This is a genomic window from Nonomuraea sp. B10E15, from assembly GCF_039871615.1.
Taxonomy (GTDB): Bacteria; Actinomycetota; Actinomycetes; order Streptosporangiales; family Streptosporangiaceae; genus Nonomuraea.
Map to the genome: position 1 here is coordinate 1 of NZ_JBDPMB010000020.1, position 57,671 is coordinate 57,671.

Here is a 57,671-nt window from a genome sequence, read left to right on the forward strand (position 1 = left end):
TCTGGTCCGTGCCGGGGCGACCTTCGTCAAGGGCAAGCTCGTCGAGCGGCCCGCGGAATCACCGGCGATCGAGGACCAGTCGAGAGCCGCCTAGAAGATCTTGATCCACAGGTCTTGACGATTGCTCTCATCACGCACCCGGAGGGCCGTACACCTCAGGGCTTTCCTACAGCACCGCCGTCCAGAAGTACACTCCGGAGCTCCGTCCGACGACAAACTACGAGACCATCGTCCTGCAGAGCGAACTCGATGCGATGACGCCGTACGAGCAGGGCTGGGCAGCCGGCACAGGGTTGCCGAACACGAGCCTGATCGCCGTCGACAACGAGAGCGTCCACGGCGTCTTCCCCTACGGCACGGAGGAAGTGGACCGCCCGGTCATCGACTTCCTGCTCGGCGGCGACCGGCCCGCACAGACCGTCGTCGCGGCCGGCAAACCCCTGCCCCTGGAGCGGACCACGTACGAGTCGTGGACGCCGCTCGATGGGAACGCCGAGCACGCCACCGAAACCCCCTCGTTCACGGATCCGACCATCCCGGCAGAGACGGGCGTGCTGCGGGAGCAGGGGAGTCGAAGTGGATGACGTCTAGGGGTCGGCGTGATTGTTGACTTTTTACGGTCTGGCCCGTTATCTCATATGAAGCCGATACGGGCCCGAAGGAAGCAGTTCCACTCAAGACCGTAATCTCCCAGGAGTGCAACCCATGCGTGTCCTCTCCGTCCTGCTGTCCACTCTCTTAGCCGCCTCCCCAGCCCAAGGAACCGTGACCGACTTCGGCGTCCAGTCGACCGCGCTCACCGTCTTCGAGGGGTACTTCGGCACCGGCCAGGACGGGCGGCCCGCCGTTTTCAGCGTCCAGATGGGTACGCCAGGGGTCGTCGCCGAAGTCGACCCGGTGACCCGCGAACTGAGGGACACCGTGGAGTTGCCCGGCTCGTCCGGCGGGTGGGGCATCACCCAGGCGGCCGACGGGACCGTCTATGCCGGGACCTACCCCAACGGCCACCTGTACTCCTTCAAGCCGGGCCAGGAGCAGGCCACCGATCTGGGGCAGGTCGTGCCGGGGGAGTTGTACGCCTACGGGCTGCAGGCCGGTGAGGACGGCAAGATCTACGGGGGGACGTATCCGGGGGCCAAGGCGTTCTCGTACACCCCGGGTGAAGGGTTCCGCGACCTCGGAGTGATGGTCGAGGGCCAGCAGTACACGCCGGACGTCGCGGTCGACACCGACCGGCAACTGCTGTGGGCGGCGGTCGGCTCGGCGGGGCACCTGATCCGGCTGGACCTGGCCACGGGGGAGAAGCGGGACATCTGGCCCGAGGCGCTGCGCGGCGATCCGAGCTATCCGTACGACCTGAACCTGGTGGCGGGCAAGCTGTTCGTCAAGCGAAGCAAGGGGCAGGCGCTCGTGCTCGACCCCGACTCGGGGGAGGTGCTGGCCGACGGGTTCGCGATGAGCTCGCGCGGCACGACCAAGGTCGCCGAGGGCGGCTACGTCTACTTCACCTCGGGCACCGAGCTGTGGCGCTACGACCTGGCCGCCGACCGGCCGGAAGCGGTGCCGGGGGTGGCCTCGGGCGGTGCCGGGGTGGGCTGGGGCTTCGTCGACGGCACGCTTTACGCGGCGATCGGCAACTACAACGGCGACGCGTTCTCCTACGACCCGAGCACCGGCGCGTCCCAGCGCTTCAAGCTGCCGTTCCCGTACCAGCCCATCGACATCAACAATGTCACTGCCGGGCCGGACGGCCGGATCTACACCAACCTCTACATCAACGGCAACGTCGCGGTCCTCGACCCGGCCACCGGCAAGGTGACCCAGCTCGGCCGGGCCGCGCAGACCGACGGGTGGTTCTGGAAGGACGGCAAGCTCTACCTGGGCACCTATCCCAACGGCGCGATCATGCACTACGACCCGGCCCGGCCGTTCGTCACGGGCACGAACCCGCGTGAGCTGTTCCGCCTGATCGGCGACGGCCAGAACCGGCCCGTGGCGTTCGCCGCCGCCGGGAGCGAGGTCTACATCGGCAGCACCCCCGACTACGGCCTCTGGGGCGGCGCGCTCACCGTCTACGACGAGACTTCAGGCGAGCACACGGTACGGCGCGCCCCCGTCGCCGACCAGGGCGTCACCTCGCTGGCCGTGCTCGGGGACACCCTGTGGGGCGGCACGTCGATCTACGGCGGCGGCGGCACCACGCCCAAGGCGACGGACGCCAAGGTGTTCACCTACGACCTGGCCTCGGGCGAGAAGCGATCGGAGCACACGCCGGTGCCCGGCGCGAAGTCGATCACCGCGCTGGTCAAGGGCTCCGACGGGCTGCTCTGGGGCCTCGCCGACGGCACGGTGTTCATCATGGACCCGGCCACGGCCCGCGTGGTCAAGCGGGTCAAGCTCCCCGCCGGATACACCGGCGTCTCTGACGAGCTGCACGTCAACCCCGACGAGCACGTCTACGCCTCCCTCGACGGGAAGGTGTTCCGCATCGACCCGCTGTCGAAGACGTTCACGACCGCCGTCGAGTCCGGCCTCTACCGGGGCGCGCAGGACGGCTCGGGCAACATCTGGTTCCGCAGCGGCACCAAGGACGCCCTCGGCTCCGTACAGGGCGGCGCCCGCCTGCTCCGCTACAGCCCTCCGGCGGATGCCTGCAAGGCCTCCGACCTGACCCCGATGGTCACCGTCAAGGGCCGCGACACCGGGGTGGCGAACCGCTATCGCCCCGACGGCTGCACGATCGAGGACCTCATCGAGGACGAGAAGCACACCGGGCCCCAGCTCATCGCCCACGTCGCCAAGAAGTCGGCCGAACTGGTGGCCGCCCGCCTCATCACCAAGGAGGAAGCCGGCCGCATCGTCAGCGCCGCGGCCAAGCCCTGACACGGGAGGCGTTCACGGCCTACGCGGGTGGGTGGGCCGTGACGCCGCCTTCATGTGTGAAGCCGGTGAACGGCGCGCGGAGTGCGCGGCAGCCGGCCAGGTCCGCTGGCGGCACACCACCGCTGCCTTGATTGCCGCGAAGTCCGGAGAGCGCGCCGGAGAACCAGCCGACTAGACAGAAGGTGGATGGTCGAGGAGCGCTACTCCGTACCGCGCCAGGAGGTCGGCGTGCTCTTCGTCGGCGCGCGCGTCAGCGGGGCCGATCGCCCTGAAGTAGCCCTCGACGGCTCCGGGGTTGTTGATCTGAAGGATCTCCGCGGTCTCCGTGATCGGCTGGAGCGTGTGGGGCACTGACCGGGGTCCGTAGATGAAGGCGCCGGGTTCGGCGTCGTACACGTCGCACGTGGCGAGCGACGTCGATCCGATCCAGAACCGGACGCGTCCGGAAAGGATCACCCAGCTCTCGTCCTCGCGACTGTGGGTGTGCAGGGGCGGCGCGTCGGCGCGCGGCATGTTCAGACGTGAGACGGTGATCGCTCCACTCGTCTCGTCGGTCGACACGACCTGCTCGACCCCGGTGTTGTAGTAGCGGAAGGCCGGACCGTCGCCGGGGTTCCGCACGAGAGCGATGCTCATCCGAAAACCTTTCATAGCGGGTACGTCAGCGCGCTGGACGCGGCCATGGCCGCATGATCAGCCAGCTATCTAGACATTAACAAGTTGAAATATAAACTACAAGGCAGGGTGTGGAGCTCGGCTCGGCGCAGGCATGTGTGCTCGGGCGACTCGATGAGCGACGCGGCATGGGGCGCACCGAGTGGCCCTGGCCGCGGTACGCGGCCGGTTCTCCCACCGGCGCGGATCCCTCGATCACGGCCCGGTCCCACCTGTCGACGACGGGGCCGTGATCAGGGAAGCGCGGTGATGGTCAGGCGCAGGCGTAGCCGGACGGCAGGGCGGTGTTGCCGTTGGGCCTGCTCGCTTGGAAGCCGAAGCTGGTGGCGCCGGCTCCCGGCGCGAGCGTGCCGTTGTGGCTGACACTTCTGACCGTGACGGTCTGGCCGCTGCTGGTGACGGTGGCGTTCCACGAGCCGGTCAGGGTGTGCCCGGCCGGCAGGGTGAAGGTGACGGTCCAGCTGGTGATCGTCGAGGTGCTGGTGTTGGTGATGGTCAGCGGCTGGATCACATACCCGTTCCCCCACTGGGACTGCACGGTCGGGGTGGCGGAGCAGGCACCGGTCGTGCCTGCCTGGGTGGTGATCTGGACGGTGTCGGAGACCGGTGAGACGTTACCGGCGGCATCGCGCGCCCGGACCTGGTAGCGGTAGGTGGTGTTCGCGGTCAGGCCCGTGTCGGTGAACGAGGTCGTGGCCGAGGTGCCGACCTGGGTGAACGTGCCGCCCGCCGCGCCGGGAGCGCGCAGGATCTGATAGCCGGTTACGCCGGTGTCGTCGGTGGAGGCCGTCCAGGCCAGGCTGGTGCCGGTTGCGGTGGTGCCCGAGGCGGTGAGTCCGGCCGGGGCGGTCGGCGGCGTGGTGTCGGTCGAACTGGTGGTCAAGCCGAAGAACTGGATGGCGTAGAGGGCCATGCCGCCCTGCGGAAGAGCATGCCCGGCGCCCTGGACGCTGTACGCCTCCACCTGCACGGTGCCGGACGAAGTGGCGTACCGGCTGCGGTTCCAGTTCGCCTGCGGGGTGTCGGTGCTGGTCGGGGTCTGGCTCAGCCCGAACACATCGGTCCACTGCTCGATCGACTCGCGCAGCAGCGAGTAGGGCACGAGGGTGTCGCTGGTGCCGTGCCACAGCTGCATGCGCGGGCGGGGGCCGGAATATCCCGGGTACGCCTGGCGGACCGCATCGCCCCACTGCTGGGGTGATCGGTCCATGCTCCCGCCGGTGCACCTGCTGCTTCCAGGTGGATAGTCGGAGGCGCCGGCGAAGCAGTTGAAGGGCACACCCATGAAGGAGGCCCCTGCCTTGAACACGTCCGGATGGACGGCGAGCATGTGCTGGGTCATCATGCCGCCGGACGAGCTTCCGGTGGCGTAGACCCGGTTCGGGTCTCCACGGTAGGTCCGCTCGACGTAGTCGATCATCGAGAGGATCGAGTCCGGATCGCTGCCGCCGCCGCGCTGTTTGGCCGCGTCCGACCAGGTGTCGAAGCAGTTGCCGAACCCCGCCGACTGGGTGGCGGTCGGGTAGATGACGACGAAGCCGTATCGATCCGCCAGCGAGGCGAACTCGCTGCCCTGGTGGAAGCCGGGACCGGAGCCGCCGCAGCCATGCATCGCAACCACGATCGCCGGCGAGGTCGGGTGCGAGTCCGGCACATAGACGTGCATCCGCATGTTGCCCGGGTTGTTGCCGAAGCCGGTCACCTCCACCAGGCTGGCGGCGACGGCCGGCGATCCGAGTGCCACGGTCATGACGGCTAAGAGCGCCGCGGCGCAGGCACTGGCCAGCACCCGTATCCATCGGGTCATTCGCGCTCCTCCTCTCCAGATCTGCGGCGCGCCGTGGGTCGGTCCGCCGCGTATTGACACCGGTCGCTGGAAAATAGAAGGGCCGCAATCCGCCGTCAATGCACGCGCGGTGCGCTGGTCCGCCGGTTCACCTGGCAGGGAGCCGTTCTCCCTGGTTATCAAGTAGCTTGTTATCAAGGTCCTTGATAATGGGGTGAAACTTACATCTGGGCCCGTTCTGACAGGACGAGATATCGTCTCCTGGTGACCGATCCGGGTGTCCCCGCGGCCGCTGCGCCGGACGCACCGCCGCCCCATGTGAGCTACCTGGTGTTCCGGCTGGAACGCCGCATCCGCGCCTGCCTGGATGAAGCGCTCGCCCGGCACGGCATGACGACCACCGAATACATGGCGCTCAGCGAGCTGCGCCTGCGCGACGCCCCGTCCTCGGCCGACCTGGCCCGCATCGCCTTCGTCACCCCGCAGGCGATGAACCTGGTCATCCGCGATCTCGAACAACGCGGCCTGATCCGCCGCGACCCGCATCCCCGTGGCGGCCGCGCCCTGCGCACCCGCCTCACCCCGAAAGGCCTGAGCACCCTCCGGCGATGCGACCGCTCCCTCGACGGCATCGAAGCCGTCATGCTCGCCGAGATCGACGACCCCGACCGCACGACGCTCGCGGAAACCCTCACGCTGTGCGCCCGAGCCCTCCACCCGGACACGCGGGCCCTGACCCCGGTCCTTCGCTCGCGGAAGCCGCCACCGTCGCCCTGGCCGTAAGGGTCTTGGGCCCGATTTGCGAGGACGATAGAGTCTGGCCCTGAAGCAGAGCCGTGCCGGGCGGAGGAGGGGATGTCCATCGCGCCCTTATCCCTGCCGCAGCCACCTGCGAAGGCGCCGGAGTTCGGACGAGATGCGCTGATCGTGTGCGAGAGCCTGGTGCGGATCTACCAGTCCGGGTCGGTCGAGGTGCAGGCACTGCAAGGGCTGGACCTGGTCGTGGACAGCGGGGAGATGGTGGCCGTCGTCGGCGCGTCCGGGTCGGGGAAGTCGACGTTGCTGTCCATCCTGGCCGGGGTCGACGCTCCCACCGCCGGGCGCGTGCGCGTCGATCGGTGGAATCTGCTGGACATGTCGCGGGCCGATCGTGTCCGGTATCGGCGGCACACCGTGGGATTCGTACGCCAGCAGACGGCCGCCAACCTCATCCCGTACCTGACCGCACGGCAGATGGTCGACCTGCCGATGACAGCGGCCCGCACCCCTGGCCGGATACGCCGCAGGCGTGCTGCCGAGCTGCTGGACCTGCTCGGCGTCGCCGACTGCGCCGAGCGGCGGCCCGCGCAGCTGTCCGGCGGGCAGCAGATGCGGGTGGCCATCGCGGTGGCCCTCGCCAACGAGCCCAGGGTGCTGCTGGCCGACGAGCCGACCGGTGAACTGGACAGCGCCACGTCGGCCGCCGTGTTCGGGCTGCTGCGGGAGGTCAACCGGCAGCTGGGCGTCACCGTCGTCATCGTGACCCACGATCCCGCGGTCAGCGGGCAGGTGGAGCGGACGGTGGCGATCCGCGACGGGCGCACGAGCAGCGAGGTGTTGCGGCGCACCGCCACCGGAGACGACGGCGCCCAGCAGGTGATCGCCGAGGAGTACGCGGTGATGGACCGTGCGGGGCGGATCCAGGTGCCGCGCGACTACCGGGAGGCGCTGGCGTTGACGCGAAGGGTCCGGCTGGTGCTGGAGGCCGACCACGTGGCGATCCGCCCCGACGGCGGCGGGGCCGGATGAACGGCGGCCCCCTGGTCCGTGTGCGTGGCGTTCATCGCCGGTTCGGCAGCGGGGCGACCGCCGTGCACGCGTTGCGGGACGTGACGTTCGAGCTCGCGGCCGCCACCATGACCGCCCTCGTCGGGCGGTCCGGCTCCGGCAAGACCACGCTGCTCAACATCATCGGCGGCCTGGACCGCCCGGACTCCGGCACGGTCCTCGTGGACGGAACGGACGTCACCGCCCTCGACGAGGACGGCCTGTCCCTGTTACGGCGGGAGAAGGTCTCGTACGTCTTCCAGACCTTCGGCCTGATCCCGGTGTTGTCGGCCGCGGAGAACGTGGGCGCCCCGCTGCGGCTGGCCCGCGTACCGCCGGCGGAGCGTGAGCGGCGGGTCGCGCTGCTGCTGGAACTGGTCGGACTGGCCGCCCATGCCGAGCAGTTACCCGCCGAGCTGTCCGGCGGGCAGCAGCAGCGGGTGGCGATCGCCCGGGCGCTGGCCGCCTCGCCACGGCTGCTGATCGCGGACGAGCCGACCGGGCAGCTGGACGCCGAGACCGGTCTGTCGGTGATGGCGCTGCTGCGCGGGGTGGTGGAGTCCGAGGGGGTGACGGCGTTCGTCTCCACGCATGATCCGACGATGCTCGCGCTGGCGGATCGGGTGATCCGCATCAACGACGGGCATCTCGACGAGCATCCCGGCTCACGCTCTGACGGGCGGCCCGACGGAGGCTCCAACGGTCGGGGCGATTCGTGATCAGCGAGAGCCGTCCGTGCTGAGGCTGGTCGCCAGGCGAGCCCGTGCGCAATGGCCGTTGCTGGCAGCCCTCCTGGCCGTCGCCGTGGTCGGCCCCACGCTGCTGGGCACCTGCGCCCTCCTGCTCACCCGTACCGCCGAGCAGGCGCTGGAGACCGCCGCCTCTCGCGCCGCCTCCGACCAGATCGACGTCACCGCCTACACCGTGACCATTCGCGGCGAGCACGCGAGATCCGTCGCCGACGACACCCGCGCCGTGCTGACCTCGGCGCTCGCCCCGTTCGCGACGACGACGGCCGCGCGCGCGTCGTCCGTGATGCGATCGCTGCCCAGCGCCGGTGTTCCGGCCGTGGCGTACCTGTCGGGGGTGGAGGACCTGCAGGCCCGCACCCGACTGGCCGCCGGACGCCTGCCGCGGGCGGGTGCCGCGCCGGCGGAGGCGGTTGTCCTGGAAAGCACCGCGCGGCAGCTCGGCCTGACCGTCGGCAGGCGGGTCCGCCTCGGCAGAGAGCTGGCCGACGATCCCGACCGGGGCGTCGAGGTGAGCGTGGTCGGAGTCGTGCGACCGCTGCCGGGCACGGGCTGGGAGCGTGACCCCCTCGCCGCCGCCGGGTACGATCCGGCCTACCACGACGGCCGCTCCGCACAGCCGGTTCACGCGTACGGGCCGTTCATCGTCGACCTCGCCGACCTGCTCGGCGGCGGCTCCACCCTCGACCGGCTGGAGATCGGCGCCCACCCCGACCTGTCCGCCCCCGCCGCCCGCGATCTCGACACCGTCATCCAGACCGTGCTCGGCGCCGACCGCCGGCTGGGGCAGACCCTCGGCGACCGGGTACGGATCCAGCGCGTCGCCTCCCGACTTCCCTCGACCCTGCTGGCCGCCCACGAACAGCAGCGGGTCACCACGGCGGCCGTGCTCGCCGTCGCCGCCATCGGACTCGTCCTGACCGCGACCGCCCTCGCCCTCGCCGGCCGGCTCAGCGCCGGTGTGCGCAACGACGAGACCGCCCTGCTGTCCGCGCTGGGCGTCGGCCGCGGCCGGCTCGCCGGCGCCGCGCTCGTCGAGGCCGGCGCGCTCGCCGGGATCGCCACCGCGGTCGCGATCCCGGCCTCGTCCGCCCTGCACGCCGGGCTGACCCGGCTGCCGCCCATGGCCGGGGCCGGGCTCGCCACGCCTTTCTGCGTGAACGCCGTACAGGTGCTGTCCGTCGCCGGCGGCGCGCTGGCGCTGGCGGCGGTGCTCGTCGTGCCCTCGCTGCGGACCTCCTCCGGAGGTTTGCGCGGGCGGCGGGAGCTGCTCGCCCGATCCGGCGCCGACGTGCTGCTCGTGGCGCTCGCCGCCGTCGGCTGGTGGCAGTTGCGCGACCAGCCTGCAGGTTCGGGGTCGCCCATCGACGCCGTGCGGGTGCTCGCTCCAGCGCTGCTGCTCATCGCCGGGTCCGCGGTGGCGTTGCGCCTGGTGTGGCCCGCGTTGCGCGTCGTGGAACGGCTGGCCGGCCGGGCGCGCGGGCTGATGGTTCCGCTGGCCGCGTTCGAGGCCGCCCGCAGGCCACAGGCGGTCGCGGCGGGGCTGCTGATCGGGCTGGGCTGCGCGGCGGCCACGTACGGGATCGGGTTCGATGCCACGTGGCAGCGCTCCCAGCAGGACCAGGCCGATCTGTCCGTCGGCACCGATCTCGTGCTCACCCTCACCGCCCCGCCCGCCGCCGGGCAGGGCAGGGTGGTCGGCGCGGCCACCGGGGGAGAGGTGAGCCCGGCCACCGATCGTGGCATCGCGGTCGGGCAGTGGCTCGGCAGCGCCGGTGACCCGCCGCGGCTGATCGCCGTGGACACCACTCGTGCCGAGGCGCTGCTGCGCGGGCGGCTGGACGACGGCCGCACCTGGAACGCCGTGGGTGGCGGCCTCGCGCCGCCGGCGCGCGCCGCCGGCGTTCCCGTCCCGGCCGGAGCCGCGCTCTCCCTGACCGGGAAGGCGACCGGTGCGACGCCGCTCACCGTGACGCCCCGGCTGCTGCTCCAGGACGCGACAGGTCTGCGTACCCCGTGCACCGGTGAGCCCGTTCCGCTCGACGGCGAAGCACATCCGCTGCCGGACTGCGCGACGGCCGAAGGGCTCCAGCTGGTCGCGGTGTCCCTTCCGTTCGCGATCGCGACGGGGAACGTGGGCACCGGCCACTCCGATCCCCTGGCGGAACTTCCGGCGGGGGACAGCCGTGTCGCCGTGACACTCACCGTGGCGGGAACAGGCTCCGCAGCCTCGCACTGGACCGCCACCTCAGCCGGTCCGGCCCCCGGGCAGCTCGGCAATCCGGCCGTCGCCCTGACCGGCACCTCCGCCGGCACCGAGCTGAGGATGGCCACGACCGTCGCGCTGAAGGGCCGGCCGGACGCCGCCAGGAACCTGGTCGCCACCGCCTTCCCGGCCCCGGGACCGGTGCCCGTCGCCGTCTCCGGCCGCTTCGCCGACGAGGTGGGCGCCCGGCGCGGCTCCCGGCTCGACCTCACCGTCGGCCTCACCCCCGTACAGGTCAGCGTGGCCGAGGTGCTGCCGGCCGTGCCGTCAGCTCCGGGCGCCGCGGCCATCCTGGCCGACTTCGACGCCCTCTCCCGCGCTCTCGCCGTCAGCGGCGACTTCGACGTGCCCGTGGACGCGTGGTGGGTCGGCCGTCCCGCCACGGGCGATGCAGCCGATCTCCGCCTCGGCAGCGTCACCACGCGCGCGTCCGAGACCGCCCGGCTCACCGGCGGCCCGCTGCAGGCCGGGCTGCCGGCCGTGCTCCGGCTGCTCGTACCGGCCGCGGTCCTGCTGATGATCGCCGGGATCGTCCTGCACGTGACGTTCGATCTGCGGGCCCGCGCGGTCGAGGTGGCGCGCCTGCGGGGTCTCGGGATGACCCGGCGCGAGATCCGTACCGTGCTGCTCGGCCAGCACGTCGGCATCCTGCTGCCGCTGCTCGCGGCGGGCGCGGTCATCGGCGCGCTGGCCACCCGCGTCGTCGCGCCGCTGCTCGTCCGCTCCGACACCGGCGCCGCTCCCGTTCCCGAGGTCCTGCCCGTCTGGCCGTGGGCCGCCGAGGCCGCCCTGCTCGCCGGGCTGCCGGCCGGGTGCGCGCTGGCGGTGAGCGCGGTGGTCGCCGTCCAGGCCCGGCTCGCCGATGCCGCGTACCTGCGGGTGGCGTCGTGAAGATCCCGGCACCGCACTGGCCCAGCGTCGCCGGCCGCGCCCGCGCGGACGCCGGGCCGTTGCTCCTGGCCGCCGTCGTGGTGGCGGTCGTCACGTTGCTCGCCGGCGCGATACCGCCGTTACTGTCCGCGACCGCCGACACCGCCGTACGGGACGCGGTACGCGGGGACGGCGGCGACCTCCGGGTCCACGCCCGCATGGAAGACGACGGCGGGCCGAGCGGCAGCCGCGTCCGGCACCCCCGCCTCGCCGAGGGCGTCGACGACTTCCGGGCCAGGGCGACGGACGAGCTCGGCCCCGGCCTGCGCGCCGCCCTGCATCCACCCGTCGCCACCGTCACCAGCCCCACCCTCAAGATCACCGATGGCAGCGTGCTGCGCACGTTCCAGCTCGCTTACGTGGCCCGCGACGGCGGGCCCGGCGTGACCTGGATCGTCGGCGGCCCGCCCCGGCCCACCGGCTCCGAGACGGCGTCGGTTCCCTACGGCGCGCCGCCCTGGCCGGTGCAGGTGGGCCTGTCGGAGGCGGGCGCCGCCGCTCTCCGGCTCCGTCCCGGCGCCCGCATCCCGCTGGCCGACGACCAGGGGAACGTCAAGAAGGTTCAGGTCAGCGGCATCTTCCGGCCTCGGGACAGCGCCGATCCCGCCTGGCGGCTCATCCGCGCGCTGCTGAGTCCCGTCGCCGGCGCGGACGGCACGGGAAGCACCCGCTTCGCCGGGCTGCTGTCCCGCGACTCGCTGCCCGACGCCCGGCTCGCCTTCGGACAGGACGAGTTGCGGCGTACCGCCTGGTTCACGCCCGACCCGGCCCGGCTCACCTGGGACGCGGTCCCGTCGGTCACCGCGAGGGTGGTCGCGCTCAAGGCGGCCTCCGGCTCCTCCGGCGCCCGGGACGGCTCGCTGAAGTGGGAGACCCGGCTCGACGGGGTGTTGCGGAACGTGAGCGCCCAAGTCGACGCCGCGTCCGCGCAGGCGTCCGTCCTGCTCGTCACCCTGCTCGCCGCCGCGGTCCTGGTCCTGCTGCTCGCCGCCGACCTGCTGGTACGCCGCCGCGCCCCCGCCCTGGCAGCCGCCCGGCAGAGAGGGATGTCGCTACCGGTGATCGGTGGCGAGCTGCTGCTCGAATCCGCCGTGATGGCGCTGCTGGCCACGGCGGCCGGGCTCGGCCTGGCCCGGGCCGTCGCGCCGGGGGTCTCCTGGGAGTGGACGGCTCCCGTGGTGGTCACCGCCGTCACCGCCGGGCCCGCGTTCGGCACGCTCACCGCCGCCCGCGCCACCCGGGATCGCCGCGTGCCGGCCAACCGGAGTGCCCGGCGGTGGGTGCGTAACACCGTACGGCTGCGGCGGGCCGCACTTGAGATCGGGGTGCTGGTGGCCGCGTCCGGCGCCCTCGTCGCTCTGTACCAGCGGGGGATCGGCGGCGGGGTGCTGCCCGCGAGCGCGCCCGCCCTCTGCGCGCTCGCGGGCGCGCTCATGCTGGCGCGGGCCCTGCCCCTCGGGACGCGCTTCGTGCTCAAGCGGCTTCTGGGCTCGCGCCGGCCGCTGGCGGTGTTCGGGGCCGCGAGGGCGGCGGCGACCTCGGCCCGGGTGCTCCCGCTGGTGGTGCTCGTGACCTCCGTGGCCCTGGCCTCGTACGCGCTCACCCTTGGTGCCGCTGTCGGCCACGGGACCGCGGATGGGCCGCTGGCCTCGGGACTGCTGCGGTTGGCGTGGGTCTCGGCGGTAACCCTGCCGGTTCTGGGCCTGCTGGGACTCGCTCTCGGCACGGCGGCCGGCGCGCCGGAGCGGTGGCGGACCCTGACCCGGCTGCGCACCCTCGGGCTGCGGCCCCGGGAGGCCCGCTGGGTCGCGGCGGGGGAACTGCTGCCGCCGGTGGTGGTCGCCGTTGTGGGCGGTCCGCTGCTCGGGGCGCTGCTCGCCCGCCTGATGTTCGGCTCGCTCGCCCTGGGCCTGCTCACCGGTGCCGATCCGGCCCCGGCGTTGCCGTGGTGGGGGCCCGCACTGGTGGCTGTCGTGTTCCTGGCGGCGGTCGCCGTCGTGGTGCCCGTCGAATCGGCGCTACGCCGCCGACGACGGCTGAGCGAGGTGCTCCGCGCGGGCGACAGCTGAGCCGGCCGGCTGGTCGGGCCGGGAGCGCGTCTTATCGTCGCTAACAAAACTACGTTAGCGCGCCTTGACTGAATCCTCGATAACGAAATAACGTTGCCGTTGCTTACATGCCATCCGGTCACCACCACGGTCGCCGGCGTGCGGCCGGACATCCGTCCGGAGGAGCTCGCGGGGCCATGACCGGGCTTTCGCCTGTCGCAGAGCCGGTCCGTACGGAGAAGGAGCATGATGATCTACCACGGCAGCAGATTCACCTTCGAAGCGAAGGCGCCACCGGAACAACGGACGAAAGCCCTCGAAAGCCTGCGCGACCAGGGACGGAACGTCCCGTCGGTGACGTCCTTCCTGGTCGGCCGTGACCACAGCGGCGAGTACGAGTGGGGCGCCGTCTTCGTCGTCGAGGACCTGGCCGCCTATGGCGAGTTCCTGGCGCACCCTGCCAGCCGGCACGCCCATCGGGTCGTGCAGCCGCTGCTCGCCGCGTCCACCTCGTTCGACCTCACCGACGACCCGGATCCGGAGACGGGCGCGAAGATCGCCGAGGTGCGTCAGCGCCTGCTGGACGCGCCTGCGGACGACGACGGCGACAGACCCGTGCACACCCGCCGTGCGGTGCTCAAGGCCGTCGCGGTGAGCGCGGCGGGAGCGGCCGTGGCCGGGACGGGCGTCGCCGCTCCCGCCGCCGCCCGGACCGCCACCGCTCAGGCGTACGCCGTCGCCCCCGGGGCGTCGATGGAAGTCGCGATGACGATCAACGGGCGGCTGCGCAAGGTCGTCCTGGAGCCGAGGGTGACGCTGCTGGACACGTTGCGGGAGCGGCTCGGCCTGACCGGCACCAAGAAGGGCTGTGACCGGGGCGAGTGCGGAGCGTGCACGGTGCTGGTCGACGGCGAGCGGGTCAAGTCGTGCCTGACGCTGGCGGTGATGCGGCAGGGAGCCGAGATCACCACGGTGGAGGGGCTGGCGCGGGGAGAGGACCTGCATCCGGTGCAGGAGGCGTTCATCCGGAACGACGCCTTCCAGTGCGGCGCGTGTACTCCCGGCCAGATCATGTCCGCCGTGGCCTGCATCAACGAGGGGCATGCCGGTTCGGAGGCGGAGATCCGCGAGTGGATGAGCGGGAACCTGTGCCGGTGCGCGGCGTACCAGAACATCGTCGCCGCCGTCGCCGACGCCGCGAAGGAGGTGCGGCGATGAGGGCCTTCGGTTACACCGTCGCCCGCGATCCGGCCGAGGCGGTACGGACGGCCGCGAACACCCCCAACTCGACGTTCGTGGCAGGCGGCACGGACCTGCTGAACCTGATGCGCGACGGCGCGGAGGCCCACGACCACCTCATCGACGTCAACCGGCTGGACCTCGGCACGATCGCCGTCGGCTCCGGCTCGCTGCGGATAGGCGGGGCGGCCCGGATGCGGCAGGTCGCCGAGCACCCCGGAGTGCGGCGGGAGTTCCCGATGTTGTCGGAGGCGCTGCTGGCCTCGGCGTCCCCGCAGGTCCGCAACATGGCCTCGATCGGCGGAAACCTGCTGCAGCGCACCAGGTGCGGGTACTTCCGCGACGCGGCCTCACCCTGCAACAAGCGGGTGCCGGGCAGTGGCTGCCCGGCGATCACCGGGCAGAACCGGGGACACGCGATCCTGGGAGGCGGCGAGCACTGCATCGCCACGCACCCGTCGGACCTGGCGGTGGCGCTGACCGCCCTGGACGCGACCGTGCACCTGCTCGGTCCCGGCGGCGAGCGCGCCGTCCCCATCGCCGGCTTCTACCTCCTCCCCGGGTCCACCCCGGACCGGGAGACCACGATGCGCCCAGGCGAGCTGATCACCAGGGTGGACGTGCCGCGCACGGCCCTCACCAGGCAGTCGCGCTACCTGAAGCTGCGCGACCGGGCCACGTTCGAGTTCGCGGTGGTGTCGGTGGCGGCCGCGCTGCGGACGAGGGGCGGCGTGGTACGGGACGTACGGCTGGCGTTCGGCGGCGTGGGCACCCGCCCGTGGCGGGACACCCGCGCCGAGGCGGCGCTGCGGGGCCGGCCGCTCACCGGGCAGGCGATCAACGAGGCGGGCCGGCTCCTGGTCAGGGACGCGAAGCCGTACGAGGGGAACAGGTTCAAGGTCGAGCTCGTCCAGCGGGCGCTGGTGAGCATCCTCAGCGAGCTGGGAGGGCTTCGATGAGCGGGCTGGTGGGGCAGGGCGTGGCGCGGGTGGACGGCCGGGCGAAGGTCACCGGCGCGGCCCGCTACGCCGCGGACCAGGAGGTGCCCGGTGCGCTGCACGGCGCTCTGGTGATGAGCACGATCGCCCGCGGCGAGGTCCTGGAGATCGACAGCAGGGCGGCGCTGGCGCATCCCGGCGTCGTCGCGGTCTACACCCACGCCGACATGCCGAGGCTGAACCTGCCGAACTTCCCGTACAACAGGCGTTATATCCCCCTGCAGGACACGCGGGTGCACCACCACGGGCAGCCCGTCGCGTACGTCGTGGCCCAGACCCTGGAGCAGGCACAGGAGGCCGCCAACCTGGTGAAGGCGCGCTATCGGGCGGAGGATCCGGTCGCGCGGATGGCGGACGTGCTCGACGAGGCGTTCCTGCCGGAGAAGTTCCGCGACAGGCCCAACGAGCTCGCCCGCGGCGATGCCGCCGCGGCACTCGAACAGGCCGCGGTACGCATCGACCAGAGCTACAGCAGCCCGATGCAGCACCACAACCCGATCGAGCCGCACACCACCACCGCCGTCTGGGAGGGCGGCACGCTGACCCTGTACGAGAGCACGCAGGGCGTGGTCCTCGCCCGTGACGCCGTGGCGACCGCGTTCGACAAGCCTCAGGAAAGCGTCAGGGTCATCTCTCCCTACCTGGGCGGCGGGTTCGGCGCCAAGGCCCCCATCTATCCGCACACGCTGCTCACCGCGGCGGCGGCGCAACTCTGCGGCCGGCCCGTGAAGCTGGTGCTGTCGCGCGCGCAGATGTTCACCTCCAACGGTCACCGCGCCGAGTACCGCCACCACCTCCGGCTGGGCGCCGACCGCGAGGGCGCGCTGACCGCCATCGTCAGCACCTCGACGGCTCAGGTGACCCGCGTCGAGGAGAACATCTACAACGGCAGCGACTCCACGGTGCGCCTGTACGCCTGCCCGAACGTGCACGTACGGCAGCTTGGTGTGCGGCTCGACCTGCCGACGTCGAGCTACATGCGCTCGCCGGAGACGACCGCTCACTTCGGCCTCGAGACCGCCATGGACGAGCTGAGCTACGAGCTCGGCATCGACCCGGTGGAGCTCCGGATACGCAACCACACCGAGGTCGACCAGCAGACCGAGCCCCCCACGCCTTACGCCGACAAGCGACTGCTGGAGTGCTACCGGGCCGCGACCGAGGCGTTCGGCTGGGCCCGGCGCAACCCCAAGCCGGGCACCACCAGGGACGGGGACGAGTACGTCGGCTGGGGCATGGCCACCGAGACCCACACCCACGGCGCCATCCCGTCCCAGGCCCGGCTCACCATCGGCGCCGACGGGCGCGCGACCCTGCGGACCGCCACCCAGGAGATCGGCACCGGCACCTACACCGTGCTCACCCAGATCGTCGCCGAAGGGCTCGGCATGCCGCTCGACCACGTCACGACGCTGCTCGGCGACACCGCCTACCCCGACGCTTCCCTGTCGGCCGGGTCGTCCACGATGCCCAGCATGGCCGCCCCGACGGCAGAGGCGGCGGCGAGCGCGCGGACCGCCGTGATCGCGCTCGCCGTCGCCGACCCGCGCTCCCCGCTGCACGGCGTGCCGGCTGACGAGGTCGTGACCGAGGACGGCCGCCTGTACGCCCGGGGCGACCGCGACCGCAGGGACACCTACCGCGACGTCATGACCCGCCACGGCAACCCCGTCGAGGTGACCGGAAGCAAGAGGAACACGGCCGGGCACTCGTTCGGCGCGGTGTTCCTGGAGGTACGGATCCACCCGAGGCTGGGCAGGGTGCGCGTGACCCGGGTGGTGACCGCGCACGACCTGGGCCGGGTGCTCAATCGCCGGACCGCGCGCGGGCAGGTCATCGGCGGTGTGACGTGGGGGATCGGCTTCGCGCTGATGGAGCACACGATGGTGGACCCGAACACCGCGCGGGTCGTCAACCCGAACCTGTCCACCTACCTGGTTCCGGTCTGCGCGGACACGCCGTCGGTGGAGGCGTTGTTCGTGGACCGGCCGGGGGCGGACGCCGAGCTGACCGGGATCCGCGGATTCGGCGAGACGCCCGGAACCGGCGTTCCCGCGGCCGTCGGCAACGCGATCTACCACGCCATCGGCCGGCGTCTCAGGGACGTCCCCTTCACCCGGGACAAGCTGCTCTGACCTCTGCGGGCCCGCGTGCCCGCACCCGTCGCCCGCGACCTCAGCGGGCCGGGGCGTGGCTCGCGGCCCGGTCGAGAAGCTCGTTCAGCAGGGCCCGCTCGCCCGGCGTGTACAGGTCCGGCACCTCGCCGAGGACGGCCTTCAGTCCCACGGCCCGCTGGGCCACGCTCGGCGGGCCGGCCGGGACGTCCGTGGTGATCGCCGCGAGGACGGCCTCGCGCAGGCGGCCGGACAGGGCGGGATCGCGCTCCTCGGGAGGGGTGCCGATGAGGTTGAGCGTGAGGCCGACGCCCGCCGAGTGGACGATGTCCATGGCCGTCTCGACAGCGGCGGAGAGCCGGCCCGCGACGGCGATGCGTTCGACCAGCAGGCGCAGCCGCGCCATCGCCTGCTCGGTGCTGCGCCTGCGGGACCCCGGGGTCGGCCGGCCGTACATGAGCAGATACTGCTCCGGGTTCTCCAGGCCGAAGCCGACATGGGTGTCCCAGCCGCGGCGCAGGTCGTCCACGGGGTCGTCGGAGAGCGCCTGGCTGTGCTTGCGGGCGAGGTAGCGCGCGAACCCGTCGGCCGCGACCGCTTCGAGCAGCCCGTTCATGTCGGTGAACAGGCGGTAGAGCGTGGGCGCCTGCACGCCGGCCGCCGCGCTGACGGTGCGCGTCGTCACTCCTTCGCGGCCCTTGTCCCGCAGCAGCTCGGTCGTGGCGTCGATGATGCGCTGGCGAACCTCTTCCCGATCAGCCATGTAACAACGATAACAGAATTTCGGTATCAGAAATTTTCGTCATCGGAACCCCCACGAACCTCCGGAAGGTCATTGTGCCTACGCCCGCCGTCACATCGGCGCGCGGTGGGTGCCGCGGCGGGTGCAGACGGCTTCCTGTCAGCCGAGCGGGATGATGACGTCGGCCAGCTCGCCGGGCATGGAGAGGAAGGGGGAGTGGGAGGCGTCGAGCGCGACGACGGAGATCGGGTTGTCGGGAAACGCCGCGTCGGCCTCGGCGATGAACCTCGCCTGCAGGGACGGCCGGACGGCCATGTCCCGCGTGCAGGTGATGTACGTGCGCCGCACGGATCCCCAGCCGTCACGAGTCAGGGTGGTCGTACCCAGCATGATGCCGATCGGGCCGTCGGGCGTCAGCAGGCCGGTGGCGGCGTCGGCCAGGACCGGGTCCACGTCACCGTAGAACGCTTCGTACAGCCGCCGCCGGTAGGCCGCGTCGTCCGTGGCGAGGTCGAGCCGCAGCGCGCCCGTCCTGGCCGGGTCGCCCTGCAACAACGGCGCGACACGGTCATCGGCGGCCTCCGGAAGCCGCGTGTACGCCGCCGCGGACACGCCTGACGCCGGCATGTACGCGGTGAGGTACACCGCGTGCGCCACCAGCCCGGGTGTCTCCTGGGCCGTTCGCGTCAGCACCGGACCGGCCGCGCTGTGGGCGACCACCGTGACCGGCTCGCCACCGCCGATCCGCTTGATCTGCGAAGTCAGCAACTCGGTCGCAGCGTCGAGACTCACGTCCGCCAGGGGCGAAACCTCGGTGCCGACCGCCTCGCGGTTGTACGGCTGTCCGGTGAACCACTGAGGACGGCGGGCATGCAGCCCGTGTCCTGCCATGTCCACCGCGACGGACGGGCGCCCGGCCGCCGCCAGATGGGGAACGACTTCGCTCCAGCACCAGGAGCCGTGCCAGAAACCGTGAACCAACACCAGCGTGGACATGGATGCTCCCTGGGGTGACGCCTGCGCCAAGGCTCATGGGGATCGGGTGAACGATGGCCTCGAAGACCGCGTCGGCGACGGCGATCCCTACGAGATCGTTGGCGCCGGGCGGAGCAGGCCGTGTGATCCATACTGCACGCATCGCGCGGGCCTCGCGAAGCCCAGCGTCAGCGGGAAAGGCCGGGCCGAGGAGCTCGCAGAAGGACGGGACGCAGGTCACGCGCCGGCCGGTCGGGCCATTCTCGATGTATCAATCCATCCAGTGAAACCAGGCATCGAACACGCGGTACGGCGGGCTCCCAAGAATTGTCTCCACCCGAAGCCCGGCCTCTAACGGCAGGCTGAGGACCTGGGAACCGAGCAGGGCGATATCGTGTCGATCGAGCACCTGGCCGATCTGCCGAAACTCCTCCTCCCATCCCGGAAGAGCTGTATCCGTGACCAGCGACAGATCCGGCAGGCCGCGACTGCCGGCGCCGCCAGGCCCCGATGAATGAATGTCGGGCTTGAACAGTGCTGCCAGCGGAGCGAGCCGACACAGCGCCAGGGGCAGCCCTTCAACTTCTGTCCGGCCGCTCTCGGAACGGCGCATCGATCCGTCGCGCTTGGTGATGAAGACATCGACGTAGGACGCGTATCCAGAGCCGTAATGCTGGAATTCGGCATGGTGAACGCGCAACATCGGCATCCGGTCAAGATCGGCGACGACCCGCCGGAGAAACCCCTCGACAGAGGTAGCCCCGCCGGCCCATGCTCCCACCGTGCTTGCGAGGTGATCATTCGTGGCGCTTCGGAGAGTTGTCGGGTCGGTCGCCTGCTTTCTGCTCACTGGTTCACTCCCGGTCCGGCTTTCCTTCCGTTCGTGCACGATAGCGGGGACGTCTCGTCTGCCCGACGGGATCAGAGGGCGTTTGCTGACGGCGCGCTCCCTGGCCTGGCTTGACTCGCGGCCGGCCTGTGGTAACTTAATTGCATGCACATGCAGCTATCTGGATCGCATGCCTCCCGTGGAGGCAGTGTGAGTGCCGCCTGGTCGCAAGTGGCGGTGTTCGCCTCCGCGGTGGACGCGAGTCTGGACAAGTGGCTTGCCGATACCTACCGGCTCGGGCTGACCGAGTTCCGGGCGCTGACCTTCCTGAGTCAGGCGTCGGACAAGGAGTTGCGGGTCAACGACCTCGCCCAGCGAGTCGGCCTGAATCCCAGCTCGACCACGCGCCTGGTCAGCCGGCTGGAGGCAAAGGGCCTCGCTCGCCGTGACGTCTGCCCGGACGACGGCCGGGGCGTCTACGCCGTCATCGACGAGCGTGCGGAGACGTTGCTGGCGGAGGTCCGCGACTCCTACGAGGCTCGCGTCCAGGAGTTGCTGAGCAAGCCCGCCATCCACTTCCCCCACCTGGACGCACGTCTCGTCGCCGGTGCCCTCGCCGAGGTGGGCGCGCTCGTCGGACCCTGACGCCGCGGAGCGGGACTGCGACGTCCCGCTCTCTGCGCATATATCTGCATGTACAGACAATAATTTGAGAAAGGATCGTGCCATGACCACCCAGGTCGATGTGTTCGTCGACTACGTCTGCCCCTTCTGCTTCCTCGTCGAGCCGGCGATCGAAGAGCTCAGGCGTGAGCGCGATGTGGAGGTGACGATTCGCCCGTTCGAGCTGCGCCCTGACCCGGTGCCCACCTTGCGGCCGGAAGACGAGTACCTGCCGCGGGTGTGGAAGGACGCGGTGTACCCGATGGCAGAGCGTGTCGGCGTGCCGATGACGCTGCCCTCGGTCTCGCCGCAGCCCCGTACCGAGAAGGCGTTCATGGTGCTGCAGCTCGCCCAGGAACGGGGCAGGGCCGAGGCCTACACCGAGGCGATGTTCCAGGCCTTCTTCCAGGAGGACCGGAACATCGGCGAGGACGACGTGATCCTCGACGTCGCCACCTCGGCCGGCCTCGACCGCGCTGAGGCCCTACAGGCACTTCACAGCGAGGAGCGCCGGATCCGCCAGCGCGAAGATCAGGACTATGCCGTGAACGTCGTCGGGATCGACGCGGTGCCCGGCGTCGTCATCGGGGGGCACGTCCTGCGCGGGGTGCCGTCGGCGACCCGGTTGAAGAAGGTCGTCGACCAGCTCGCCGCGCAGGAGGCAGGACACCGCGCTCCGCAGGCGGAGGACCGGTCATGATCGTGTCCGCGTCCGACCTGGAACCGGTCATGGACCTGGCCGTCGAGGCCTGCGTCACCCACGTTGCGGCCGGTGGGCTGCCCTTCGTCGGCGTCCTCGTGGAGGCCGGAGGGGAGGTGATCTCGGAGTTCGGAGTCAACCGGGTCCGGGAGACCGGCGACCCGACCGCGCACGCCGAGGTCGTCGCGATGCGCGACGCCATGACCACCCACGGTCTCGACAGCCTGGCCGGCACCGTGCTGCTGGCTACCGGGGAGCCGTGCGGGCTGTGCTACCGGTACGCGGTCGACCGCGGCGTTGAGGCGATCTACGTTGCCGTCGATCGCGATGAGGTCGCCGCCTTCGGCTTCGACTACCGGGCCAGCTATCCAGCGTTCGGCATCACCGATGAGCACCGGGCCGAACTGCTGCGCCCGCTGCCCGTTGCGCGCGGCGACGAGCCGTTCACCCGCTACCTCGACAGCAACCACCCTGCCGGGAACGCGCCCGCGCGTCCGGAAAGTGAATCGAGAGGAACACCGTCATGAGCTGGCTCTACCTGGGCATCGCCGTCATCTTCGAGGTCGCCGTCGGCATGGCGGCGGGCCAGGCGCAGGGCTTCACGAAACTGTCGTGGACCATCGGCACCCTCGTCAGCGGCGCGATCGCCACCTTCTTCCTCAGCCTCGCCCTGCTGACCTTCGACGTCGGCATCGGCTACGCCCTGTGGACCTCCCTGGCAGGCGTCGGGGTCGTCATCATCGGCGCCCTCCTCCTCTCCCAGCGCCTGACCTGGAAGAAGCTCCTCGGCATTGCCGTCGTGATCGCCGGAGTCGTCGGCCTCAACCTCGCCGGAACCGCCTGACCCCTGCTCATCCGAGCACCCCGAAAGGACACGAATCCCCATGACCACCGCATTCCAGGCCCTCACCCCGCCCGACACGGAGAAGAAGGCCGGCCCCTGGGTGGCACTGCTCCTGGCCGGAGCCTTCGAGGTTGGCTACGCCCTCAGCGTCAACGGCAGCCAAGGCTTCACCAACCCTGCCTGGTCGATCGTCGCGATCGTCTTCTTCCTGTTCACGCTGTTCTTCCTCAGCGTCGCCCTGAAGGGGATCGACGTCGGCATCGGCTACGCCGTCTGGGCCGGCATCGGTGCCATCGGAGCAGCGCTCCTCGGACCGGTCTTCTTCAACGAAACGCTCACGCCCGTCAAGGGCTTCTGGCTGGCCGTGATCGTCGCCGGAGTCGTCTGGCTCAAGCTCGCCGACAGCTCCAAGATCGAACGAGCCCGGGCGATGACCTGAACCACACCACGCGGCCCTCGCGGTGCCGTGACCGTCCAGCAAGAAACCATCCTGCCCGTATCCAGCGATCGCTGGATACGGGCGCACGGCGGCCCTGTCGGCCGCGCCGCGTCTGTGCGGCGTGGAGCGCCAGGGCCGGTCGTGCTTGCGGCGTGTCGACCTACAACGACACGTTCGCGCCCTCCAGCACGCGCATGAAGGCACGTGACCACTCAGGCAGGTCCGGCCAGCCACGGCAGGAGACCATCGCGCCGTCCACCACGTCGGGGGCGTCCACGAAGGTCGCACCAGCCATCTCCATGTCGGCCCTCAGCGGCGGGAACGCCGCCGTGGTACGGCCGCGCAGCAGGCCGAGCGCGGCGGGCACCTGCGGGCCGTGGCAAATCGTGCCCACCGGCAAGCCGCGTTCGAAGAAGTGGTGCACGATGCGGGCGACGTCGGGATCGGTGCGGATGTACTCCGGCGCGCGGCCGCCCGGGATCACCAGTGCCTGGTAGTCCTCGGGGCGCACGTCGGCGAAGGCGAGATCCACCGGCAACCGGTGGCCGGGCCTCTCGGTGTAGGCGTCCCAGCCCGGCTCGAAGTCGTGGACCACCAGCTTCACCGCACGCGTGGTGAGGGCGGCCACGATGGCCTCATGGCCACCTTCCCGGAGCCGGAAGACGGGGTACATGGAGTCCAGCTCTTCCGCCGCATCGCCGGTCAGGACGAGGACTCGGGCCATGACTCACTCCTCTTCTCCCACGGTGGATCTTGATCAGCATGGAGCGGATAGGGCAGACCGCCGCCGGAAGCCTCGCCCGTGTGGCGATGGCGCGTGGCCGGCTGTCGCAGGTTGGTCAGGAGCGGGTCCACTTCTGGTTGGCGCCGCCGTGGCAGCTCCAGATCTGCAGCCTGGTGCCGTTGGCGGTGCCGGCGCCGCTGACGTCCAGGCACTTGTTCGCCCCGACCGCGGTGATGCTGCCGTCGGCGTTGACGCGCCATTTCTGGTTGTCCTGGCCGTTGCAGTCCCAGATGATCACCGCGGTGCCGTCCGCCGTCCCGGCCCCGTTCACGTCCAGGCACTTGGTGCCGTAGACGCGCAGCTCACCCGCGCTGGTCGAGGTCCACTGCTGGTTGGGCTGCCCGTTGCAGTCCCAGATCTGCGCCTGCGCGCCGTTGGCCCGCGAGGCGCCGTTGACGTCCAGGCACCGGCCCGACCCCGCACCCCGCAGCGCGCTCGTGTCCGGCGGGTTCGGGTCGCCGTCTCCCAGCTGCGTGAAGAACTCCCAGACCACCGGTCTGGTCCAGGAGTTCTCGCCAGGTTCGAAGTCGCCCGGCCTCCCGTCAACGGGACCGGGGGTGTGGCCCGCGTCGAACGCCGCCCACGCGACCGGATACCCGGTCCGGCATCCCGAGTAATAGGTGACGATGTGCGTCAGGCTGCCCTGCGCGGGCTCCGGCGGGTTCTGGGGCGTGCAACCGTTGTTCCTGACGAACCTGTCGCGGAGCGACCGGCCCGCTGAGATGTTGAGCACCGGATCCCTGAGGCCGTGCAGTCCGATGTACGCGACGGGCTCCGTGCCGCCGCTGCACCCGCTGAGCTGCGCGCCGGCGTAAACCGCCACCGCGCGGAAGACCGTCGCCCGGGCGCATGCGAGCGCATAGCTCATGCCGCCGCCGTAGCTGAAGCCCAGGGCGAAGCGTTGTGAGGTGTCCACGCAGAGGTCCGCCTCGATCTCCCGGATCATGTCGTCGACGAAGGTGACGTCCTCACCGCCCGAGTTGGCCCAGCCGTTGTTCAGGCCCTGGGGCGCGACGAAGATCGCGGTGTTGTCCGACAACGCTCTGAGCCCGTAGTAGGACCACGGATAGTCGCTGGTTCCGCCCGAGTCGACATCGTTGGCGGTGCCGCCGTTCCAGTGAAATCCAAAGATCAACCGGTAGGGGGTTGTGTTGGTGTAGTTGTCTGGAATCCTCAGGATGTAGTTGCGGTTCTTGCCGCTCGTGGTGATCGAATGAGTTCCGCTGGTCAGCGTCGGGGTTGCGCCGCATCCCGCGGTGGGCGCGAGGGCGCTCTGTTCAGCGGGTGACGGGGCCGCGCTGTCGCCCAGCGCCGTCTGCCCCGTGGCCGGAACGATGAGCAGTGCCGCCGACGCGACAGCTGTGAAAAGTAACCTGAGCCTCGACATCACGCACATTCCTTTGCTGGTCTCGTGGTGACACACGTGAAAGGGAAGCCACTGCTGTCACCTTGAGGGCGTGGGCGGCCGGAGTTTCTGCTCTCTTGTCCGGTGATACCGGACCGACCGGGCGCGCGCCATTTTCGGCCGATCGGGAACCGGCGCCGTCGCGTACTCGGCACAATGGGCCTGGATTTTATGATGTTAGCGTTAACTAAACGCCGCCGTACTCGCTTCTCCTTCTTTGGGGCGGTCGATGGGGATGGCGTAGAGGAGCAAATATGGCTGTGACAGGACCTGTCAAGGGCCGGCACCCCCGACAACGGGGGCCTCGCCCGAGAGCCCTCGTTCGCTCTTCCGCCTGACCAGGACAGCCGGCCGCGCCCACCGCCGATCCATCGCGATGAAACTTTCACGTCGTTCCGAGTGCCAGGCCGAACCGGTCAGAGACGGCCGGATCAGTGGGACGAGAAGAAAAGGCGCTGTTGGATCTCCCTGCGGTAGTCGTCGAGGGTGTTGTCGATGTGCGTGGCCGCGGACTGGGCAGCCGCTTCCGGATCGCCGGCGCGGATGGCCTGGTAGATGGCGTCGTGCTCCTCGACGGCCTTGGCGGCGTGCCCGCCCACCGAGCCGCGCAGGCCGATGAGGCTCGACTGCGCCTGCAGCCTACGGGCCTCCCGCACGGCGACCTGGAGGAACATGTTGTGCGAGGCCGTGGCGATGGCGGTGTGGAAGGCGTCGTCGCCCTCGTTGAACAGCTCCTCGCGTCCGGTCTCGAAGCCGTGGCGGCACAGGCCGGCCCCTTCTTCGATGGCCCTCAGCTCGGCAGGGGTGGCGCGGCGGGCGGCCAGTCGGCTGGTCTCCATCTCCTGCGCCCGGCGAAACTCGAACAGCATGTAGACGTGGTCGAGGTCGGTCGGGAGGAAGAAGGAGCCCCAGCGCCCGGTGCCCAGCATCCCCTCGTCGTCGGCCACGTACAGGCCGCGGCCCTTCTGGGCGCGTACGCGGCCGAGCGCGGAGAGTATCTTCACCGCCTCGCGCACCACGGTGCGGCTGGTGCCCAGTTGCCGGGCCAGCTCGTTCTCGGTCGGCATGCGGTCGCCCGGACGCAGGCCGAGCTCGACGATCAATTCCAGCACCTGCTCGGCGGCCACCTCGTAACCCGGCCGGTATCCGCTTTCGCGCGGGGTGTCGGTCACCGTGCTTCCTCCTCGCCGTTCCCTGCAAAAGTATGACGGATGAGCCGACCCTCTCCGCCACGAGTGGTGTCCGATGAGTACGACACATATGAACGGTTCATTCGAGGGTTGTCGGCGCGGATCTGCGCGGCCGCAGGCATTACTGCTGATGAACGTATGAACAAGCTCACCATGGCCATGCGATCAGTGCCTGAACCGCGAAATGAGCAGGCTTAAGGGCTTGACGGGTATCCCTGATCCGAAGGTAATTAGGAGCGAGGCCGGCGGTCCCCGCCCGCTCCACCCCGCGAAGGCGTCACCTGTCTGAGGATCAGGGTGTGACCTGGCCATACGCCTACCCCCGAAGGAACAACTGTGCCCTTACGTCCATCCGTCACGATGCTGAGACCGATCCTGATCGGCGTCGTCACCGCCGCGCTTGCCGCGGCGTCCGCCCTCGTCGCCTCCGCCACCCCGGCCGTCGCGGCCACCACGACCCTGCACGCGTCCCCCGCCGGCACCGGCACCGCCTGCACCTCCGCCCAGCCGTGCTCGCCGGCCGCGGCGCAGGCGGCGGTACGTTCGCTGAACGCCGGGATGTCCGGTGACATCGTCGTGGAGCTGGCGGGCGGGGTGTATCGGCTGTCCGCGCCGCTCAGGCTGACCGCCGCCGACTCCGGGAACAACGGCTACTCCGTCAGATGGCAGGCCGCGGAGGGGGCCGTCCCGGTCATCAGCGGAGCCAGGGCGGTCAGCGGATGGACCGTGGCGGACTCGGGAAAGAACATCTGGCGCGCCAACGTCGGCGCCGGGATCGACACCCGGCAGCTGTACGTCGACGGCGCGCTCGCCACCCGGGCGCGCACCGCCGTCAACCGGTCCGACTTCACCGCGAGCAGCACCGGAATGAGCTTCACCAGCGGTGCGCTGAGCTACCTGAACAACCTCGCCAACCAGGGCCGGGTCGAGATGGAGAGCGTCGGCTCGTTCACCGACCGGTACGCGCCGGTGCGGAGCATCAGCGGAAACCTCATCACGATGCGGCAGCCCGCCTGGAACAACAACAACTTCGGGTACGACACCTTCACCAGCCCGCACCGGGCCGGCCCGCTCTATCTGGTCAACGCCTACGAGTTCCTCGACTCGCCGGGGGAGTGGTACCTCGACCCGGCGACGGGCGCCCTGTCCTACATCCCGCTCGCCGGGCAGAACATGGGTAACGCCAGCGTGGAGCTGCCGGTGCTCCAGTCGCTGGTGCACGTCGGGGGAACCTACGACGCGCCCGCGCACCACATCGCGTTCAGCGGGGTCACCTTCACCGGTACGAGCTGGCTCGGCCCCAGCGGCGACCAGGGCTACGTGGACCAGCAGACCGGCGCCTACATAGCGGGCAACTGGAACTGGCCCGCCTTCACCTCCTGCCACCAGGGCTGCAGGCAGTTCGAGGCGACCCGGCCGAACTGGCACCAGATGCCGGCCGCCGTGCAGGTCTCCGCGGCGAACACCGTCACCTTCACCGACTCGCGCTTCGTCAACCTGGGACAGACGGCCATCGGCATCGGCAACGACGCCAACGCGCACGCCAGCGGTGTCGGCCTGGGCGCGGCCGACATCACGGTCACCCGGTCGGAGATCGCCCGTAGCTCGGCCGGCGGCATCGTGGTCGGCGGCGTGCGCGCCGACGCGCACCACCCGAGTGACCAGCGGATGGTCAACCGGAACATCACCGTCAGCGACAACACCATCCACGACCTCGGCCTGGACCACCGGGGCGTCGTCTCGGTCCTGACCACCTACGTCACCGGCACCGACGTGTCCCACAACGAGGTCTACAACATGCCGTACACCGGCATGTCGATCGGGTACGGCTGGGGCGCCAACGAGCCGGGCGGCAGCACCCACTACGCCGACCGCGGCCTGTACGACTTCCAGCCGCGCTACACCACGGCCACCACCGCCTCCGGCAACCGGCTCATCGGCAACTACGTGCACGACGTCATGCAGCAGATGACCGACGGCGGCTGCATCTACACGCTGTCGTGGAACCCGGGCGCGGTGATCAGCGACAACCACTGCCTGCGCACCAACGGCTGGTTCGGCATCTACTTCGACGAGGGCTCGCGGCACTACACCGTCAGGAACAACGTGCTGTCGAACACCGGCACCTGGGCCACCGCCAACTACTGGTACGGCGAGAACATGGGCGACTTCACCGTCACCGGCAACTGGTCGACCAACGGCAGCACCAACGTCACCAACGGCGACCGCGGCAACGTGGTGAACAACAACGTCACCGTCACCAACGGCGCCTGGCCGGCCGGCGCCCAGGCCGTGATGGCGTCCGCCGGGCCCCAGGACCGGCCTCCGGGGAGCACGAGCGCGTACAAGGGGGTGGGGTCGGGCCGCTGCCTGGACGTCAACGGCGCTTCCCAGGCCAACGGCGCGCAGGCGCAGATCTGGGACTGCAACGGGCAGCCCAACCAGCAGTGGACCTCGACCAGCGCCGGTGAGCTGCGCGTCTACGGCACCAAGTGCCTGGACGTGAACGCGGCGGGCACGGCGGACGGCACCGCGGTGATCATCTGGGACTGCAACGGCCAGGACAACCAGAAGTGGCGCGTCAACGCCGACGGCAGCATCACCGCGGTCGGGGCGAACAAGTGCCTCGACGTCAGCGGCGCCGGCACCGCCAACGGCACCGAAGTGCACATCTGGAGCTGTCACGGCGGCGCCAACCAGAAGTGGACCAGCCCCTGACACCGTCCGCCTGACGACGATCCTCGTCTCCCGACGTGGCCGGAGGGGGCACTCCTCCGGCCACGGAGCAGAATCCCGGGCACCTCGCCCTGACCGGTCTTCCTGCTGCAGGAGGGAACACTCATGTCCCGACGTCCGTGGCTCACCCTGCTGACCACGATGGCGCTCATCATGCCCGGAGCGCTCGCGCTCAACGCCTGCCCTGCGAACGCCCTCGACATCCCGGCGTCCGACTACCAGCAGGTGTCCCTCGCGTCGGGTGGCGCGGAACTGGGTGAGGCGATGTCGCTGGCCGTGATGCCGAACCGGTCGGTGGTGCACACGGCGCGCGACGGCACGGTCCGGGTCACCGACGTCGACGGCGACACGACGGTGGCCGGCAGGCTCAACGTCTACACCCACGACGAGGAGGGCCTCCAGGGAGTGGCGGTCGACCCCGGCTTCGCGTCGAACCGGCACCTCTGGCTCTACTACTCCCCGCGGCTGAGCACGCCGAACGGCGATGCGCCGAGCACCGGCACGCAGGACCAGTTCGACCAGTGGAAGGGCGAGCTCTACCTGTCCCGGTTCACCCTCAAGACGGACGGCACCCTCGACATGAGCAGCGAGAAGGTGGTCCTCCGGGTGCAGAACGACCGTGGCCAGTGCTGCCACGTGGGCGGGGACATCGACTTCGACGCCGCCGGCAACCTGTACCTGACCACCGGCGACGACACCAACCCGTTCGAGTCGAGCGGCTACTCCCCGCTGGACGAGCGGACCAACCGCAACCCGCAGTACGACGCCCAGCGCTCGTCCGCCAACACCAACGACCTGCGTGGCAAGCTCCTGCGCATCAAACCGCAGCCCGACGGCAGCTACACGATCCCCGGCGGCAACCTGTTCCCGCCGGGGACGGCGAAGACCCGGCCGGAGATCTACGCGATGGGCTTCCGCAACCCGTTCCGGATGAGCGTGGACAAGGCGACCGGCGTCGTCTATCTCGGCGACTACGGGCCCGACGCGGGCGTGACCAACTCCAGCCGCGGGCCGAGCGGGCAGGTGGAGTTCGATCGCATCACCGGGCCCGGCAACTACGGATGGCCGTACTGCACGGGCACGAACACCACCAGCGAGACCTACAACGAGTGGAACTTCGCCACCAACAGCACCGGTCCGAAGTACGACTGCGCGGGCGGCCCCGCCAACAACTCCTTCCGCAACACCGGCCTGACCGCGCTGCCCCCGGCGAAGCCGGCCTGGATCCGGTACGCGGGGGACGCCGGAAGCCCGCCGGAGTTCGGCTCCGGGTCGGAGTCGCCGATGGGTGGCCCGGTCTACCGTTACGACCCCAACCTGAATTCGGCCGTCAAGTTCCCCCAGGCGCTCGACGGGCGGTATTTCGCCGGTGAGTACGGCCGGCGGTGGATCAAGGCGATCGAGGTCAGGTCGGACGGCGCCTACGGGGAGATCTCGGCGTTCCCCTGGTCGGGGACGCAGGTGATGGACATGGCCTTCGGCCCCGACGGGGCCCTGTACGTCCTCGACTACGGCACCGGGAACAACAACCAGGCGCTGTACCGCATCGAGTACATCGGCAGCGCCGACCGCAATCCGATCGCCAAGGTGTCCGCCGACAAGACGTCGGGACCGGCTCCGCTGGCGGTGACCTTCTCCTCGGCGGGCAGCTCGGATCCGGAGGGCGGCGCGCTGAGCTTCTCGTGGGACTTCGGTGACGGCACCACCTCCACGGCGGCGAATCCGAGCAAGACCTACACCACGAACGGCACCTACACGGTGACGCTCACGGTCCGGGATCCGCAGGGTCTCACCGGCACGGCGAGCGTGATCGTGACCGTCGGCAACACCGCGCCGACGGTCAGCCTCACCACCCCTGCCGACGGGCAACTGTTCTCCTTCGGAGACACCGTGCCCTTCCAGGTCACCGTCAGCGACCCGGAGGACGGCACGATCGACTGCGACGAGGTCACCGTCGCCTACTTCCTCGGCCACGACAGCCACCGCCACCAGATCACCTCCAGGACCGGCTGTTCGGGCTCCATCGCGGTGCCGGTCGACGGTGAGCACGACGCCGCGGCCAACATCTACGGCGTCTTCGAGGCCTCCTACACCGACAAGGGCGATCTGACCTCCACCAGCGCCCGTACGCTCCAGCCGCGGCACCGGCAGGCTGAGCACTTCGGCGCCCAGCAGGGCATCCAGACGGCCGAGCACGCCACCGCGGAAGGCGGCGAGACGGTCGGCTTCACCGACGACGGCGACTGGATCTCCTTCCAGCCGTACAACCTGGCGAACGCGACGAGCATCACGGCCCGGGTGTCCTCGGCCGGTGCGGGCGGCAGGATCGAGGTGCGGGCGGGCTCGGCGACGGGCACGCTGCTGGGAACGGCGGACGTGGCGAGCACCGGCGGCTGGGACACCTTCACCGACGTCTCGGCGAACCTCAGTGGCGCGCCGGCCGGCACGACGACGCTGTATCTGGTCTTCCGCGGTCCGACCGGACAGGGTTACCTGTTCGACGTGGACGCCTTCACCCTCGACACCGGCACCCCGCCCTCGGGAAGCACGAGTGCCTTGGAGGGTGTGGGGTCGGGCCGGTGCCTGGACGTCAACGGCGCCTCGCAGGCCAACGGCGCGCAGGCGCAGATCTGGGACTGCAACGGGCAGGCCAACCAGCAGTGGACCTCGACCAGCGCGGGTGAGCTGCGCGTCTACGGCACCAAGTGCCTGGACGTGAACGGGGCCGGGACGGCGGACGGCACCGCGGTGATCATCTGGGACTGCAACGGCCAGGACAACCAGAAGTGGCGCGTCAACGCCGACGGCAGCATCACCGCGGTCGGGGCGAACAAGTGCCTGGACGTCAGCGGCACCGCCAACGGCACCAGGGCGCGCATCTGGACCTGCACAGGAGGAACCAACCAGCGCTGGACCCGCCTCTGAAAGGGACAACCATGCTGCGACATCCGACCCCCTCCGCGCCCGGGCGCACCGCGGGGAGCGACCGAACGCCCTCCGTGCTGCGACGGCTGTCCGTGGCGGTGGTGGCGATCATCGCCGCCGCGACGGTGATCCCCGCCATCCCCGCCCAGGCCGCCGCCTTCAAGGTGCTGGTGTTCTCCAAGACGGCCGGGTTCCGGCACGACTCGATCCCCACCGGGATCCAGGCCATCCGCGACCTGGGGGCCGCCGACGACTTCGCCGTCGACGCGACGGAGGACTCGGGCGCCTTCAGCGCGGCCAACCTGGCCCAGTACCAGGCGGTGGTGTTCCTCAACACGACCGGTGACGTGCTGAACGACACCCAGCAGGCCGCCTTCCAGACGTACGTGAACGGCGGAGGCGGTTACGTCGGGGTGCATGCGGCCGCGGACACCGAGTACGACTGGCCGTACTACGGGCAGCTCATGGGAGCTTGGTTCAGCAACCACCCGGCGATCCAGCAGGCCACCGTACGGAACGAGGACCGGGCACACGCCGCGACCGCCCACCTCGGGGCGGCCTGGTCACGCACCGACGAGTGGTACAACTACCGCTCCAACCCGCGCCCGAACGTCCGGGTGCTGCAGAGCCTGGACGAGGGCAGCTACAGCGGCGGCGGCATGGGCGATCACCCGATCACGTGGTGCCGGCCACAGTCCTCGGGCCGCGCGTTCTACACCGGCCTGGGACACACCCAGGAGTCGTACGCCGATCCGAGCTTCCGCACGCTGCTGCTCGGCGGAATCCGGTACGCGGCCGGGGCCGCCAACGCCGACTGCCGCCCGGAGACCGGGTACACGACGTTGTACAACGGCTCGACGACGGGCTGGTCGCAGGCGGGGCCGGGGTCGTTCGCCAACAGTGACGCCACGCTGACCTCCCAGGGCGGCATGGGGATGTTGTGGTACGACTCCAAGGAGTTCAGCTCCTACTCCCTCAAGCTCGACTGGAAGATGACCGGCGACTCCAACTCCGGCGTGATCGTCGGGTTCCCGGCCACCGGCGACCCCGACGCGGCGCTCGACACCGGATACGAGGTGCAGATCGACGCGACCGACACCGCGGACAGGACGACCGGGGCGATCTACGGTATCCAGGCCGCCGACCTCGCCGCCCGCGACGCGGCGCTGAACCCTCCGGGGGAGTGGAACACCTACGAGCTGCTGGTGGAGGGTGAGCGGCTGCAGGTGTTCCTGAACGGCAGCAGAATCAACGATTTCACCAACACGGATCCGGTCCGCTCGCTCCAGCAGGGCCACATCGGCATCCAGAACCACGGGTCCGGAGACGTGGTGTCCTTCCGCAACATCCGCATCAAGGAACTGGCCGGCACGCCGGGCGGCACGAGCGTGCTGCGGGGTGCGGGGTCGAACCGGTGCCTGGACGTCAGCGGCGCCTCGCGGGCCAACGGCGCGCAGGCGCAGATCTGGGACTGCCATGGCCAGGCGAACCAGCAGTGGACTTCGACCAGCGCGGGTGAGCTGCGGGTTTATGGCGGCAAGTGCCTGGACGTGAACGGGGCCGGGACGGCGGACGGCACTGCGGTGATCATCTGGGACTGCAACGGCCAGGACAACCAGAAGTGGCGCGTCAACGCCGACGGCAGCATCACCGCGGTCGGGGCGAACAAGTGCCTGGACGTCAGCGGCACCGCCAACGGCACCAGGGCGCGCATCTGGGCCTGCACCGGAGGAGCCAACCAGCGCTGGACCCGCGTCTGAGGCTCTCGGCCACACCCTCGCGCGGCCCTTCGACCGGGGCCGCGCGAGCCACGGGGCGCAGCGACCGCGACCGCGGTGCCGGTGCGCGGTCAGCGTCCTGCCCGGGCGGCCAGGGAGGCCAGGACTCCCTTGACCTCGGTCGCCTCGTACGAGTCACGGTCGAAGGGAGCGATGATCAGCGGTCCGTCGTCGGGGAGATCCGGCAGCCGGCCATGGCTGCCCCGCACCGGAGCCGGGTCGAGCGGCACCACCCGCATCGTGTACCGGAACCCCAGCTTCTTCCTGGCGAGCGCCGCCCCCGCGCGCAGCTTGACGAACGGATCGCGCGGGTCCATGAACAACTCGGCGGGGTCGTAGCCGGGTTTGCGGTGGATGTCCACGAGCCTGGCGAAATCCGGAGCGCGGTCGTCGGAGAGCCAGTAGTAATAGGTGAACCAGGCGTCGGGCTCCGCCACCGCGACGAGCTCGCCGGCGCGCTCGTGGTCGAGCCCGTACTTCGCCTTCCCCGCCTGGTCGAGCACCTCGTCCACGCCGGCCAGTTCGGCGATGACGGCCCGGGTGCGGTCGAGGTCGCCGGGGTCGCGCACGTACACGTGGGCCACCTGGTGGTCGGCGACGGCGAAGGCCCGGGACGTCCACGGGTCGAGGTACTCCATCCCGGCCTGGACGTAGACCTCCAGGAGACCAGCGGTGCGCAGCGCCCGGTTGACGTCCACCGGGCGGGACACCGGGGTGATGCCGTATTCGGAGAGCACGACCACCTCGGCGTCCTCGGCCAGGAGCGGAGCCAGCGCGGCGTCGACGGCGCGGGCGGCCGCGATCGCCTCGGGACCGGCGGGGCCGTACCGCTGGAGGTCGTAGTCGAGGTGCGGCACGTAGACCAGCAGCAGATCCGGCCGTTCGCGGGCCAGGATGCGGCGGGCCGCGGCGATGATCCATTCGGAGGAGGCGATCCCCGCGTTGGGTCCCCAGTAGGTGAACAGGGGGAACGGCCCCAGCGCGGCCTCGAGGTCGTCGTGGAGTGCGGGCGGGCGGGTGTAGCAGTCGGGAGACTTGCGGCCGTCGGCGTGGTAGACGGGACGCGGGGTGACGAGCAGGTCGGTCGGCGCGCCCATCGCGTACCACCAGCAGACGTTGGCGGTGCGCAGGCCGGTCGCGGCGGTCCACAGCTGGTCGCCCTGGATGAGCGCGTTGTGCTGGCGCCACAGCAGCACCTCGCCGAGATCCCGGAAATACCACCCGTTTCCCACGATGCCGTGGTCGCGGGGCATCGAACCGGTCAGCAGGGTGGCCTGCATCGAGCAGGTGACGGCGGGCAGCACGGGCCGCAGCGCGGCCGCCGAGCCCACCTTCGCCACGTTCGGCATGTGCGCGAGAAGGCGCGGGGTGAGCCCGACCACATTGATCACGATCAGCGGTGCCATCAGAGTCTCCCGAGGGGACCGTCGTCTTGGGGCGACGGGTGAATCGGGAGCGGGAGGGCCGTCAAGGCCCGAGCGTGCCCTGACTTGTCGGGTCCGCGCATCACGGATGTCCTTCCTGGTTTTGTCGGCGCCAGCCGATATCGTGGCGGTGTTGTTACCGAACGTGATGGGGGGGTGGGGTGTGCGCAGGTCGTTCAAGTTCCTGCTGCGCCCCACCGCCCGGCAGGCGGCGGCGCTGGCGGCGTGTGTGGAGGATCACCGCACGCTGTACAACGCCGCTTTGGAGCACCGCCGTACCGCCTATGCCAGGGCGGGGGTGAGTGTCCGGTACGGCGAGCAGTCGGCCGAGCTGAAACACATCCGCGCCGATGATGCGGACGGGCAGGGGCGTTGGTCGTTCTCTTCCCAGCAGGCCACGCTGCGACGGCTCGACAAGGCGTTTCGCGCGTTCTTCAAGCGGGTCGGCGAGGGTCGCGCGCCGGGCTTTCCGCGTTTCAAGGGGCGTGGCCGGTTCGACACGGTCGAGTGGCCGAAGGACGGTGACGGCTGCCGGTGGGACTCCCAGCCCGAGCACCCGACCGCCACCTACGTGCGCCTTCAGGGGGTCGGGCACGTCCGCGTCCACCGGCACCGCGCGGTCAAGGGCCGGGTGAAGACGATCGCGGTGAAGCGGGAAGGCAGCCGGTGGTTCGTGGTGCTGTCGTGCGACGACGTGCCGGCTGAACCGCTGCCCGCCACCGGCGCGGTCGCGGGGATCGACGTGGGCGTGGCGTCCCTCGTCACGACCAGCGGCGGACAGCATCTGAGCAATCCCCGTCACCTGGCCGCCTCCGCAGGCCGGCTGGCCGCCGCGCAGCGGGCTCTGGCCCGCAAGGAACGGGGTTCCAAGCGGCGGCGCAAGGCGGTGGCCCGCGTGGCCGCGTTGCACGCCAGGGTGCGCAGGCAACGTCTGGACGGCGCGCACAAGGCCGCGCTCGCCCTGGTCCGGGCCTATGACGTGATCGTGCACGAGGACCTGCGGATCGCGAACATGACCCGCTCGGCGGCGGGCACGATCGAAGCTCCCGGCCGGGGCGTCGCCGCCAAGTCCGGCCTCAACCGGAGCATTCTGGACGCGGGTTGGGGGGTGTTCCTGACGATCCTGTCGTACAAGGCTGAAAGCGCCGGTCGCACGCTGATCGCGGTGGACCCCGCCGGCACCTCCCGCACCTGCGCCCGCTGCGGGCACAACGCGAAGGAGAACCGCGTCACCCAGGCCGACTTCGCCTGCACGGCGTGCGGGCATGCCGCACACGCCGACGTCAACGCGGCGGTCAACATCGTGAGGGCAGGGCTTGCCCTTCGCCAGGCTGCGCAAGCGGCTTAGCGAGAAGCCGCTCCCTTCAGGGAGCGGAGGAGTCACCACGTCTCCTTCAGCCCGAGGGCGGCCAGCTGCGCCCGCATCCAGTGGAGCTCGGCGGCGATGCCGTGCGCGATGTCGGCCGGCGCGCCGGGAAGCACGTTCCACGTGTAGGTCTCCACCTCGACGTGCCTGGTCAGCGGACGCTCCCTGCCGACAAGCACCTCCAGCAGGCGCCGCAGGTAGGGGGCGCTGGTGGCGAGCGGAGGGGGCGGCGCGTCGTGCAGCGGGACGTGGAAGTGCACCCGCCAGCTCTCGTCCGCGGGCAGGCCACCGGCCAGGGCCTCGCCCAGGTCGTCGGTGTATCCGCTGGCCGAGCGCGTCTGGTGGAGGAAGCGGGGCTCGTCGAACGCGGCCAGGGCCCGCTGCGCCCGCGGCGGCGCCACCAACGCGCACGACGCCTGGAGCTTCACGATCGGCAACCCGCAGGCGGCGCCCGCGTCAGGCTCCTCGAAACCCACGGCCATGTGGCAGGCGTCCAGACAGAGACCGAGGTGGTCGTGGTCCACGTCACTCAGCAGGGCGCCCGCCTGGGACGTCGTCTCGACGATGCAGCCGGGCTCCGGCTCGAAGCCCAGCCGGATCACCTTGCCGGTACGGCCGGCCAGCGCGCGCAGGCCCTCGGCGACCGCGTCGAGATTGGCCATCACCGCCGCCGCCTTCTCTCTCGTCCACCCGGTCCGCCAGGCGAGAGGCAGGGTCGAGATCGTGCCCTCGGTGACGTCGTCCGGCAGCAGCGAGGCGAGGATCCCGGCGAGCCCGAGCGTGTGGCGCAGCCGCTCCTCGTCGGCCCAGTCAGGGGTGTAGACGCGGTACTTCACGATCTCGTCGTGGAAGCCGCGGTAGGGGAACCCGTTGAGGGTCACGACCTCCAGCCCGAGCGCGGTCAGCCGCTCGCGCAGCGCCGCGAGTTCCCCGGGCCGGGCGGTGAGGTCCGCGGCGGCGTGCCGGGACAGCCACAGCCCGAGCCCGAGCCGTTCGACGCCGAGCAGGCGCCTGACCCGCGCCGCGACGCCGGACAGCTGACCGTGGATGCCGGGGAGATCCTCCGCGGCGTGGACATTGGTGCAGTAGGACAGGTGCACCGTCGAGCCGTCCGCATGGCGCAGCCGCATGGTCAGCCCCGCTTGATCGTGTTGCCGGCGTAGTCAGGGCCGGCTACGGGGCCTGCTACGGGGCCGCTCTCGAGGTCAAGCCGGCCACTCTGCCCGTAGAAGGCGACCGGATTGCGCCACAGCACCCGATCCACGTCGTCCTCGCCGAAGCCGGCCGCGAGCATGACGTCGGCCACCTCGCGCGTCTTCAGCGGATCGCTGCGCCCCCAGTCGGCGGCCGAGTTCACCAGCATCCTGTCCGTGCCGTACTCCTTGAGCAGGGTCACCATCCGGTCCGGGTCCATCTTGGTGTCCGGGTAGATGGAGAACCCCATCCAGCAGCCCGAGTCCGCGACCATGCCGACGGTCACCTCGTTGAGGTGGTCGATGAGCACCCGCGCGGGGGGCGTCCCGGCCGCCCGCACCACGTCGAGCGTCCGGCGGGTGCCCCCGGCCTTGTCCCGATGCGGGGTGTGCACGAGTACCGGAAGATCATTCTCCTGTGCCAGGGCGAGCTGCGCCTCGAACGCCCGTTCCTCCTCTGCCGTCATCGAGTCGTAGCCGACCTCGCCGACCGCGACGACGGAGTCCTTCAGCAGGTATCGCGGCAACTCGGCCAGCACCGCCGCGCATCGCGGATCGTTCGCCTCCTTCGGGTTGAGCGCGAGCGCGCAGTGGTGGCGGATGCCGTACTGCGCGGCGCGATAGGGCTCCCAGCCGAGCAGCGCGTCGAAGTAGTCGAGGAAGCTGCCCACATGGGTACGGGGCTGCCCCAGCCAGAAGGCGGGTTCGACGACGGCCCGGACCCCCGCGGCGTGCATGCGCTGGTAGTCGTCGGTGGTCCGGGAGGTCATGTGGACGTGGGGGTCGAAGATGCGCATTCAGATCCTCTCCAGGACGTCGCGCGGGACGGGCCGGCCGGCCGCCCGCAACTCCGCCGCGTACTCCGACAACATCCGGGCCAGCTCGGCGTCGAAACGGCGGTCCAGCTCGGCCACCGCCACCAGGGGGATCGACATGAAGACGCACTTGAGCACCCCTTGCCGGAAGGAGTGGTCGCCCAGCCACGCCGAGCCGTACGGGCCGAGGGCCGCGGCGACCAGCCGCGCGTCATTGCTGCGAAGCGCGTCCTCCACCAGCGCGACCGCCGTGCCTTCCAGGTCGAGCTCGTGCAGGACGGTCAGAATCGCCAGCCGCTCACCGCTGTCGCCGGCCTCGTACAGGCTCCGGATCACCGCGTGGCGGCCGCGCAGCGCGCCGAGCAGCGCGTGCCGGGCGCCCGGGCCGCCCCGCCGTTCGGCCTGCGGAAAGAGCCGGTGGATCGCCTGCGGGTCAGCTTTGACCTGCCGGGCGGCCTGGGCCAGCCACTCCTGTGCCGGCTCCTTCATGTGCCCTCCTCAAGAAGTCGATCGATCGGCGGGCGACCTGCGGGGCCGCATGGCTGTGCCGGGCCAGCTCCACGGCCACCAAACCCGGGTAGCCGTGCAGAGCGGCGAGCACCGGCGCGAAGTCGATCTCACCCTCGCCGAATTCCAGGTGCTCGTGGACCCCCCGGCGCATGTCCTCGATCTGCACGTGCACGGCGTACGGCAGCGCCCGCCGGACACAGGTGTCCAGGTCCTCCCGCTCGATGCAGTGACAGTGCCCGATGTCGAGGGTGAGACCGAACCGGGTAGGGGCGCCGAGCATCGCGCGCAGCCGCTCGAAGCCGTCCAGGTCGGCGACGAGCATCCCGGGTTCGGGTTCGAATCCCAGCGTGACGCCCACCTGATCGGCCTCGTCGAGCAGTCGTGCGCACTGGCGGGCCAGCCGCGTGTACGCCTCCTCCTCCGGCACGCCGTCGGGCCGGACGCCGCTCCACAGGTGCACCACGGGAGCGCCCAGGTCGGCGGCGACGCGCATCGCCGTGATGAGAAACTCCGCTCTGCGCCCGGCGCCGTCGCTGATGAGGGTCGGATGGTGTTTGCGCAGGGGATCGAGGGTGTAGCGCCCGCCCGTCTCGACGACGGCAGCGAGGCCGAGGCGATCGAGGATCCCGGCAATCCTGGACACCTCCGCGGCCAGCCCGGGGGAGTGGGGGTCGAGATGACCGTGGTCGAGCGTGATGGCCGCACCGGTGTACCCCAGGTCGGCCAGGACCGCGAGCGCCTCGGGAAGCCGGTGGCCGGAGAAGCCGTTGGTGCAGTAGGCCCACCTCACGATGTCGCCAGCCGGGATGAGAGCCACCTTCCCACGGGGAGCGAACACAGCAGCGCGCCCGCCATCGCGAACCGTCCGCCACCGGCGACCGCCGCCGCCTGGAGCGGGATCAGGCCGAGAATGCTCAGGCGGACGGCCTGCCGCACGTTCTCGGGGTCGGGAAGGGTCCGTAACCCGGCCTGGACCGGAAGGGTGGAGGCGAGATAGCCGGCGATGAGGACGCCCGCTCCGGTCCGGGCGGTGGCTCCGCCCCGCACGCACGAGGCGGCCGCGAGCCCGGCCGCCACGGTGCTGGCCACGAGCGCGCGCTCGGCGGTCCCGCGGGTCGCCCCCGTCACCTCGGCGCGGCCGAGGACGCTGATCCCGTAGGTGTGCGCGCCTATCGCCAGCGCTGCCGGCACCGCGGACCTCGCCTGCTCGCCCGCGCCCAGAAGCACGTCGAGCACGCGGCAGGCCGCCATCGCCGCCGGTCCCGCCACCGTCCGTTTGAGGCGCAGGTCGTAGGCCCACACCGCGCCGGCCAGCAGGCCGGCGACGGCGAGACCGCGACGGCCGCCGGCGAGGGCGGCGGTGGACAGGCCCGCGCCGGTCAGGGCGGCCGCGAGCCCGAGCGCGACGCCCGGGCGGACCCGGCCCGACGGGATCGGGCGCTCGGGACGCTCGACGGCGTCCGCCTCACGGTCCGCCCAGTCGTTGAGCGCCATTCCCGACCAGTACACGAGCACCGACGCCAGGGCCAGGCCGGGTGCCGGGCGCCGCCCCGCGGCGGCGGCTCCCGCCATGGTGTCCCCCGGCACCGACAGCGCGGCGGGCGCGCGGACCAGTTCGAGCAGCGCCCTCATGACAGCTCCTCGGCGAAGGCGCGCAGCCGGGCGTACTGGGCCGCCAGGGCGTGCTCGCCCGTCCCCAGCGGACTCTTGAAGAAGTACCCGAGCTCGGGCTGGACGCCGTGCCGCCCCTTCTCGTGCGCGCGGGCGACCAGCCGGGCCAGGTCCAGGACGAGCGGAGCGGCCAGCGCCGAATCGCAGCCCTGCCAGGTGAACTGCAGCGTCATCCGGACGCCGAGAAAGCCCTCGAAGCTCACGTGGTCCCAGGCGGTCTTCCACTCTCCGAGGTCCGGGACGTAGTCGATGTGCGTCTCACCCTCCACGGGTCCTCCCAGGACCTGCGCGACGACCTGGTCCTTGGAGAGCCGCTTGCTGGACCTGGCGGCAGGATCGGCGAGTGTCGCCCCGTCGCCGCCGCCGAGCAGGTTGAGCCCGGACCAGGAGCGGACGCGCAGCGCCCGGTCGGCGAACATGGGCGCCAGGGCGCTCTTGACCAGGGTCTCGCCGGTCTTTCCATCGCGTCCCGCGTACGGCACGCGCCGCTGGGCGGCGAGTTCCGCCAGGGCGGGCAGGGTCGGCCCGGTGGAGGGGGTGAACTCCACATAGCCGCACCCCGCGTGGAACGCCGCATAGGCGTACAGCGAACTCGGTGGCAGGACGTCGTCCCCTACGGCGAGCCGCTCCTCGAGATCGGCCAGCCTTCCGAACTCGGGGCGCGGATCCGCCGGGGGTTCGGTCGACGACACGTTGACGACGACCACCCGGGCCAGCCCGTGCCGGGCGCGGAAGCCGGCGATGTCGTCGATCAGCCGGGTCGCGGCCCGGCCGCCGTCACCGGGGACGTAGCCCGGCCGGATCTCGGCGTCGGCGGCGTCCAGATCGGGCGCGAGCAATCCCGGTAAGTCCGGCGATATGACCTCTGCTCTGCCCAGCTGTTCGGCGCGCTTGCGTAAGGAGGTCCCGGCGACGTCATGGCCGCCGAAGATCAGGTCGGTCAGCGGAACCAGCCGCCCGGGGAAGCCGGCGGACTCGCTCACGCATCCACGGGGGGACGCCGCTCCCGCCTTGATGGCCGCGGCGCCCACGATGGCAGTGGTCGCCACGGATCCTCGTGCCCCGATAAGCCACACACCGAGCTTGTCCATGAAAGCTCCATCGTGCCGGGACTACCCCGCATGCGAAGGCATCCAGTAGGTAAGTCTCCGCGATGGTAAAAGCTATTTTTGTCGATGGTCAAGCATAAGTAGGCTTATTGCTGTCTTATCATCTGCCGCCTACGGCCATCGCCGCCGGTCCGCCGCGTCGGGCGTACTCGACACCCGCTCTTCATGGGGACGCCACCCGTCGCGGCTCCATAATTATGTCGCGCTGGCGGCCGACTTTTGCTTGACCATCGACATAAGCCCGCTTAGCATCCCGCAACATGACGGATATGGGCCTGAAACCTGCCGATGGCCCCCGAGCAGGGACGGCGCCTACTCCTCGCTGCCTGCCGTGCACGCCCGGGGGTCACCGGGGGCGGGGAGGCTGACCGGATGCTGAGCATGCGCGGCATCGACAAGAGCTTCCTCGGCGTGCGGGTGCTGTCCGGGGTGGACCTCGATGTGACGGCCGGCGAGGTTCACGCCGTCGTCGGCGAGAACGGCGCGGGCAAATCCACCCTGATGAAAATCATCTGCGGGGTTCACACGCCGGACGAGGGCACGATCGAGATCGACGGCCGGCCCGTCTCCTTCGGCCATCCGCTCGAGGCGCAGCGCTCCGGCATCGCGATCATCTACCAGGAGTTCAACCTGCTGCCCGAGCGCACCGTCGCTGAGAACGTGTTCCTCGGGCGCGAGCCCGTCAGACGCGGCCTGGTCGACCGCGCCGCCATGGAGGAGGCGACCGCGCGGCTCCTCGGCGAGCTGGGCGAGGATCCCTTCGGCCCCCGCGACGCCGTCAAGCGCCTGTCGGTCGCCCAGCAGCAGATCGTCGAGATCGTCAAGGCGTTGTCGGTGAACGCGCGGCTCGTCGTCATGGACGAGCCCAGCGCGGCGCTCGCCGAGCACGAGGTCGAGTTGCTCTACCGGCTGATCGGGCGGTTGAGGGAACGCGGCGTCGCCGTCGTGTACATCTCCCACCGATTACGCGAGGTGTTCGATCTCGCCGACCGGGTCACCGTGCTCAAGGACGGCTCGCGCGTCACCACGCTCCCGATCGGCGAGGTGACCCCCGACGCGTTGATCCGCCTGATGGTGGGCCGTGACCTCGGCACCTACTTCCCGCCCCGCTCGGAAGGTGCCGGCGAGGTACGGCTCAGCCTGCGCGCGGCCGGCAACCACAAGCTCCACGACATAGACCTGGAACTGCGTGCCGGGGAGATCGTCGGCATCGCGGGCCTGCAGGGATCCGGCAGATCGGAGCTCGCCAAAGCGATCTTCGGGGCGGAGCCGTTCACCACGGGCGAGATGATCCCGAAGCGCCCGCGTTCGGTCCGGGAAGCCGTGGCCATGGGCATCGGGCTCGTGACCGAGGACCGCAAGGCCGAAGGGCTCGCGCTGCGCCAGTCCGTGCGCGACAACGTCCTGCTCGTCGCCCGCGCGGTGGGCCCACGCAACCGCGACGGCGTCCGCGACCTGCTCGAACGGGTACGCCTCTCGCCCGCGCACCAGGACCAGGAGGTCCGCTACCTGTCCGGCGGCAACCAGCAGAAGGTCGTGCTCGTCAAATGGATGACGATGGCGCCCCGGGTGCTGCTGTTCGACGAGCCGACCCGGGGAGTCGACGTCGGGGCCAAGGCCGCCATCCACGACCTGATGCGCGAACTGGCGAACGACGGCATGGCCATCATGATGATCTCTTCCGAACTGCCCGAGCTCATCGGCATGAGCGATCGGGTGGTCGTCCTGCGCGACGGCCGTGTCGCGGGCGCGCTGCCGGCCGGGGCCTCCGAGGAGGCCATCATGCGTCTGGCCGCGGGAGAGGTGGCATGAATGCACCTGCTCACGCGCGCCCGCCGCGGCCAGGCGCACGGCGGTCTGGCGGCTCACCTGCGCGAACCCTCGCAGGTCGTGTTCCTCGCGCTGCTCGGCCTGGTCGCGGTCGGCTGGGCCCTCGTCGCGCTCGACGGCGGCCAGTTCCTCACCATGGAAAGCGTCGTCGGGATCCAGCAGCGGTCCGCCGCACTCGGCATCGTGGCGATCGGGCAGACGCTGGCGATCCTGGCCGGGTCGCTCGACCTGTCCGTGGCGTACCTGATCAGCCTGTCCTCGCTGGTCGCGGCGGAGATCATGGCGGGCCAGGACGGCAACATCGGGCCGGCGGTCGCCGCGGTGCTGGTCATCAGCTCGCTCGTGGGGCTGGTCAACGGGCTGGTCATCACCAGGCTCCAGGTCCACGCCTTCATCGCCACACTCGGCGTCGCTCTGATCATCAAGGGCATCGTCGACCACCTGTACGACGGCCCGGCGGGCAGGGTGCCCGAGTCGTTCCAGCTTCTCGGGTACTCCCGCGTCGGGCCGGTACCCGTCTCCGCCATGCTCTGGGCAGGCGTGGCCGTCGCGGCCTGGTTCCTGCTGAGCAGGACCCGGCTGGGATACCGGATCTACGCGGTGGGCGGCGACGAGGAGGTCGCCCGGCTGTCCGGGATCCGTACGGCCCGCGTCATCGTGATCACCCACGTGCTGTGCTCGGTCTGCGCCGGCATCGCGGGTCTGCTGCTGGCCGCCAGACTCGGGGCGGGGGCGCCCACGGTGGGCACCGATGGCGGCTATGACCTGGAGTCCATCGCCGCGGTCGTGCTCGGCGGGACCGCGCTGGCCGGAGGCAAGGGCGGGGTCGCCGGAACCGTGGGCGGGGTCCTGCTGCTGGCCGTCCTGGACACCCTCTTCAACCAGCTCGAGGTCAACTCCTTCGTCAAGGACGTGGTCCGCGGCGTGGTCATCGTCATCGCGGTGGCCGTCTACGCCCGGCGCCGAGCGAGGCGGTCGGCATGAAGCGCGCACTACCCATCCTCGCGGTCCTCGTGGTGCTGCTGGCCGCGATCGCGGTCGCCAATCCCCACTTCCTGGAACCCGCCGGGTTCCTGGCGTTCCTCAAGCGGGCCGCGCCGCTGGTGATCCTCGCCGCGGGACAGTACTTCGTCATCGTCTCCGGCGAGTTCGACCTGTCGGTCGGCTCGCTGGTGACGGCCGAGGTGGTGATCGCCGCGCGGCTCATCGACGGCGACGAGTCCGCCACCTGGCCGGTCCTCGCCCTGCTGGTCGTCGTCGGGCTGCTCGTCGGGCTGGTCAACGGCGTGGGCACCACCAAGCTGCGGGTGCCGTCGTTCATCGTGACGCTCGGCATGCTGCTCGTCCTCAGCGGCGCGGTCTTCCTCTGGACCGGTGGCGCGCCACGCGGCGCGCTGTCGGAGGGCTTCCGGATGTTCGGCCGCGGCGCCCTCGGGCCGCTGCCGTGGTCGGTGCTGATCCTGCTGGCCGTGGGCGGGGCGGCGATCTGGCTCATGCGCGCCGACTTCGGCCGGACCCTCATGGCCACCGGTGACAACGAGCGTGCCGCGGCACTGTCCGGGGTCCGGGTCGACCGGGTCAGGATCCTCGCCTTCATGCTCTCCGGCCTGTCCGCGGCCGTCGCGGCGATCCTGCTCGGCGGCTTCGCCGGGGTCTCGGCGCAGGCGGGCCAGGGACTGGAGTTCTCCGCCATCACGGCGGTCGTTCTCGGCGGCGTGGTGCTCGGCGGCGGCCGCGGCTCCGTGCCGGCCGCCATGGCCGGGGCCGTCACGCTGGAGGCGCTGTTCACCCTGCTCAACCTGTACGGAATCTCGGGGGCGCTGGAGTCCACCGTCCAGGGCGTCATCATCATCGCCGCGGTCGCGGCGGGAGCCATCCGACTTCCCTGGAAGTCCACCCCCCGAAGAGGAGACGCTCATGCCGCGCCTTGAGGCCGCAATCGCCCTGTCAGCCGTGCTCGTCCTCGCCGGCTGCACCACCGACAAGCCGACGGACACCACCCGACCCGCGCCGCCCGCCACGAGCGCCGGGAACTCGGGCACAGGAGCGCAGTCGAAGTTCTTCGTGCAGGCGGACTTCGACGCCCAGCTGGCCATGCGTTCCCAGACGCCTCAGGGCCCCGCGGCCAAGCCCTGGGAGCAGGCCATCGACCCGAAGATGATCGACACGGCACAGTACAAGAAGGACGGGCCGTACCACCTGTGCTTCTCCAACGCGGCGGTCAACAACCCCTGGCGCCAGGTCGGGTGGAAGACGATGCAGGCGGAGGCGGGCCTGCACGAGGAGATCGAGGAGTTCACCGCGCTGGATGCCGAGGGCAAGGACGACAAGCAGATCTCGGACATCGCCGAGCTGCAGGCCAAGGGCTGCGACGCCCTGATCGTCTCGCCGAACACCACGGCGACGCTCACCCCCGCCGTGACGGCCGCCTGCGCGAAGGTGCCGGTCATCGTGTTCGACCGGGGTGTGGAGACCGACTGCCCGGTGACGTTCATCAAGCCCATCGGCGGCTACGCCTTCGGTGCCGACGCCGCCGAGTTCCTGGCCGAGAAGGTGCCGGCGGGCGGGAAGGTGCTGGCGCTGCGCATCCTGCCCGGTGTCGACGTCCTGGAGACCCGCTGGTCGGCGGCGAAGGTGGTCTTCGACAAGAGCCGCCTCCAGGTGGTGGGGGTGGAGTTCACCGACGGTGACGCCGCCAGGACCAAGAGCATCGTCAGCGACTACATCCAGCGGCACGGCAAGATCGACGGCGTCTGGATGGACGCCGGTGCCACGGCGGTGGCCGCGATCGAGGCGTTCGAGGACGCCGGCCTGCCGGTGCCGCCGATCAACGGGGAGGACCAGCAGGACTTCCTGCAGAAGTGGAAGGACGCCGACCTCACCGCCGTCGCGCCCACGTACCCGACCTACCAGTGGCGGACCCCGATCATCGCCGCTCTGAAGATCCTCAAGGGCGAGGAGGTGCCCGAGATGTGGAACCTGCCGCAGCCGAAGGTCACCAGCGAGAACCTGTCGGCCTACCTCAAGCCCGACATGCCGCCGCTGCACTACGCGCTGTGCGGTTGTGAGGACCTGCCCGGCTTCCCCGAGGTCTGGGGCGGGAAGAAGAGCTGATCGGCTCCTTTCGCGAACCGACGACGAAGAGGTACGCCATGTTCTCCATCGGAGTGAACACCTGGGTCTGGGTCTCCCCGCTGACCGACGACGACCTGGCGCGGCTCGCGCCCCGCATCGCCCGGTGGGGTTTCGACGTCATCGAGCTGCCGGTCGAGCGACCCGGCGACTGGAACCCGGACAGGGCCGCGGCGGTGCTGGCCGAACACGGGCTGGCCGCGTCCGTGGTGCTGGTCATGCCGCCGGGTCGGGAGCTCGTGGCCGCCTCCCCGGAGACCGTCCGCGACACCCAGGACTATCTGCGGCACTGCGTCGACGTGGCGGTGGCCGTCGGCTCCCCGGTGATCGGAGGGCCGGCGTACGCCTCGGTCGGCCGTACGTGGCGGCTCTCGCCGGACGAACGCGGGAGGGTCTACGCCGAGTTGCGCGAGCATCTGCGGCCCGTTCTGGACCATGCGGCCGAGCGCGGGGTGAAACTCGCGGTCGAGCCGCTCAACCGGTACGAGACCAGCCTTCTCAACACCGTCGAGCAGGCGCTCGAGGCGTTGCCCGAGGACTGCCACCTGGCACTCGACGTCTACCACATGAACATCGAGGAGAAGGATCCCGCCCAGGCGGTGCGGGACGCGGCGGACCGCATCGCGCACGTGCAGGTGTGCGGCACCGACCGCGGCACGCCGGGGGCCGACCGTTTCGACTGGCCGGGCTTCGTCCGGGCCCTGCGCGACACCGGCTATCAGGGGCCGCTCGTCATCGAGTCGTTCACCGCGCACAACCTGAGCATCGCCACCGCGGCCTCCATCTGGCGGCCCCTCGCGGAGAGCCAGGACGCGCTGGCCGTGGACGGCCTCGCCTACCTACGCGCCCTCTGACAGCGAGCTGAAAGTTTCATACTTATCCCGCCGAGACGGGGGCATCGAGACGGCTTCGGGATCGCCGTCACTGCCTTCCACCTGTCGGTTTCCCGATCGCCGCCCAAGCGCCTGCGGAGTAGATGCGAAAAGATGAGAATCAAAGCCCTAAATAAGCATGCTTAAGGGTACGTTTGCGAGCCGAGACGACGCATGTCCTCCCTCGTAGCCCTCCGGCTCGGACCGCTGCCGACACCCCCTCAGGAGATCCTTCATGCGAAGATCACGCCTGTTCACCGCCCTGGTCGCAGCCTTATCGGGGCTCGTGATGTCGTTGTCCCCGCACGTGGCGCACGCGGCCGAACCTCAGTTCAGGGTGCTGCTGTTCACCGAGACGGCGAGCGGCGCCTACCGGCATGACTCCATCCCCGCGGGCGTCGCGATGTTCGAGCAGCTGGCGATCGACCACGACTTCCAGCTCGATCACAGCGAGGACTCCGCCGTCTTCACGACCGCGACGCTGAACACCTACGACGCGGTGATCATGCTCCAGACCAGCGGCATGGTGTGGGACAACGACGCCCAGCGTCAGGCCTTCCAGGCCTACGTGCGCAGTGGCCACGGCGTCGTCGCGATCCACAACGCCACCGACATGAACATCGAGTCGCAGTTTCCCTGGTGGGACCAGGTCGTCCTGGCCGGCGCCCACATGACCGCTCATTCGGCGATCCTGCAGGGCACCGCCAAGGTGGCCGACAAGGCCCACCCCTCCACGGAGGGGCTGCCGGACCGGTGGGTGCGCCCGGAGGAGTGGTACAACTTCGACAAGAACATGCGGGGCTCGGTGCACGTCCTGGTGACCGCGGACGAGACCACCTATGACGCGGGGCCGAACGCGATGGGCGCCGACCACCCGATCTCCTGGTGCCACAACCCGGAGGGCGGCCGGGTGTGGGCCACCGCGATGGGCCACCAGACGTCCTCCTATGCTGAGTCGCTCTTCCAGCAGCACCTGCTGGGCGGGGTGAAGTGGGCGGCGGGCGCGGCGCCGGGCGACTGCGGCGGCACCGTCGCGGACCGGTACCAGAAGGTGACCCTCGACGGCGCGCCGGACCAGCCGATGGAACTCGACGTGGCCGCCGACGGCAGGGTCTTCTACATCTCGCGCTCGGGCAAGGTCAACCTGATCCCCACCGACGGCGGGGGCACGCGCGTCATCGCCACCCTCTCGGTGTACGACGGCGGCGAGGACGGCGGCATCGGGCTGGCGCTGGATCCGGACTTCACCACCAACGGCTGGATCTACGTCAACTACTCGCCGTCCGGCGGCGACGAGGTCAACCGGGTGTCGAGGTTCACCTTCGACGGCACCAGCCTCGACCTGTCGAGTGAGAAGAAGTTGATCGAGGTTCCGGCGTACCGCCACGTCGACGAGCCCGGCCACACCGGCGGCTACCTCGCGTTCGGTCCGGGCGGGAACCTGTACATCGGCCCGGGTGACGACACCAATCCGAACGGGTCCAGCGGCTACACCCCGATCGACGAGCGGCAGGGCCGGGAACATTACGACGCCCAGCGATCCTCGGCCAACACCGATGACCTGCGCGGCAAGATCCTGCGTATCCACCCCGAATCCGATGGCACGTACACGATTCCGTCCGGCAACCTGTTCGCGCCCGGCACCGCCAGGACGCGGCCGGAGATCTACGCGATGGGCTTCCGCAACCCGTTCCGCTTCTCGGTCGACCAGGTGACGGGGTGGATCTCGCTGGGTGACTATGGCCCAGACGCCGGCGCGGCGAACCCCAACCGCGGTCCCGAGGGCACCGTCGAGTGGAACCTGATCAAGGAGCCTGGCTTCTACGGCTGGCCGTACTGCGTCGGTGACAACATCCCGTTCAACGACTACAACTTCGCCACCAACACCTCCGGCGCGAAGTTCAACTGCTCGGCGCCGGTCAACGACTCGCCCAACAACACCGGTCTGACCGATCTGCCCGCGGCCAAGCCCGCGACCGTGTGGTACGACTACCACGCCTCGGCCGAGTTCCCCGAGATCGACTGCTGCGGCGGCGCCGCCCCGATGGGCGGCCCCTTCTACCGCTACGACGACGCCAGCGACTCCGACCGCAAGTTCCCCGAGTATTTCGACGGCACGCCGTTCCTCTACGAATGGAGCCGCAACTTCGTCAAGGAACTCCCGCTGGACTCCTCGGGCAACCTTCTGAAGATCAACCCCCTGGCGGCACAGCTGGCCCCGCATGCGCCGATCGACATGAAGTTCGGTCCGGACGGCGCCCTGTACATGGCCGACTGGGGCAACGGCTTCGGCCACGCGAACACCGACGACAGCGTCTACCGGATCGACTACGTGGCCGGGAACCGCGCGCCCCTGGCCAAGGCGAGCGCCAACCCCGACTCGGGCACGGCGCCGCTGACGGTGGCGTTCTCCTCGGCCGGTTCGTCCGACCCCGACGGCGACGCGATCACCTACGCGTGGGAGTTCGGCGACGGCGGGACCTCTGCCGGCGCCAACCCCTCCCACACCTACACCGCCAACGGGACCTACACGGCCAGGCTGACCGTACGGGACTCCGGCGGGAAGACCGGCAGCGTCACGTTGCCGATCGTCGTCGGCAACACCCGCCCCGAGGTGACCTTCTCGGCACCACCCGACGGCGGCTTCATCGACTTCGGCGACGAGGTGGACTACGCGGTGAACGCCACCGACCCCGAGGACGGCGCCGCCGACTGCAGCAAGGTCAACGTGACCACAGCACTGGGCCATGACCAGCACGCCCACGACACCGGCCAGTACACCGGTTGCTCCGGGACGGTCACGACCACCGCCTCCGGCCATGACGAGGCCTCCAACGTCTACTACGTCCTGTCCGCCGACTACACCGACAGCGGCGGCCTGAAGGGCTCCACCGGCCTCACCCTGCAGCCGAAACACAAGCAGGCCGAGCACTTCACCGGCTCGTCCGGAATCCGCGTCATCGACGAGTCCGGAGCCGAAGGCGGTAGGCGCATCGGCGACATCTCCAACAATGACTGGATCTCCTTCAGCCCGGTCAACCTGTCCGGGATCGACACGGTGTCCTTCCGCGTCTCGGCACCGTCCAACACCGGGGCGTCCATCGAGCTGCACGCCGACTCGCCGACCGGGCCCCTCCTCGCCTCCAGCCCCGTACCGGCGACCGGGGGATGGAACACCTACGTGTCGCTGCCCGCGGTGCAGGTCACCGACCCCGGTGGGACCCGCGACGTCCACGTCGTGTTCAAGGCGCCGTCGGCGAACTCGTTCGACGTGGACTCCATCACCTTCAACGGCAGGGGCGTCGGGCACGGTGACGGCCCGTCCCCCGGCAGCACGAGCGCGCTGCGGGGTGCGGGGTCGGGCCGGTGCCTGGACGTCAACGGCGCCTCGCAGGCCAACGGCGCGCAGGCGCAGATCTGGGACTGCAACGGGCAGGCGAACCAGCAGTGGACTTCGACCAGCGCGGGTGAGCTGCGGGTTTATGGCGGAAAGTGCCTGGACGTGAACGGGGCCGGGACGGCGGACGGCACCGCGGTGATCATCTGGGACTGCAACGGCCAGGACAACCAGAAGTGGCGCGTCAACGCCGACGGCAGCATCACCGCGGTCGGGGCGAACAAGTGCCTGGACGTCAGCGGCGCCGGCACCGCCAACGGCACCACAGTGCACATCTGGTCATGTAACGGCGCGAACAACCAGAAGTGGACCCGCGTCTGATCCCCATGTGACGCCCGCCCCCTGGAGCCGGCCCGCCTTCGCCGGCCGGCTCCAGCGTCCTGCGCGATCAAGCGGCCTCAGAGGGCTGACGGCCGTGCCCGGCCCCGGCGGCGTGTCTCCGAACGTGAACATGCCGTTCTTCTGCGTGCTCCCACGTCAAGATCGTCGGCCGCCGACCACCTCGACTGCCGCGGCTACAAGATCATCGACGACGGAGCAGGCAGGAGTGCCGCCCCAGGCTTGCTCTGCGGCCCGCCCGTCGCCGGTGCGAACCAGAATCGGCCGGACGCCGGCGGCCTGTGCGGCCGCGATGTCCGATGACCGGTCGCCGATCAGATAGCTCTTGGGCAGGTCGAGGTTCAGCTCGGCAGCCGCACGTCTGATCATGGCCGGGCTGGGCTTCGGTGCGTCACCCACGTTGTACCGATCGGAAACGGCACGTTCCCCGGCTACCGGACTGCTGTAGATCGCATCGACGGTGACGCCTTCGTCGGCCAGCAGCTCAGACATTCGATCATGCACTTCGTCCAGGGTTGCCGGCTCCGCGTAACCGAGGCCGACGCAGGACTGATTCGTCACGACGATCAGGGCGTAACCGTGGTCACGCAGGAGCCGGAGCGCGGGTGCGGCAGCCGGAAGCAGGTGCATCGCCTCTGGGCCGTGCCTGTAGGTCGCAAGCGTGTTGATGCAGCCGTCTCGATCGAGGAACACCGCCTTCCGGGCGGGTGCGTCACCTGCGAGATCGACCTGTGCATGCCGGACGGTGCCGGCTCGATCGCCGTCGAGCGCGATGTCGAAGATCCGGTACGGGTGGGGGTGCTCGACAAGTGCCGGCGTGACACTGAAGGTGGCCGACCCGATCGTGGTCGGCTCGGCCCCCGGATGGTAGTGCCCGGACAGGGACAGCACGACCCGGCCGGAGTCGCTGGTCCGCTGCTGGAGCTCCCCACCTTCCGCGTAGGTGTGCGGATAGCCCTCGTCCAACCGTGGCGTGATGACGAAATGCTGCAGATGGACCTGCGGACGTGTGTCCGGGTCGAGCAAGGACGAGTCGAACCGCTCCCGTTCGGTCAGCGTGCGACGAGGCACGTTGCCGGTCGACTCGCGATCCCAGAAGCTGACGAAGCGTAGCCCTCCGACGTCACGGACGAATGGTCCGGATCCCAGTTCCTCGGCGTGGATGCGATAGCTGTCGTGATTGCCGGGAACGGCGATCCACTCGATGTCGCAATCGTCCAGCATCCGTCGCACGAGGCGATAGTCCGCTCGTACCCGTTGCCAGACCAGCCGGTCCCGGGCGGCATCACGCTCGCGTTCGAACAGGTATCCCGGAACGTCCACCACGTCACCGGTGATCACGATCAGATGGGCGCCACGACGGCGGGCGTCGTCGAGCGCGGCTGCCAGCAACTCGGGAGCCGTACGACTACGCCGGACCGGCAGTGTGGAGTGTCCAGGGATATGGCTTCGGAGGTGTATGTCGGTGATATGGGCGATGCGCATCGAGGATGCTTCTCCTGTCGTGCCGGCGCGTGACTCGAACAGCCGGCGTCCGTGGCGTGACGTCGGTCGGTACTGGCTGGTGCAGTGGGGAATGGTCTGTCCGGTGAGAGCAAGCCGGACGTGCTGATGGCCGGCTCTCTCCTGGCACCGGATCGAGCCGGTGAGATCACCCGGCCGGCTGGGCCGTTGACTTTCGAACCTTGAGCTCGACGGGAAGCTCCCGATGAGGCCTCTCGATCTCTTCCCCGTTCAGGGCGCCGATCAGCATCGTCGCCGCCTGCCGTCCGATCTCGAAGCGATCGACCGCGATCGTCGTCAGTGCCGGGCCGAGCAGGTGCGATGTCGGAAGATCGTCATGACCGACGACGCTGAGGTCGCGGGGAATCCGGAGCCCGGCTTCGATCGCGGCATCGTAGACATGGTGCGCCAGCAGGTCGCTGTCGGTCATGATGGCGGTCGGACGATCCTCTCTGGAGAGTGCGCGAACCACTCGCTCGACCGTTTCGTCGGCAGTGCTGCCGGAGATGACCCGAGACGGAAGCCCCGCGGCCTTCATCAGCCGGCGGAACAAGGACACCCGTTCCGATGCCGACGACAGCCCCGGATTGGTGAGCAGGCCGATCCGGCGATGCCCGAGCTCGAGAAGATGGTCAACGGCCGACCGGACCGCTTGAGCCGCGTTACCGCGGATGCTCATCACAGCCGATGACCTCGCGCTGCGCGCCGAGTTGACCAGCACCACGGGACGATCGGATTCGCCCCGCCAGGCCGCCAGCACGGCCTCGCCGTCGATCGGCGCGATCGCCAGCCCGTCGAGCTGCCGGTTCGCCATGGCCTTGATCATGCTGGTCTCGCGCGACCGGTCAAGATCCGAGGTGCCGACCAGGACCTGGTAGCCGCGCTCCTCGGCAGCACCGCTGAAGCCGTCGATCAGGCGCAGGTAGCCGGGGTTGCTCAGGTTGCGGCTGATCAGTCCGAGCATGTTGGAGCGCTCGACCCGGAGCGCGCGTGCGGCGAAGTTCGGACGGTAGCCCTGCTCTTCGGCAACCGCTCGCACGCGCTCCCGAAGCTCGTCACTCACCCCAGGGCGACCGTTCAGGGCCATGCTGACCGCGGTCGGACTGATGCCGATGATCGCCGCCAGCCCTTTGAGGGTCGGACCGCTGGACATCCTCGGCATCAGACGCCCCGGCTCGCCATCGGCTCGCCATCCTTGGCGTACAAGTATCCCGCGTTGGGCCCCAGCACGGCATCTATTGTGCCACTTCGCTCGATGATCGGCAGCGTCGGAGAGCTGAGCGAATTGCCGCTGACGACGGTCGCCGCGATCTCCCCGCCGACGGCGGCGTCCAGGTGGACCGCGGGTCCGCTGGTGCAGGCCACCACGTTGCCGGTGATCGCGACGCCTGTCACCTGCCGGTCACCGCCGGTCCTGATCCGGATTCCTGCGGCGGTACCGGAGAAGGTGTTCGCAGTGATCGAAGCCGCGCTGGTGTTCGTCAGGTTGACCGCCCAGCACGACAGGTCGGTGGCGGTGTTGTTCGCGATCACGACCGAACTGTGCTGGAGGCTCGGATGCCCCGTGTGACAGCCGACGAAGGTCGGATAGCCGGAGCAGAAGTTGTCGATCACGCGGACGTGGCTGCTGTGGGTGTTGTCCTCGGCACCCCACGCCGTCAACCCCGGTGCGGCCAGGTCGAGGCTGACCGCCTCGGTCTGGTAGGCGTGCGGTTCGCGAGCGATGCCGGTGACGAAGCGACATCCGGAGATCGTCACGTTGTAGGTCGAGTTCGTCTCGATGGCGTGCCACTCGGGCATGTTCCGGATCTCGAGATCACGAACCTGAACATCCCGTGCATGGTTGAACACCATGCCGAAGGACGGCCGGGGATTCTCGAAGCCGTTCACATCCCAGATGCCGCCCTCGACCATGATGTTTCCGGGGCCGTCATGAGCGCCGACGGTTCGTCCGGCGCCGTAGGGACCGTTGATCAACATGGTCTGGATCGCTCCTGTCCGCACGACGCGCGTCGCGGGCGTGAGCGTCAGACGAGTGCCGGCGTGCACCCGCAACGGCGCCTCGCGGAGCTGCCACTCCCCGGGACCGACGATCACCCGCCCACCGGCGGACTCGGCCACTTCGTCCAGTGCCTGCTGCAACGCGCGCTCGTCCTGCACTCCGCTCTGTCGAACGACTTCGACCACGGCCCGACCTGTCACGTACGCCTCCGTCTTGCCGAAACTGTTATTTACGGCTCGTCCCGCCGGTGTTAACGTGCCAACTGTAACGTTGAAGTTCGTGGTGGTCGAGACAGAGGATGATGCCGTGACGTCCGTTCAGAGGAGGGACACGACGGGCCGTGAGGTCGTCGTCACTCATCCCGACGCGACGACCTTGAGCCGTCCGGGCTCGCAGTCATCCCCGCCCTCCGGACGGATGCGACGACTTGCGCATGCACTGCGACAGCACAAGGTGATCTATCTCCTGCTGTTGCCGGGCATGCTCTACTTCCTGGCGTTTCACTACGTTCCCTTGGCCGGCGTCTCGATCGCCTTCATGGACTACTCGCCGTTCCTGGGGCTGAGCGGCTCGACGTGGTCCGGACTGGACAACTTCGCCAAGCTGTTCGGCGATCCGGAATTCGCCAGTACCGTCCGCAACACTTTGGTCATTTCGTTTCTGCAGATCGCGTTCGCGTTTCCCGCTCCGATCCTGCTGGCCCTGCTGCTCAACTCGCTGCTCAGCGAGCGGGTGAAGCGCATGGTGCAGACCGTCGTCTACCTGCCGCACTTCTTGTCCTGGGTGATCGTGATCGCCGTCTGGCAACAGGTTCTGGGCGGTGCGGGCGCCTTGGCCGACCTGTTCCAGCAGTTGGGGTTCGGCAGCGTCAACGTGATGGCGAACGCCGAGACGTTCAAGATTCTGCTGACCTCACAGGTGATCTGGAAGGACGTGGGGTGGGGAACGATCATCTTCTTCGCCGCCATAGCGTCGATTCCCACCCAGTTGTACGAGTCGGCTGCGGTGGACGGGGCGGGATCCCTGCGACGCACCTGGCACATCACCCTTCCGGGGATCCTGCCCGTGATGGTGCTGCTGCTCATCCTCAGACTGGGCAACGTTCTGTCCGTCGGTTTCGAGCAGATCCTGTTGCAACAGCCCTCCGTCGGAGCCGAAGCGGCGCAGGTGCTGGACACATTCGTCTATTTCCGCGGTGTGCTCGGCGGCGATTGGGGTAGCGGCGCGGCCGCCGGCCTACTCAAAGGCGCCATCGGCACCCTGTTGATCGTCGCCGCGAATCGGATCGCGCGCCGCGCCGGCAGTGAAGGACTGTTCTGATGACGTCATCCCGTCGGCCGGTCTGGGTCGAACCGCCGAACCGTGTCGTGACGACGACCAAGGGGATCCTGATCGCTCTGATCCTGCTGATCATGATCTATCCCTTGGCGTACGTGATCCTGAACTCGTTCGCCAGCCCGGAGGCCACCACGACAGCCGGGCTGATCCCGAGCGAGTGGAGCTTCTCGGCGTACAGCACGATCTTCAAGGGTGGAATCGTGCAGCGGTCGTTGATCGTCTCGATTCTGATCACGCTGGTCGGTACCGCGCTGTCATTGGCCGTCACCGCAACCCTCGCCTACGCGCTCACCAGGACCCGGCAGGTCCCGGGGGTCCGGCCGGCCCTCTATCTGGTCCTGCTCACGATGATCTTCAGTGCAGGAATCATTCCGAATTACCTGGTGGTGAAGGCGTTCGGACTGCTCGACTCCTACTGGTCGCTGATCATCCCCGTGCTGGCGTCGGCCTTCAACGTGGTGGTGATGCGGAACTTCTTCATGCAGTTGCCGCGGGAACTCTTCGAGGCCGCGCGGATGGACGGCGCCGGGGAGTTGAGCATCTTCATCAAGATCGTGCTGCCGCTGTCCAAGGCGGTGCTGGCGGTGATCGGCCTGTTCTACGCGGTGTCGTACTGGAACTCGTTCTTCAACGCGATGCTCTACCTCAACGACTCCTCGAAGTGGCCGATTCAGCTGGTGCTGAACTCGTACGTCCTCCAGGGCGCGTCGATGAGCTCGATGAACAACACCGAGATGTACAACCTGCCCTCCAGCCAGTCGGTGCAGATGGCCGTTGTGGTGATGGCCACGGTCCCGATCCTGATCGTCTACCCGTTCCTGCAGAAGTACTTCACCAAGGGTGTGCTGACCGGCGCCATCAAGGGCTGACCCGCGCGGCGCCACTGCCACCTTTCACCAGTTCACGCCCTTGACCAAGGGGTTGGGAGTTCAGCATGTCCGCACAGTTCACGTTTCCGCGCGCCGCAGGCGGCGTCCCCACGATGAGCCGGCGGGCCGTACTCGGCCTCGGGCTCGGCGCCGTCGGGGCGGCCCTGACCGGCTGCGGATCCGGTGGCGCGAATTCGTCCGGCACGAAGAAGGCCGCGGCGCCGCCGCCGACGTACGTCGCACCGCCGGTGTATCCCGGGGCCGTCGTTCCGGACGTGCCCGGCGTCCCGACGGCCTATCCCTCGATGCCGAAGAAGCTGACCAGGACCGTTGCCGAGATACCGGGCCGCGGCGGCGCCGTCCGGCATTTCCACCTGACCTGGGGTCCACCGGCGACCCCGCTCGCCGACAATCGGTGGTGGCAGGGGCTCAACGAACGTCTCGGCATCGACTTCAAGGTGACGGAGGTGTCGGCCGGCAACTACGACGCGAAGTTCGCCACCATGCTGGCCGGAGGCGATCTTCCCGAGGTCGTGCAGCTGACCTTCTCCGCGGGCTGCCTGAAGGCCATCAAGCAGGGCGCGTTCGCCGATCTGAGCGAAACCCTGTCCGGCGACAAGGTGCTGGAATTCCCCAACCTGGCCAACGTCCGTACCGAGCAGTGGCAGGCCTGCACCATCAACGGCGGGTTGTGGGGCGTGCCGATCGACGTGCCCGTCGAGCTGCTCGAGTTCCGGTACCGCAAGGACTGGGCGGAGAAGCTCGGCTTCGCCAAGCCGCCGGCCGACGCCGACGAG

At 70.0% G+C, this 57,671-nt stretch carries 45 protein-coding genes and 1 pseudogene (1 of these 46 running past the window's edge); 28 read left to right on the top strand and 18 right to left on the bottom strand.

The window, feature by feature from the left end:
• Positions 1 to 209: 209 nt before the first annotated feature.
• Both ABGB14_RS37885 and ABGB14_RS37890 read left to right on the top strand, forming a co-directional pair.
• Positions 210 to 584: pseudogene (locus tag ABGB14_RS37885) on the top strand (alpha/beta hydrolase); the annotation flags it as partial.
• Between the two features lie 121 nt (positions 585 to 705).
• Positions 706 to 2,883 (top strand): hypothetical protein, encoded by a 2,178-nt coding sequence (locus tag ABGB14_RS37890; protein ID WP_347648671.1) that lies wholly within the window; start codon positions 706 to 708, stop codon positions 2,881 to 2,883.
• Between the two features lie 171 nt (positions 2,884 to 3,054).
• Here the strand turns inward: ABGB14_RS37890 and ABGB14_RS37895 are convergent, their stop codons facing one another.
• Together ABGB14_RS37895 and ABGB14_RS37900 are read right to left on the bottom strand one after the other, a co-directional pair.
• Positions 3,055 to 3,519 carry a cupin domain-containing protein gene (locus ABGB14_RS37895; protein ID WP_347648672.1) on the bottom strand — a complete coding sequence of 155 codons (465 nt, stop codon included), beginning with the start codon at positions 3,517 to 3,519 and terminating at the stop codon, positions 3,055 to 3,057.
• 292 nt (positions 3,520 to 3,811) lie between these two features.
• On the bottom strand, positions 3,812 to 5,365 hold the full coding sequence (locus ABGB14_RS37900; protein ID WP_347648673.1) for a PHB depolymerase family esterase: 1,554 nt from the start codon (positions 5,363 to 5,365) through the stop codon (positions 3,812 to 3,814).
• Positions 5,366 to 5,608: 243 nt separating this feature from the next.
• Here ABGB14_RS37900 and ABGB14_RS37905 point away from each other — a divergent pair, with 243 nt between their 5' ends.
• From ABGB14_RS37905 to ABGB14_RS37940, 8 genes are all read left to right on the top strand, one after another.
• Positions 5,609 to 6,127, top strand: a complete 519-nt coding sequence (locus tag ABGB14_RS37905) for a MarR family transcriptional regulator (RefSeq protein WP_347648674.1) — start codon at positions 5,609 to 5,611, stop codon at positions 6,125 to 6,127.
• A 72-nt stretch (positions 6,128 to 6,199) separates the two neighbouring features.
• A complete protein-coding gene (locus ABGB14_RS37910; protein ID WP_347648675.1) occupies positions 6,200 to 7,132 on the top strand; it encodes an ABC transporter ATP-binding protein in 933 nt (310 codons plus the stop codon).
• Positions 7,133 to 7,152: 20 nt separating this feature from the next.
• Positions 7,153 to 7,869 (top strand): ABC transporter ATP-binding protein, encoded by a 717-nt coding sequence (locus ABGB14_RS37915; protein ID WP_347648676.1) that lies wholly within the window; start codon positions 7,153 to 7,155, stop codon positions 7,867 to 7,869.
• 16 nt (positions 7,870 to 7,885) lie between these two features.
• Positions 7,886 to 11,056, top strand: a complete 3,171-nt coding sequence (locus ABGB14_RS37920) for an FtsX-like permease family protein (protein WP_347648677.1) — start codon at positions 7,886 to 7,888, stop codon at positions 11,054 to 11,056.
• Positions 11,053 to 13,164 carry an FtsX-like permease family protein gene (locus tag ABGB14_RS37925; RefSeq protein ID WP_347648678.1) on the top strand — a complete coding sequence of 704 codons (2,112 nt, stop codon included), beginning with the start codon at positions 11,053 to 11,055 and terminating at the stop codon, positions 13,162 to 13,164. Before ABGB14_RS37920 ends, ABGB14_RS37925 begins: the two co-directional genes overlap by 4 nt.
• A gap of 225 nt (positions 13,165 to 13,389) precedes the next feature.
• On the top strand, positions 13,390 to 14,361 hold the full coding sequence (locus ABGB14_RS37930) for a 2Fe-2S iron-sulfur cluster-binding protein (RefSeq protein ID WP_347648679.1): 972 nt from the start codon (positions 13,390 to 13,392) through the stop codon (positions 14,359 to 14,361).
• On the top strand, positions 14,358 to 15,341 hold the full coding sequence (locus tag ABGB14_RS37935; RefSeq protein WP_347648680.1) for a xanthine dehydrogenase family protein subunit M: 984 nt from the start codon (positions 14,358 to 14,360) through the stop codon (positions 15,339 to 15,341). The genes ABGB14_RS37930 and ABGB14_RS37935 overlap by 4 nt, the downstream gene beginning before the upstream one ends.
• Positions 15,338 to 17,515: a xanthine dehydrogenase family protein molybdopterin-binding subunit gene (locus ABGB14_RS37940; RefSeq protein WP_347648681.1), complete on the top strand. Its 2,178-nt coding sequence runs from the start codon at positions 15,338 to 15,340 to the stop codon at positions 17,513 to 17,515. The genes ABGB14_RS37935 and ABGB14_RS37940 overlap by 4 nt, the downstream gene beginning before the upstream one ends.
• Positions 17,516 to 17,555: 40 nt before the next feature.
• Here the strand turns inward: ABGB14_RS37940 and ABGB14_RS37945 are convergent, their stop codons facing one another.
• The 3 genes from ABGB14_RS37945 to ABGB14_RS37955 all read right to left on the bottom strand — a co-directional run bounded on the left by ABGB14_RS37945 (position 17,556) and on the right by ABGB14_RS37955 (position 20,061).
• Positions 17,556 to 18,257, bottom strand: a complete 702-nt coding sequence (locus tag ABGB14_RS37945) for a TetR/AcrR family transcriptional regulator (RefSeq protein WP_347648682.1) — start codon at positions 18,255 to 18,257, stop codon at positions 17,556 to 17,558.
• 138 nt (positions 18,258 to 18,395) lie between these two features.
• Positions 18,396 to 19,232 carry an alpha/beta fold hydrolase gene (locus tag ABGB14_RS37950; protein ID WP_347648683.1) on the bottom strand — a complete coding sequence of 279 codons (837 nt, stop codon included), beginning with the start codon at positions 19,230 to 19,232 and terminating at the stop codon, positions 18,396 to 18,398.
• A gap of 250 nt (positions 19,233 to 19,482) precedes the next feature.
• A complete protein-coding gene (locus ABGB14_RS37955) occupies positions 19,483 to 20,061 on the bottom strand; it encodes a hypothetical protein (protein ID WP_347648684.1) in 579 nt (192 codons plus the stop codon).
• 189 nt (positions 20,062 to 20,250) lie between these two features.
• On the opposite strand from ABGB14_RS37955, the gene ABGB14_RS37960 reads away from it, so the two are divergent.
• The 5 genes from ABGB14_RS37960 (at position 20,251) to ABGB14_RS37980 (ending at position 22,686) form a co-directional block, all read left to right on the top strand.
• Positions 20,251 to 20,685: a MarR family transcriptional regulator gene (locus tag ABGB14_RS37960; RefSeq protein ID WP_347648685.1), complete on the top strand. Its 435-nt coding sequence runs from the start codon at positions 20,251 to 20,253 to the stop codon at positions 20,683 to 20,685.
• Between the two features lie 82 nt (positions 20,686 to 20,767).
• Positions 20,768 to 21,403, top strand: coding sequence for a DsbA family protein (locus ABGB14_RS37965; RefSeq protein WP_347648686.1), 636 nt, complete (start codon positions 20,768 to 20,770; stop codon positions 21,401 to 21,403).
• The gene (locus tag ABGB14_RS37970; RefSeq protein WP_347648687.1) at positions 21,400 to 21,930 is read left to right on the top strand and encodes a nucleoside deaminase; all 531 of its coding nucleotides are present in this window, start codon (positions 21,400 to 21,402) and stop codon (positions 21,928 to 21,930) included. Before ABGB14_RS37965 ends, ABGB14_RS37970 begins: the two co-directional genes overlap by 4 nt.
• The gene (locus ABGB14_RS37975; protein WP_347648688.1) at positions 21,927 to 22,247 is read left to right on the top strand and encodes a multidrug efflux SMR transporter; all 321 of its coding nucleotides are present in this window, start codon (positions 21,927 to 21,929) and stop codon (positions 22,245 to 22,247) included. Before ABGB14_RS37970 ends, ABGB14_RS37975 begins: the two co-directional genes overlap by 4 nt.
• 40 nt (positions 22,248 to 22,287) lie before the next feature.
• Positions 22,288 to 22,686: a multidrug efflux SMR transporter gene (locus tag ABGB14_RS37980; protein WP_347648689.1), complete on the top strand. Its 399-nt coding sequence runs from the start codon at positions 22,288 to 22,290 to the stop codon at positions 22,684 to 22,686.
• A gap of 160 nt (positions 22,687 to 22,846) precedes the next feature.
• On the opposite strand, the gene ABGB14_RS37985 is transcribed toward ABGB14_RS37980, so the two are convergent.
• The 3 genes from ABGB14_RS37985 to ABGB14_RS37995 all read right to left on the bottom strand — a co-directional run bounded on the left by ABGB14_RS37985 (position 22,847) and on the right by ABGB14_RS37995 (position 26,047).
• Positions 22,847 to 23,410 carry a DJ-1/PfpI family protein gene (locus ABGB14_RS37985; protein WP_347648690.1) on the bottom strand — a complete coding sequence of 188 codons (564 nt, stop codon included), beginning with the start codon at positions 23,408 to 23,410 and terminating at the stop codon, positions 22,847 to 22,849.
• Between the two features lie 115 nt (positions 23,411 to 23,525).
• Complete coding sequence (locus ABGB14_RS37990) at positions 23,526 to 24,857, bottom strand: ricin-type beta-trefoil lectin domain protein (protein ID WP_347648691.1); 1,332 nt, start codon at positions 24,855 to 24,857, stop codon at positions 23,526 to 23,528.
• A gap of 449 nt (positions 24,858 to 25,306) precedes the next feature.
• Positions 25,307 to 26,047: a FadR/GntR family transcriptional regulator gene (locus ABGB14_RS37995; RefSeq protein ID WP_347623412.1), complete on the bottom strand. Its 741-nt coding sequence runs from the start codon at positions 26,045 to 26,047 to the stop codon at positions 25,307 to 25,309.
• A gap of 378 nt (positions 26,048 to 26,425) precedes the next feature.
• Between ABGB14_RS37995 and ABGB14_RS38000 the strand changes: the two genes are divergently transcribed.
• The 3 genes from ABGB14_RS38000 (at position 26,426) to ABGB14_RS38010 (ending at position 33,486) form a co-directional block, all read left to right on the top strand.
• Positions 26,426 to 28,783, top strand: a complete 2,358-nt coding sequence (locus ABGB14_RS38000) for an RICIN domain-containing protein (RefSeq protein ID WP_347648692.1) — start codon at positions 26,426 to 26,428, stop codon at positions 28,781 to 28,783.
• A 123-nt stretch (positions 28,784 to 28,906) separates the two neighbouring features.
• A complete protein-coding gene (locus tag ABGB14_RS38005; protein ID WP_347648693.1) occupies positions 28,907 to 31,726 on the top strand; it encodes a carbohydrate-binding protein in 2,820 nt (939 codons plus the stop codon).
• Positions 31,727 to 31,737: 11 nt separating this feature from the next.
• Complete coding sequence (locus ABGB14_RS38010; protein ID WP_347648694.1) at positions 31,738 to 33,486, top strand: ThuA domain-containing protein; 1,749 nt, start codon at positions 31,738 to 31,740, stop codon at positions 33,484 to 33,486.
• 89 nt (positions 33,487 to 33,575) lie between these two features.
• On the opposite strand, the gene ABGB14_RS38015 is transcribed toward ABGB14_RS38010, so the two are convergent.
• Positions 33,576 to 34,910, bottom strand: a complete 1,335-nt coding sequence (locus ABGB14_RS38015) for a nucleotide pyrophosphatase/phosphodiesterase family protein (RefSeq protein ID WP_347648695.1) — start codon at positions 34,908 to 34,910, stop codon at positions 33,576 to 33,578.
• Between the two features lie 181 nt (positions 34,911 to 35,091).
• Between ABGB14_RS38015 and ABGB14_RS38020 the strand changes: the two genes are divergently transcribed.
• A complete protein-coding gene (locus ABGB14_RS38020; RefSeq protein ID WP_347648696.1) occupies positions 35,092 to 36,276 on the top strand; it encodes a transposase in 1,185 nt (394 codons plus the stop codon).
• 32 nt (positions 36,277 to 36,308) lie between these two features.
• Here ABGB14_RS38020 and eboE read toward each other — a convergent pair whose 3' ends face one another.
• Genes eboE through ABGB14_RS38050 form a run of 6 tightly spaced genes read right to left on the bottom strand, consistent with a single transcriptional unit; the run spans position 36,309 to position 41,574 of the window.
• The gene (gene eboE, locus ABGB14_RS38025) at positions 36,309 to 37,424 is read right to left on the bottom strand and encodes a metabolite traffic protein EboE (protein ID WP_347648697.1); all 1,116 of its coding nucleotides are present in this window, start codon (positions 37,422 to 37,424) and stop codon (positions 36,309 to 36,311) included.
• A gap of 2 nt (positions 37,425 to 37,426) precedes the next feature.
• Positions 37,427 to 38,284, bottom strand: a complete 858-nt coding sequence (locus tag ABGB14_RS38030; RefSeq protein WP_347648698.1) for a TatD family hydrolase — start codon at positions 38,282 to 38,284, stop codon at positions 37,427 to 37,429.
• Complete coding sequence (locus ABGB14_RS38035; RefSeq protein WP_347648699.1) at positions 38,285 to 38,791, bottom strand: EboA domain-containing protein; 507 nt, start codon at positions 38,789 to 38,791, stop codon at positions 38,285 to 38,287. It lies immediately after the preceding gene.
• Entirely contained in the window at positions 38,736 to 39,602 is an 867-nt protein-coding gene (locus ABGB14_RS38040) for a sugar phosphate isomerase/epimerase family protein (protein WP_347648700.1), read from the bottom strand. The genes ABGB14_RS38035 and ABGB14_RS38040 overlap by 56 nt, the downstream gene beginning before the upstream one ends.
• Positions 39,599 to 40,444, bottom strand: coding sequence for an SCO3242 family prenyltransferase (locus tag ABGB14_RS38045; RefSeq protein ID WP_347648701.1), 846 nt, complete (start codon positions 40,442 to 40,444; stop codon positions 39,599 to 39,601). The genes ABGB14_RS38040 and ABGB14_RS38045 overlap by 4 nt, the downstream gene beginning before the upstream one ends.
• On the bottom strand, positions 40,441 to 41,574 hold the full coding sequence (locus tag ABGB14_RS38050; protein ID WP_347648702.1) for an inositol-3-phosphate synthase: 1,134 nt from the start codon (positions 41,572 to 41,574) through the stop codon (positions 40,441 to 40,443). Before ABGB14_RS38050 ends, ABGB14_RS38045 begins: the two co-directional genes overlap by 4 nt.
• A gap of 390 nt (positions 41,575 to 41,964) precedes the next feature.
• On the opposite strand from ABGB14_RS38050, the gene ABGB14_RS38055 reads away from it, so the two are divergent.
• From ABGB14_RS38055 to ABGB14_RS38080, 6 genes are all read left to right on the top strand, one after another.
• Positions 41,965 to 43,404: a sugar ABC transporter ATP-binding protein gene (locus tag ABGB14_RS38055; protein WP_347648703.1), complete on the top strand. Its 1,440-nt coding sequence runs from the start codon at positions 41,965 to 41,967 to the stop codon at positions 43,402 to 43,404.
• A complete protein-coding gene (locus ABGB14_RS38060) occupies positions 43,405 to 44,406 on the top strand; it encodes an ABC transporter permease (RefSeq protein ID WP_347648704.1) in 1,002 nt (333 codons plus the stop codon).
• Positions 44,403 to 45,353 (top strand): ABC transporter permease, encoded by a 951-nt coding sequence (locus tag ABGB14_RS38065; protein WP_347648705.1) that lies wholly within the window; start codon positions 44,403 to 44,405, stop codon positions 45,351 to 45,353. The genes ABGB14_RS38060 and ABGB14_RS38065 overlap by 4 nt, the downstream gene beginning before the upstream one ends.
• The gene (locus ABGB14_RS38070; RefSeq protein WP_347648706.1) at positions 45,340 to 46,536 is read left to right on the top strand and encodes an ABC transporter substrate-binding protein; all 1,197 of its coding nucleotides are present in this window, start codon (positions 45,340 to 45,342) and stop codon (positions 46,534 to 46,536) included. Before ABGB14_RS38065 ends, ABGB14_RS38070 begins: the two co-directional genes overlap by 14 nt.
• Before the next feature lie 38 nt (positions 46,537 to 46,574).
• Positions 46,575 to 47,408 (top strand): sugar phosphate isomerase/epimerase family protein, encoded by an 834-nt coding sequence (locus ABGB14_RS38075; RefSeq protein ID WP_347648707.1) that lies wholly within the window; start codon positions 46,575 to 46,577, stop codon positions 47,406 to 47,408.
• 253 nt (positions 47,409 to 47,661) lie between these two features.
• The gene (locus tag ABGB14_RS38080; protein WP_347648708.1) at positions 47,662 to 51,144 is read left to right on the top strand and encodes a lectin; all 3,483 of its coding nucleotides are present in this window, start codon (positions 47,662 to 47,664) and stop codon (positions 51,142 to 51,144) included.
• A 156-nt stretch (positions 51,145 to 51,300) separates the two neighbouring features.
• On the opposite strand, the gene ABGB14_RS38085 is transcribed toward ABGB14_RS38080, so the two are convergent.
• From ABGB14_RS38085 to ABGB14_RS38095, 3 genes are all read right to left on the bottom strand, one after another.
• Positions 51,301 to 52,647 (bottom strand): HAD-IIIA family hydrolase, encoded by a 1,347-nt coding sequence (locus ABGB14_RS38085; protein ID WP_347648709.1) that lies wholly within the window; start codon positions 52,645 to 52,647, stop codon positions 51,301 to 51,303.
• Positions 52,648 to 52,813: 166 nt separating this feature from the next.
• Positions 52,814 to 53,818 (bottom strand): LacI family DNA-binding transcriptional regulator, encoded by a 1,005-nt coding sequence (locus ABGB14_RS38090; RefSeq protein WP_347648710.1) that lies wholly within the window; start codon positions 53,816 to 53,818, stop codon positions 52,814 to 52,816.
• 8 nt (positions 53,819 to 53,826) lie between these two features.
• The gene (locus tag ABGB14_RS38095) at positions 53,827 to 54,867 is read right to left on the bottom strand and encodes a hypothetical protein (RefSeq protein WP_347648711.1); all 1,041 of its coding nucleotides are present in this window, start codon (positions 54,865 to 54,867) and stop codon (positions 53,827 to 53,829) included.
• Positions 54,868 to 54,946: 79 nt separating this feature from the next.
• Between ABGB14_RS38095 and ABGB14_RS38100 the strand changes: the two genes are divergently transcribed.
• The 3 genes from ABGB14_RS38100 to ABGB14_RS38110 form a co-directional block, all read left to right on the top strand.
• Complete coding sequence (locus ABGB14_RS38100; RefSeq protein WP_347648712.1) at positions 54,947 to 55,987, top strand: ABC transporter permease subunit; 1,041 nt, start codon at positions 54,947 to 54,949, stop codon at positions 55,985 to 55,987.
• Positions 55,987 to 56,874: a carbohydrate ABC transporter permease gene (locus tag ABGB14_RS38105; RefSeq protein ID WP_347648713.1), complete on the top strand. Its 888-nt coding sequence runs from the start codon at positions 55,987 to 55,989 to the stop codon at positions 56,872 to 56,874. The genes ABGB14_RS38100 and ABGB14_RS38105 overlap by 1 nt, the downstream gene beginning before the upstream one ends.
• Before the next feature lie 65 nt (positions 56,875 to 56,939).
• Positions 56,940 to 57,671, top strand: partial view of an extracellular solute-binding protein gene (locus ABGB14_RS38110; protein ID WP_347648714.1) — the start only. It continues 945 nt past the right edge of the window; only the first 732 of its 1,677 coding nucleotides appear in the window; its start codon is at positions 56,940 to 56,942; its stop codon lies beyond the right edge, outside the window.

What these genes read in the sequence shown, in the direction of transcription:
- ABGB14_RS37890 (WP_347648671.1), top strand. Translation starts at nt 706, where the DNA reads ATGCGTGTCCTCTCCGTCCTGCTGTCCACTCTCTTAGCCGCCTCCCCA.
- ABGB14_RS37895 (WP_347648672.1), bottom strand. Translation starts at nt 3,519, where the DNA reads ATGAGCATCGCTCTCGTGCGGAACCCCGGCGACGGTCCGGCCTTCCGC.
- ABGB14_RS37900 (WP_347648673.1), bottom strand. Translation starts at nt 5,365, where the DNA reads ATGACCCGATGGATACGGGTGCTGGCCAGTGCCTGCGCCGCGGCGCTC.
- ABGB14_RS37910 (WP_347648675.1), top strand. Translation starts at nt 6,200, where the DNA reads ATGTCCATCGCGCCCTTATCCCTGCCGCAGCCACCTGCGAAGGCGCCG.
- ABGB14_RS37930 (WP_347648679.1), top strand. Translation starts at nt 13,390, where the DNA reads ATGATGATCTACCACGGCAGCAGATTCACCTTCGAAGCGAAGGCGCCA.
- ABGB14_RS37935 (WP_347648680.1), top strand. Translation starts at nt 14,358, where the DNA reads ATGAGGGCCTTCGGTTACACCGTCGCCCGCGATCCGGCCGAGGCGGTA.
- ABGB14_RS37940 (WP_347648681.1), top strand. Translation starts at nt 15,338, where the DNA reads ATGAGCGGGCTGGTGGGGCAGGGCGTGGCGCGGGTGGACGGCCGGGCG.
- ABGB14_RS37945 (WP_347648682.1), bottom strand. Translation starts at nt 18,257, where the DNA reads ATGGCTGATCGGGAAGAGGTTCGCCAGCGCATCATCGACGCCACGACC.
- ABGB14_RS37950 (WP_347648683.1), bottom strand. Translation starts at nt 19,232, where the DNA reads ATGTCCACGCTGGTGTTGGTTCACGGTTTCTGGCACGGCTCCTGGTGC.
- ABGB14_RS37965 (WP_347648686.1), top strand. Translation starts at nt 20,768, where the DNA reads ATGACCACCCAGGTCGATGTGTTCGTCGACTACGTCTGCCCCTTCTGC.
- ABGB14_RS37970 (WP_347648687.1), top strand. Translation starts at nt 21,400, where the DNA reads ATGATCGTGTCCGCGTCCGACCTGGAACCGGTCATGGACCTGGCCGTC.
- ABGB14_RS37975 (WP_347648688.1), top strand. Translation starts at nt 21,927, where the DNA reads ATGAGCTGGCTCTACCTGGGCATCGCCGTCATCTTCGAGGTCGCCGTC.
- ABGB14_RS37980 (WP_347648689.1), top strand. Translation starts at nt 22,288, where the DNA reads ATGACCACCGCATTCCAGGCCCTCACCCCGCCCGACACGGAGAAGAAG.
- ABGB14_RS37985 (WP_347648690.1), bottom strand. Translation starts at nt 23,410, where the DNA reads ATGGCCCGAGTCCTCGTCCTGACCGGCGATGCGGCGGAAGAGCTGGAC.
- ABGB14_RS37990 (WP_347648691.1), bottom strand. Translation starts at nt 24,857, where the DNA reads ATGTCGAGGCTCAGGTTACTTTTCACAGCTGTCGCGTCGGCGGCACTG.
- ABGB14_RS38000 (WP_347648692.1), top strand. Translation starts at nt 26,426, where the DNA reads ATGCTGAGACCGATCCTGATCGGCGTCGTCACCGCCGCGCTTGCCGCG.
- ABGB14_RS38005 (WP_347648693.1), top strand. Translation starts at nt 28,907, where the DNA reads ATGTCCCGACGTCCGTGGCTCACCCTGCTGACCACGATGGCGCTCATC.
- ABGB14_RS38010 (WP_347648694.1), top strand. Translation starts at nt 31,738, where the DNA reads ATGCTGCGACATCCGACCCCCTCCGCGCCCGGGCGCACCGCGGGGAGC.
- ABGB14_RS38015 (WP_347648695.1), bottom strand. Translation starts at nt 34,910, where the DNA reads ATGGCACCGCTGATCGTGATCAATGTGGTCGGGCTCACCCCGCGCCTT.
- eboE (WP_347648697.1), bottom strand. Translation starts at nt 37,424, where the DNA reads ATGCGGCTGCGCCATGCGGACGGCTCGACGGTGCACCTGTCCTACTGC.
- ABGB14_RS38030 (WP_347648698.1), bottom strand. Translation starts at nt 38,284, where the DNA reads ATGCGCATCTTCGACCCCCACGTCCACATGACCTCCCGGACCACCGAC.
- ABGB14_RS38035 (WP_347648699.1), bottom strand. Translation starts at nt 38,791, where the DNA reads ATGAAGGAGCCGGCACAGGAGTGGCTGGCCCAGGCCGCCCGGCAGGTC.
- ABGB14_RS38045 (WP_347648701.1), bottom strand. Translation starts at nt 40,444, where the DNA reads ATGAGGGCGCTGCTCGAACTGGTCCGCGCGCCCGCCGCGCTGTCGGTG.
- ABGB14_RS38050 (WP_347648702.1), bottom strand. Translation starts at nt 41,574, where the DNA reads ATGGACAAGCTCGGTGTGTGGCTTATCGGGGCACGAGGATCCGTGGCG.
- ABGB14_RS38055 (WP_347648703.1), top strand. Translation starts at nt 41,965, where the DNA reads ATGCTGAGCATGCGCGGCATCGACAAGAGCTTCCTCGGCGTGCGGGTG.
- ABGB14_RS38060 (WP_347648704.1), top strand. Translation starts at nt 43,405, where the DNA reads ATGCACCTGCTCACGCGCGCCCGCCGCGGCCAGGCGCACGGCGGTCTG.
- ABGB14_RS38065 (WP_347648705.1), top strand. Translation starts at nt 44,403, where the DNA reads ATGAAGCGCGCACTACCCATCCTCGCGGTCCTCGTGGTGCTGCTGGCC.
- ABGB14_RS38070 (WP_347648706.1), top strand. Translation starts at nt 45,340, where the DNA reads ATGCCGCGCCTTGAGGCCGCAATCGCCCTGTCAGCCGTGCTCGTCCTC.
- ABGB14_RS38075 (WP_347648707.1), top strand. Translation starts at nt 46,575, where the DNA reads ATGTTCTCCATCGGAGTGAACACCTGGGTCTGGGTCTCCCCGCTGACC.
- ABGB14_RS38080 (WP_347648708.1), top strand. Translation starts at nt 47,662, where the DNA reads ATGCGAAGATCACGCCTGTTCACCGCCCTGGTCGCAGCCTTATCGGGG.
- ABGB14_RS38085 (WP_347648709.1), bottom strand. Translation starts at nt 52,647, where the DNA reads ATGCGCATCGCCCATATCACCGACATACACCTCCGAAGCCATATCCCT.
- ABGB14_RS38090 (WP_347648710.1), bottom strand. Translation starts at nt 53,818, where the DNA reads ATGTCCAGCGGTCCGACCCTCAAAGGGCTGGCGGCGATCATCGGCATC.
- ABGB14_RS38105 (WP_347648713.1), top strand. Translation starts at nt 55,987, where the DNA reads ATGACGTCATCCCGTCGGCCGGTCTGGGTCGAACCGCCGAACCGTGTC.